At 68.3% G+C, this 56,250-nt stretch carries 51 protein-coding genes and 1 pseudogene (2 of these 52 cut by a window edge); 27 read left to right on the forward strand and 25 right to left on the reverse strand.

Annotation, left to right across the window (positions count from 1 at the left end):
* Together NHN26_RS10365 and NHN26_RS10370 are read left to right on the forward strand one after the other, a co-directional pair.
* Positions 1 to 102 carry the 3' portion of an ABC transporter permease gene (locus NHN26_RS10365; protein ID WP_253089411.1) on the forward strand. It extends 741 nt beyond the left edge of the window, so only the last 102 of its 843 coding nucleotides appear in the window; its start codon lies beyond the left edge, outside the window; the stop codon is at positions 100 to 102.
* A 4-nt stretch (positions 103 to 106) separates the two neighbouring features.
* Positions 107 to 745, forward strand: a complete 639-nt coding sequence (locus NHN26_RS10370; protein ID WP_253089412.1) for an aspartate/glutamate racemase family protein — start codon at positions 107 to 109, stop codon at positions 743 to 745.
* A gap of 4 nt (positions 746 to 749) precedes the next feature.
* Here NHN26_RS10370 and NHN26_RS10375 read toward each other — a convergent pair whose 3' ends face one another.
* Positions 750 to 2,366 (reverse strand): FAD-dependent oxidoreductase, encoded by a 1,617-nt coding sequence (locus NHN26_RS10375; protein WP_253089413.1) that lies wholly within the window; start codon positions 2,364 to 2,366, stop codon positions 750 to 752.
* Positions 2,367 to 2,478: 112 nt separating this feature from the next.
* Between NHN26_RS10375 and NHN26_RS10380 the strand changes: the two genes are divergently transcribed.
* The 3 genes from NHN26_RS10380 to NHN26_RS10390 are packed head-to-tail and all read left to right on the forward strand — an operon-like array spanning position 2,479 to position 5,605.
* Positions 2,479 to 2,985, forward strand: a complete 507-nt coding sequence (locus tag NHN26_RS10380) for a TRAP transporter small permease subunit (RefSeq protein WP_253089414.1) — start codon at positions 2,479 to 2,481, stop codon at positions 2,983 to 2,985.
* Positions 2,982 to 4,523, forward strand: coding sequence for a TRAP transporter large permease (locus NHN26_RS10385; protein WP_253089415.1), 1,542 nt, complete (start codon positions 2,982 to 2,984; stop codon positions 4,521 to 4,523). The genes NHN26_RS10380 and NHN26_RS10385 overlap by 4 nt, the downstream gene beginning before the upstream one ends.
* 17 nt (positions 4,524 to 4,540) lie before the next feature.
* Positions 4,541 to 5,605, forward strand: coding sequence for a TRAP transporter substrate-binding protein (locus tag NHN26_RS10390; RefSeq protein ID WP_253089416.1), 1,065 nt, complete (start codon positions 4,541 to 4,543; stop codon positions 5,603 to 5,605).
* Positions 5,606 to 5,636: 31 nt separating this feature from the next.
* Here NHN26_RS10390 and NHN26_RS10395 read toward each other — a convergent pair whose 3' ends face one another.
* Positions 5,637 to 6,491, reverse strand: a complete 855-nt coding sequence (locus NHN26_RS10395; RefSeq protein WP_253089417.1) for an SDR family oxidoreductase — start codon at positions 6,489 to 6,491, stop codon at positions 5,637 to 5,639.
* A 111-nt stretch (positions 6,492 to 6,602) separates the two neighbouring features.
* Between NHN26_RS10395 and NHN26_RS10400 the strand changes: the two genes are divergently transcribed.
* The 7 genes from NHN26_RS10400 (at position 6,603) to NHN26_RS10430 (ending at position 13,464) form a co-directional block, all read left to right on the forward strand.
* On the forward strand, positions 6,603 to 8,087 hold the full coding sequence (locus tag NHN26_RS10400) for an AMP nucleosidase (RefSeq protein ID WP_253089418.1): 1,485 nt from the start codon (positions 6,603 to 6,605) through the stop codon (positions 8,085 to 8,087).
* Positions 8,088 to 8,214: 127 nt separating this feature from the next.
* Entirely contained in the window at positions 8,215 to 8,502 is a 288-nt protein-coding gene (locus NHN26_RS10405; protein WP_132694502.1) for an HU family DNA-binding protein, read from the forward strand.
* Positions 8,503 to 8,577: 75 nt separating this feature from the next.
* Complete coding sequence (locus tag NHN26_RS10410) at positions 8,578 to 9,474, forward strand: DMT family transporter (RefSeq protein WP_253089419.1); 897 nt, start codon at positions 8,578 to 8,580, stop codon at positions 9,472 to 9,474.
* 66 nt (positions 9,475 to 9,540) lie between these two features.
* Positions 9,541 to 10,203 (forward strand): paraquat-inducible protein A, encoded by a 663-nt coding sequence (locus tag NHN26_RS10415; RefSeq protein WP_253089420.1) that lies wholly within the window; start codon positions 9,541 to 9,543, stop codon positions 10,201 to 10,203.
* The gene (locus tag NHN26_RS10420) at positions 10,182 to 10,811 is read left to right on the forward strand and encodes a paraquat-inducible protein A (RefSeq protein WP_253089421.1); all 630 of its coding nucleotides are present in this window, start codon (positions 10,182 to 10,184) and stop codon (positions 10,809 to 10,811) included. Before NHN26_RS10415 ends, NHN26_RS10420 begins: the two co-directional genes overlap by 22 nt.
* Entirely contained in the window at positions 10,808 to 12,892 is a 2,085-nt protein-coding gene (locus NHN26_RS10425) for an MlaD family protein (RefSeq protein WP_253089422.1), read from the forward strand. Before NHN26_RS10420 ends, NHN26_RS10425 begins: the two co-directional genes overlap by 4 nt.
* Before the next feature lie 2 nt (positions 12,893 to 12,894).
* Positions 12,895 to 13,464, forward strand: coding sequence for a PqiC family protein (locus NHN26_RS10430; protein WP_253089423.1), 570 nt, complete (start codon positions 12,895 to 12,897; stop codon positions 13,462 to 13,464).
* 23 nt (positions 13,465 to 13,487) lie between these two features.
* Here the strand turns inward: NHN26_RS10430 and NHN26_RS10435 are convergent, their stop codons facing one another.
* The 13 genes from NHN26_RS10435 to NHN26_RS10495 form a co-directional block, all read right to left on the reverse strand.
* Complete coding sequence (locus NHN26_RS10435) at positions 13,488 to 13,868, reverse strand: hypothetical protein (RefSeq protein WP_253089424.1); 381 nt, start codon at positions 13,866 to 13,868, stop codon at positions 13,488 to 13,490.
* A 1,371-nt stretch (positions 13,869 to 15,239) separates the two neighbouring features.
* Positions 15,240 to 16,958: an IlvD/Edd family dehydratase gene (locus NHN26_RS10440; protein WP_253089425.1), complete on the reverse strand. Its 1,719-nt coding sequence runs from the start codon at positions 16,956 to 16,958 to the stop codon at positions 15,240 to 15,242.
* A 9-nt stretch (positions 16,959 to 16,967) separates the two neighbouring features.
* A complete protein-coding gene (locus NHN26_RS10445) occupies positions 16,968 to 18,410 on the reverse strand; it encodes an NAD-dependent succinate-semialdehyde dehydrogenase (RefSeq protein WP_253089426.1) in 1,443 nt (480 codons plus the stop codon).
* Positions 18,411 to 18,417: 7 nt separating this feature from the next.
* Positions 18,418 to 20,316, reverse strand: a complete 1,899-nt coding sequence (locus NHN26_RS10450; protein WP_253089427.1) for a thiamine pyrophosphate-binding protein — start codon at positions 20,314 to 20,316, stop codon at positions 18,418 to 18,420.
* Positions 20,291 to 21,823: a tripartite tricarboxylate transporter permease gene (locus NHN26_RS10455; protein ID WP_253089428.1), complete on the reverse strand. Its 1,533-nt coding sequence runs from the start codon at positions 21,821 to 21,823 to the stop codon at positions 20,291 to 20,293. Before NHN26_RS10455 ends, NHN26_RS10450 begins: the two co-directional genes overlap by 26 nt.
* Before the next feature lie 55 nt (positions 21,824 to 21,878).
* Entirely contained in the window at positions 21,879 to 22,394 is a 516-nt protein-coding gene (locus tag NHN26_RS10460) for a tripartite tricarboxylate transporter TctB family protein (protein ID WP_253089429.1), read from the reverse strand.
* Positions 22,395 to 22,398: 4 nt separating this feature from the next.
* A complete protein-coding gene (locus NHN26_RS10465) occupies positions 22,399 to 23,361 on the reverse strand; it encodes a Bug family tripartite tricarboxylate transporter substrate binding protein (RefSeq protein ID WP_132694484.1) in 963 nt (320 codons plus the stop codon).
* A gap of 108 nt (positions 23,362 to 23,469) precedes the next feature.
* A complete protein-coding gene (locus NHN26_RS10470; protein ID WP_253089430.1) occupies positions 23,470 to 24,402 on the reverse strand; it encodes a sugar phosphate isomerase/epimerase family protein in 933 nt (310 codons plus the stop codon).
* Between the two features lie 42 nt (positions 24,403 to 24,444).
* A complete protein-coding gene (locus NHN26_RS10475; protein ID WP_253089431.1) occupies positions 24,445 to 25,464 on the reverse strand; it encodes a xanthine dehydrogenase family protein molybdopterin-binding subunit in 1,020 nt (339 codons plus the stop codon).
* Positions 25,464 to 27,341, reverse strand: a complete 1,878-nt coding sequence (locus tag NHN26_RS10480) for a molybdopterin-dependent oxidoreductase (protein WP_253089432.1) — start codon at positions 27,339 to 27,341, stop codon at positions 25,464 to 25,466. The genes NHN26_RS10475 and NHN26_RS10480 overlap by 1 nt, the downstream gene beginning before the upstream one ends.
* Entirely contained in the window at positions 27,334 to 28,251 is a 918-nt protein-coding gene (locus NHN26_RS10485; RefSeq protein WP_253089433.1) for an FAD binding domain-containing protein, read from the reverse strand. The genes NHN26_RS10480 and NHN26_RS10485 overlap by 8 nt, the downstream gene beginning before the upstream one ends.
* 60 nt (positions 28,252 to 28,311) lie before the next feature.
* Positions 28,312 to 29,475, reverse strand: coding sequence for a zinc-dependent alcohol dehydrogenase (locus NHN26_RS10490; protein WP_253089434.1), 1,164 nt, complete (start codon positions 29,473 to 29,475; stop codon positions 28,312 to 28,314).
* A 55-nt stretch (positions 29,476 to 29,530) separates the two neighbouring features.
* Positions 29,531 to 30,367: an IclR family transcriptional regulator gene (locus NHN26_RS10495; protein WP_253089435.1), complete on the reverse strand. Its 837-nt coding sequence runs from the start codon at positions 30,365 to 30,367 to the stop codon at positions 29,531 to 29,533.
* Positions 30,368 to 30,541: 174 nt separating this feature from the next.
* Here NHN26_RS10495 and NHN26_RS10500 point away from each other — a divergent pair, with 174 nt between their 5' ends.
* Positions 30,542 to 30,985 carry a BLUF domain-containing protein gene (locus tag NHN26_RS10500; protein WP_253089436.1) on the forward strand — a complete coding sequence of 148 codons (444 nt, stop codon included), beginning with the start codon at positions 30,542 to 30,544 and terminating at the stop codon, positions 30,983 to 30,985.
* Positions 30,986 to 30,997: 12 nt separating this feature from the next.
* Here NHN26_RS10500 and NHN26_RS10505 read toward each other — a convergent pair whose 3' ends face one another.
* Positions 30,998 to 32,401, reverse strand: a complete 1,404-nt coding sequence (locus tag NHN26_RS10505; RefSeq protein WP_253089437.1) for a helix-turn-helix domain-containing protein — start codon at positions 32,399 to 32,401, stop codon at positions 30,998 to 31,000.
* Between the two features lie 178 nt (positions 32,402 to 32,579).
* Between NHN26_RS10505 and NHN26_RS10510 the strand changes: the two genes are divergently transcribed.
* The 5 genes from NHN26_RS10510 (at position 32,580) to NHN26_RS10530 (ending at position 38,323) form a co-directional block, all read left to right on the forward strand.
* A complete protein-coding gene (locus NHN26_RS10510; protein ID WP_253089438.1) occupies positions 32,580 to 33,557 on the forward strand; it encodes a Bug family tripartite tricarboxylate transporter substrate binding protein in 978 nt (325 codons plus the stop codon).
* Between the two features lie 79 nt (positions 33,558 to 33,636).
* Entirely contained in the window at positions 33,637 to 34,128 is a 492-nt protein-coding gene (locus NHN26_RS10515) for a tripartite tricarboxylate transporter TctB family protein (RefSeq protein ID WP_253089439.1), read from the forward strand.
* 12 nt (positions 34,129 to 34,140) lie between these two features.
* On the forward strand, positions 34,141 to 35,658 hold the full coding sequence (locus NHN26_RS10520) for a tripartite tricarboxylate transporter permease (RefSeq protein WP_253089440.1): 1,518 nt from the start codon (positions 34,141 to 34,143) through the stop codon (positions 35,656 to 35,658).
* Between the two features lie 49 nt (positions 35,659 to 35,707).
* Complete coding sequence (locus tag NHN26_RS10525; RefSeq protein ID WP_253089441.1) at positions 35,708 to 37,240, forward strand: acyl--CoA ligase; 1,533 nt, start codon at positions 35,708 to 35,710, stop codon at positions 37,238 to 37,240.
* 102 nt (positions 37,241 to 37,342) lie between these two features.
* Positions 37,343 to 38,323 (forward strand): 2-dehydropantoate 2-reductase, encoded by a 981-nt coding sequence (locus NHN26_RS10530; protein WP_253089442.1) that lies wholly within the window; start codon positions 37,343 to 37,345, stop codon positions 38,321 to 38,323.
* 64 nt (positions 38,324 to 38,387) lie between these two features.
* Here NHN26_RS10530 and NHN26_RS10535 read toward each other — a convergent pair whose 3' ends face one another.
* The 6 genes from NHN26_RS10535 to rpiA all read right to left on the reverse strand — a co-directional run bounded on the left by NHN26_RS10535 (position 38,388) and on the right by rpiA (position 44,483).
* Positions 38,388 to 39,884: a DegQ family serine endoprotease gene (locus NHN26_RS10535; protein ID WP_253089443.1), complete on the reverse strand. Its 1,497-nt coding sequence runs from the start codon at positions 39,882 to 39,884 to the stop codon at positions 38,388 to 38,390.
* Between the two features lie 131 nt (positions 39,885 to 40,015).
* Positions 40,016 to 40,210, reverse strand: a complete 195-nt coding sequence (locus NHN26_RS10540; RefSeq protein ID WP_132694471.1) for a DUF2065 domain-containing protein — start codon at positions 40,208 to 40,210, stop codon at positions 40,016 to 40,018.
* Complete coding sequence (gene hflC / locus NHN26_RS10545) at positions 40,207 to 41,115, reverse strand: protease modulator HflC (protein WP_132694470.1); 909 nt, start codon at positions 41,113 to 41,115, stop codon at positions 40,207 to 40,209. The genes NHN26_RS10540 and hflC overlap by 4 nt, the downstream gene beginning before the upstream one ends.
* 2 nt (positions 41,116 to 41,117) lie before the next feature.
* A complete protein-coding gene (gene hflK, locus NHN26_RS10550) occupies positions 41,118 to 42,242 on the reverse strand; it encodes an FtsH protease activity modulator HflK (RefSeq protein ID WP_253089444.1) in 1,125 nt (374 codons plus the stop codon).
* Positions 42,243 to 42,334: 92 nt separating this feature from the next.
* Positions 42,335 to 43,693, reverse strand: a complete 1,359-nt coding sequence (gene gor, locus NHN26_RS10555) for a glutathione-disulfide reductase (RefSeq protein ID WP_253089480.1) — start codon at positions 43,691 to 43,693, stop codon at positions 42,335 to 42,337.
* Positions 43,694 to 43,700: 7 nt separating this feature from the next.
* Positions 43,701 to 44,483 (reverse strand): ribose-5-phosphate isomerase RpiA, encoded by a 783-nt coding sequence (gene rpiA, locus NHN26_RS10560; protein ID WP_253089445.1) that lies wholly within the window; start codon positions 44,481 to 44,483, stop codon positions 43,701 to 43,703.
* A gap of 162 nt (positions 44,484 to 44,645) precedes the next feature.
* On the opposite strand from rpiA, the gene NHN26_RS10565 reads away from it, so the two are divergent.
* Together NHN26_RS10565 and NHN26_RS10570 are read left to right on the forward strand one after the other, a co-directional pair.
* Positions 44,646 to 46,022 (forward strand): L-serine ammonia-lyase, encoded by a 1,377-nt coding sequence (locus NHN26_RS10565; protein WP_253089446.1) that lies wholly within the window; start codon positions 44,646 to 44,648, stop codon positions 46,020 to 46,022.
* A gap of 154 nt (positions 46,023 to 46,176) precedes the next feature.
* Positions 46,177 to 47,091, forward strand: coding sequence for a DMT family transporter (locus NHN26_RS10570; protein ID WP_253089447.1), 915 nt, complete (start codon positions 46,177 to 46,179; stop codon positions 47,089 to 47,091).
* Here NHN26_RS10570 and NHN26_RS10575 read toward each other — a convergent pair.
* Complete coding sequence (locus NHN26_RS10575) at positions 47,045 to 47,740, reverse strand: thiamine diphosphokinase (protein WP_290442924.1); 696 nt, start codon at positions 47,738 to 47,740, stop codon at positions 47,045 to 47,047. The two genes, NHN26_RS10570 and NHN26_RS10575, sit on opposite strands and share 47 nt — an antisense overlap.
* Positions 47,741 to 47,879: 139 nt before the next feature.
* Here NHN26_RS10575 and NHN26_RS10580 point away from each other — a divergent pair, with 139 nt between their 5' ends.
* Complete coding sequence (locus NHN26_RS10580) at positions 47,880 to 49,979, forward strand: hypothetical protein (RefSeq protein ID WP_253089449.1); 2,100 nt, start codon at positions 47,880 to 47,882, stop codon at positions 49,977 to 49,979.
* A 216-nt stretch (positions 49,980 to 50,195) separates the two neighbouring features.
* Here NHN26_RS10580 and NHN26_RS10585 read toward each other — a convergent pair.
* Together NHN26_RS10585 and NHN26_RS10590 are read right to left on the reverse strand one after the other, a co-directional pair.
* Positions 50,196 to 50,408 (reverse strand): annotated as a pseudogene (locus NHN26_RS10585) (DUF2842 domain-containing protein); the annotation flags it as partial.
* Positions 50,408 to 51,700 (reverse strand): adenylosuccinate synthase, encoded by a 1,293-nt coding sequence (locus tag NHN26_RS10590; RefSeq protein WP_253089450.1) that lies wholly within the window; start codon positions 51,698 to 51,700, stop codon positions 50,408 to 50,410. The gene NHN26_RS10590 and the pseudogene NHN26_RS10585, both read right to left, overlap by 1 nt.
* A gap of 254 nt (positions 51,701 to 51,954) precedes the next feature.
* Here NHN26_RS10590 and NHN26_RS10595 point away from each other — a divergent pair, with 254 nt between their 5' ends.
* The 6 genes from NHN26_RS10595 to NHN26_RS10620 form a co-directional block, all read left to right on the forward strand.
* Positions 51,955 to 52,374: a DUF6524 family protein gene (locus tag NHN26_RS10595; RefSeq protein ID WP_253089451.1), complete on the forward strand. Its 420-nt coding sequence runs from the start codon at positions 51,955 to 51,957 to the stop codon at positions 52,372 to 52,374.
* A 65-nt stretch (positions 52,375 to 52,439) separates the two neighbouring features.
* Positions 52,440 to 52,823 carry a preprotein translocase subunit SecG gene (gene secG / locus NHN26_RS10600; RefSeq protein ID WP_132694459.1) on the forward strand — a complete coding sequence of 128 codons (384 nt, stop codon included), beginning with the start codon at positions 52,440 to 52,442 and terminating at the stop codon, positions 52,821 to 52,823.
* A gap of 243 nt (positions 52,824 to 53,066) precedes the next feature.
* Positions 53,067 to 54,710 (forward strand): CTP synthase, encoded by a 1,644-nt coding sequence (gene pyrG, locus NHN26_RS10605; RefSeq protein WP_253089452.1) that lies wholly within the window; start codon positions 53,067 to 53,069, stop codon positions 54,708 to 54,710.
* A gap of 4 nt (positions 54,711 to 54,714) precedes the next feature.
* Positions 54,715 to 55,497 (forward strand): 23S rRNA (adenine(2030)-N(6))-methyltransferase RlmJ, encoded by a 783-nt coding sequence (locus NHN26_RS10610; protein ID WP_253089453.1) that lies wholly within the window; start codon positions 54,715 to 54,717, stop codon positions 55,495 to 55,497.
* A 5-nt stretch (positions 55,498 to 55,502) separates the two neighbouring features.
* Positions 55,503 to 55,796, forward strand: coding sequence for a DUF1330 domain-containing protein (locus NHN26_RS10615; protein ID WP_253089454.1), 294 nt, complete (start codon positions 55,503 to 55,505; stop codon positions 55,794 to 55,796).
* A 41-nt stretch (positions 55,797 to 55,837) separates the two neighbouring features.
* A protein-coding gene (locus NHN26_RS10620) for a tellurite resistance TerB family protein (RefSeq protein ID WP_132694455.1) crosses the window boundary here: on the forward strand, positions 55,838 to 56,250 show its 5' portion. Its footprint extends 34 nt past the window's final position; 413 of the gene's 447 nt are visible here — the first part of the coding sequence; the start codon lies at positions 55,838 to 55,840; its stop codon lies beyond the right edge, outside the window.

Raw genomic sequence — 56,250 nt, forward strand, 5'->3', positions numbered from 1 at the left:
CTGTTCTCCTTCCTTGTCATCGGGGTCTTCCTGACCACCGTCTGGGCGCTGAACCGCCGCCGCGCGCGGGCCGGGTCGGATGCGGGCAAGGGGATGGTCTAGGCGCATGGGCTACGTCTTCATCAACCCCAATTCCACCGCCGCGATGACGGACCAGGTGCTTGCCATGGCCCGCGCCGCCCGGCCCGGCGCCCTGTTCGAGGGCTGGACCTCGACCCTTGGCCCGGCTGCCATCCAGGGCTCCGAGGATGGCGCGGCCGCGGTGCCGCCCCTGCTGGACCTGGTCGCGCAGGCCGATCGGGCGGGCGCTGCGGGGGTTGTGATCGCCTGTTTCGACGATACCGGCCTTGACGCGGCGCGGCGGCTGGCGCGCTGTCCGGTGATCGGCATCGGGCAGGCGGCCTTTCATATCGCGGCGCTGCGCGGCTGGCGGTTCTCGGTCGTCACCACGCTGTCGGTTTCGGTGCCGATCATCAAGGACAATATCCACGGCTCGGGTCTTGGCGGGCATCTGGGCCGGGTGCGCGCCAGCGCCGTGCCGGTTCTGGCGCTGGAAGAGGATCCCGACGCCGCCTTTGCCCGCATCGCCGACGAGGCCGCGCGCGCGGTGTCCGAGGATGGAATCGACGCCGTCGTCCTGGGCTGTGCAGGCATGGCGCGGCTGACGGGGCATCTGCGCGCAAGCCTTCCGGTGCCGGTGATCGACGGCGTGGAAAGCGCGGCCCGGCTGATCGCGGCGCTCTGAGACGTCAGCCCGCCTTGGGCGGCCATTCGGCGCCGCGGGCCTCCATATAGGGGCGGAAATATTCGCGGAAGGCGGGGAAGCCCTCGGCCAGCATCAGGAATTCCTCGCGGTTCAGCACGAGAACCCTTGTGTCCTCGACCGCGCGCACGGTGGTCTTGCGCCGCGTCGCGCCAAGGATCAGCCGCTCGCCGAAATGCCCGCCGGGGCCGATCCGGCGCACATGGCGCTCTCCGGTCGCCGGGTCGGTCCGCTCCATCTCGACCGCGCCCGAGATCACCGAATAGAACCCGTCCGAGCGGTGGCCGGCCTCATAGACGATATCGCCCGCGCGGAAATGGGCATAGCGCATCGGCGCGCGCGGCAGGGCACGCAACTGCACGACGCTGCGCGCGCCCAGCATGTCCAACGTCCAGTTCACCATGACCTTGATCCGCGTGCCTATCCCCGGCAGCAGCGCCAGGTAATAGGACCGCCACAGCACCCAGGCCGGGAAACCGGTCAGTTGCATCCCGAACACCTCGGCCACGCCGCGATGCGCGCCGAGCGATGCCAGCGATCCGCGCGAGCGGTAGGCGAAGGGCCTGACCGGCTTGCCCCTGACGGCGGCGGCGATGTTGCGGGCAATGCGCTCGGCCTCGCGCACGGCGAATTGCGCGGTGGGCGGCGCGAAATCGGTGCGCGCCTCGGCGCCGTCCTTCAGCGGGATCAGCGCGCAATCGCCCAGCGCCCAGACATTGTCATGCCCCTTGACGCGCAGCGTGCGGTCCACCGCGATGCGGCCATGCTGGCTGGGCAGGCCCATGCGCGCGACAACCGGCAGGGGCGAATTGCCGATGGTGGCAACGATGGTGCGGGTGTCGATCACCTCGCCGGTCGTGGTGACAAGCTGCGTGCCCGTGGCCGAGGCGACGCCGGTGTTCAGCTTGAGCTCGACCCCGTGGCGGGTCAGGTGACCGGCGGCATAACGCGCCAGCCGCTCGGGCATCTCGTTCAGGATGCGCGGGGCGAATTCGACCAGTTGCACCCGCACCTCCGAGGGGTCGATGCGGGGATAGAATTTCAGCGACCGGTCGATCAGTTCCTTCATCTCGCCCACGGTCTCGACCCCCGAGAACCCGCCGCCGATCACGGTGAAGGTCAGCGCGCCGCGCTTGGTCGCGGGCACCTGGCTGACCTGGGCATGTTCGAGCTGCTCGATCACATGCTCGCGCAGGCGCCGCGCATCCTCCAGCGTCTTCATCTTGAGCGCGTGTTCCTCAAGCCCCGGGGTGCGGGACAGATCTACCCCCTGCCCCAGCGCGATCACCAGATGGTCATAGCGCACCTCGGTCGGGCGGCGCTGGATGCCCTGGAACACGGTGACGATGCGGCGTTCGAAATCCACGCTGTCGATCTGCGCCTTGCGCACGAACACGCCCCTGAGCAGAAACCGCAGCGGCGAAACCGCATGGCCCGGCGTGATCGAGCCCGCGCCGACCTCGGGCAGAAGCGGCTGAAAGACGAAATAGTTGTCTGCATTGATCAACTCGACCCGCACCGACTTGCCCAGCCGCTTTCGCAGCGCCCGCGCCGCATACATGCCGCCGAAGCCGCCCCCCAGAACGACGATCCGATCCGCCATGGCGATCCCTTTCTTGCTGCGATGCAGCATAACGCGTCCGGCGCCACGGGCCAGAGGCATTCGCCGCATGCCGCGATTGCCCTTTTCGCAAGGCTGTGGCAAGGCCCGCCCGATGACACTGTCCCGCCCCCTTTCAGCTTATCTGGCGTTCTGCCGCTGGCTTGACCGCGCCGCGCTGGCCCTGTGCATCAGCGCGGGCCTGTTCCTGACCGGCGCGGTGCTGGCCATCGTGGTGCTGCGCTACGGCTTTGGCATGGGCTTCATCCAGTTGCAGGATGCCGCGGGTTATGCCTTTGCGGTGCTGGTGGCGTTCTCGTTGCCGGTGACGCTGGCGCGCAACGGGCATGTCCGGGTCGAGGCGATCTCGGAACGCCTGCCCACGGCCTATCTGCGCGCGGCCGATGCCGTTGCGCTGGTCCTGTTCCTGATCCCGGTCTTCGGCCTGATGATCCGCGCCTACTGGCCGGAGCTTGCCTATTCCTGGTCGATCCGCGAAGGCTCGGTCGAGACCGGGGGCATGCCGGGGCTCTACCTCGTCAAGACCGCGCTGCCGGTGGCGGCGGCGATGATGATCCTGCAAGGCATCGCGCAGCTCCTGACCCCGAGGGTCAGCGAATGACCGGGGCCGAGGGCTTCCTGCTGGCGATGGGCCTTGGCCTGTTCGCGGGTATCCTGAGCGGCATCCCGGCGATGCTGGCGATCGCGGGCGTGCCGCTGGTCACGGCGCTGATCGCTGCGGCGTTCGGTATGTTCGACCTTTCATTCCTGAACTTCTATCCCGCGCGGGTCTGGGGGGTGATGTCGAACCGGCTGTTGATGGCAGTGCCCCTGTTCATCCTGATGGGCGTGCTGCTGGAACGCGCGCGTCTGGCCGAGCGGATGCTGGGCGTTCTGGCGCGGCTGACCGGCGGATCGTCGCGCGGTATGGCGCTCAGCGTGCTGGCCTTTTCGGCGCTGATCGCGGCGTCCACCGGCATCATCGGGGCGACCGTGGTGATGCTGGTGCTGATCGGCCTGCCCGCGATGCGCGCGGCGGGCGTGGACAAGCGGCTTGCGGCGGGGCTGATCTGCGCCTCCGGCACGCTGGGCCAGGTGATCCCGCCCTCGATCGTGCTGGTGCTGCTGGGCGACCAGATCGGCAATGTCTATCTCGAGGCGCAGCAACGCGCGGGCAATTTCGCCCCCGATGCCGTCTCGGTCGGCGATCTTTTCGCGGGCGCGCTGGTCCCCGGCCTGATGCTGGTCGCCTTCTACGCGCTTTACGTCGCGTTGCGGCTGAGGCCCCTGCCCGGCGCAACCCGCGCCCCGCGCGACCCCGTGCCCGCGGCCGAAGTGCTGTTCACCTTCCTGCCGCCGGTCCTGCTGATCGCGGCGGTGCTGGGCTCGATCCTTGCGGGCGTCGCCACCACCACCGAGGCCGCGGGGCTGGGCGCGGTCGGCGCGCTGTTGCTGGCCGCCCATGCGGCCGAGCCGCTGCGCGCGGGCCGCTGGCTGATCGCGGGCGCGGGCCTCGCGGCGCTGGCGCTGGTGGGGATCGGCATGGGCGGCATGGGCCGCGCCGCGCCGGGCAGCCCCGCGGCGCTGGCGGCACTGGGCGCCGCGCTGGTGATCGGGCTCGGCACGCTCTGGGGGGCGGTGCGGCTCTGGGGGGCGGGACTTCTGCAAGGCGCGATGACCGAGACGATCCGCATCTCGGGCATGGTCTTCGGCATCGTGGTCGCGGCCTCGCTTCTGGCGCTGGTGTTCCGCGGCTTCGGCGGCGACCGGATGGTGGCCGAGATGATGGCGGCCCTGCCCGGCGGCACCTATGGCGCGATAGCGCTGGTGATGGTGCTGATCTTCCTGTTGGGGTTCCTGCTGGAAGCGGTCGAGATCATCTATATCGTGGTCCCCCTGCTGGGGCCGCCGATCCTGGGCACCGACATCTCGCCGATCTGGTTCGCCATCCTGATCGCGATTAACCTGCAAACCTCGTTCCTGACCCCGCCCTTCGGGTTTGCGCTGTTCTATTTCCGCTCTGTCGCGCCGCGCGACATCACCACGCTCGACACCTATCGGGGCGTTGTCCCCTTTGTCCTGTTGCAGTTGGCGGCCCTTGGGGTTCTGATCGCCTGGCCCGGGCTTGCCACATGGCTGCCGCACCAGATTTTCCGCTGAGACCGAAGAGGACCGACATGGACCGCAGAACCTTCCTGACCACTGGCGCCGGTGTCGCCGCCGCTGGCACGCTGGCCGCCCCGGCCGTTGCGCAGGGCAAGATCACCTGGAACCTGCCCACCGCCTTTCCAAAGAACGCCCCCGCCGTCGGCACCAATGTCGTGACCTTCGCCGAGAAGGTCGCCGCGATGTCGGACGGCCGGCTCAGCTTTACCGTGCATGGCGCGGGCGAACTGGTGCCCGCCTTCGCGGTCGAGGATGCGGTTCAGGCAGGCAACGCGCCGGTGGGCCACGGGCCGACCTATTACGCGGCGGGCAAGAACCCGGCGCTGCACTGGTTCACGGGCGTTCCCTTCGGGATGACTTCGGCCGAGCATTTCGCGTGGCTGCGCTGGGGCGGCGGACAGGCGATCTGGGACGAGATCTATGCCCAGCGCAATCTCAAGCCCTTCTATTCGGGCAATTCCAACACCCAGTCCGGCGGCTGGTTCAAGCGCCCCGTCGAAAGCGTCGACAGCCTGCGCGGCATGAACATGCGCATCGCCGGGCTGGGCGGCGAGATCTATCGCAAGCTTGGCGTGAACGCTGTGCTGATGCCCCCGCCCGAGATATTCCAGGCGCTGCAATCGGGCGCGATCGACGCCGCCGAATGGGTCGGGCCGATGCTGGATCAGGCCTTCGGGCTGCAAAAGCTGACGGATCTGTGCTATGTTCCCGCCTTCAACGAGCCGGGCGCGGGGCTGGCCATCGTCTTCAACGCCGATGCCTGGGCCGAACTGACCCCCGACCTGCAAGCGATCTGCGAGGCGGCGGCCTATGCCGCAGCCCTCGAGGTGCAGGCGCAGTTCGACTATTACAACGCCAAGGCGATGGCCGATCTCAAGGCGCAGGGCGTGCGGTTCCTGCCCTTCCCCGAGGACGTGATCGCCGCGCTGCGGAACGCCTGGGCCGAGGTTCAGGACGACCTGACCGCGGCGAATGCCGATGTCGCGAAGGTGCGCGAAAGCTATGACGCCTATCTGGCCCAGGCGCGCGACTATGCCGGCGAAATGACCCTGCCGCTGCTTGCGGGCCGGATCTGAGCATCGGGGCCGGTCGCCCAGGCGGCCGGCCCTAGCCTTCGCGGGTCTCGCCTTCGAGGATCGCGGCCAGCCCCGCCCGGTAATCGGGATGGCGCAGGTGGATGCCGAGTTCCGTCTTGATCCGGTCGTTGCGCACCCGCTTGGATTCCGCGTAGAAACTGGCGGCCATCGGGCCCAGATCGGCGGCCTCGAACGGGATCTCGGGCGGCACCGGCAGGCCCAGCATCCTCGCGGCAAAGGCGATCACGTCCTGCGCGGGCGCGGGTTCGTCATCGGCGACGTTGTAGACCGCACCGGGATTCGGCCGCGCCATCGAGGCGGCAAGCACCTGCGCGATATCCTCGACATGGATGCGCGAGAAGACCTGCCCCTCCTTGACGATCCGCTGCGCATTGCCCTCGCGCAGCCGGTCGATGGCAGACCGGCCCGGACCATAGATGCCCGGCAGCCGGAAAATGTGCAGCGGCAGGCCCAGCCCCGCCCATTCCGCCTCGGCCGCCACGCGTGCCGCACCGCGCCCGGTGGCAGGCGTCAGCGGCGTCGCCTCGTCGACCCAGCCGCCCCGATGGTCGCCATAGACCCCCGTTGTGGACAGGTAGCCGACCCAGACCAGATGCCGGGCCGCGCACAGCGCCTCGCCCAGCGCGGCCACCACCGGATCGCCACCAGCCCCGGGCGGCACGGAACTCAAGACATGGGTCGCCGCGGCCAGCGCCGGGCGCAGATCGTCGCCGGGCCAGATCACCGGCTCGACCCCTTCGGCGCGCAGCTCGTGCGCCCGCGCCGGGCTGCGGGTAGTGCCGATCACGCGCCAGCCCGGGCCAAGCACCCGGCCCAGTTCGCGCGCGGAATAGCCATGCCCGATGGAAAGAAGCGTTCCTGTCATGCGCCCAGCATCGCGCGCCCGGCGCCGCGCGGCAAGGGGGCGCGCGCAGGGCTTGCGCCGGGCGGCCAAAGCGTGAAACCTGTCCCGGCACAGCCCAGGGACGCCACATAGATGCAGGACCATGCCGATGAACTGCCGCTTGTCGGCCCCGAACTGCCCGGAGCGGAGGCGTTCACCGATGCCGGGGCGGCGGTCGCGCGTCTGGCCGGGATCTACCAGACCTCGCGCAGTTTCCTGCGCGAGCGTTTCCGCGAAACCCTTGCGGGCCAGGCGCCGAGGGCACGGTTCCGCGCGGTCTATCCGCAGGTGCGCTTTTCAACCGCGACCCATGCGCAGGTCGACAGCCGCCTGAGCTTTGGCCATGTCGCCGAGCCCGGAACCTATGCCGCGACGATCACGCGGCCGGACCTGTTCGCCAATTACCTGCGCCAGCAGATCGGCCTGTTGATCGCCAATCACGGCCAGACCGTGGTGATCGGTCCGTCAGAGACGCCGATCCCGGTGCATTTCGCGGTGACGGGCGAAACCGGGCTGTCCGTCCCGCAAGAGGGCGTTCTTGACTATCCGCTGCGCGATCTGTTCGACGTGCCCGATCTGAACACCACGAACGACGACATCGTGAACGGCACGCTGGCGCTGGCCGAGGGGGCTGCCCGCCCGCTGGCCCCCTTTACCGCGCAGAGGGTGGATTATTCGCTGGCGCGGCTTGAACATTATACCGCCACGGCACCGGAACATTTCCAGAACCACGTCCTGTTCACCAACTACCAATTCTATGTCGAGGAATTCGAGGCGTTCGCCCGAGCCGCGCTGGCCGATCCGGCCTCGGGCTACACCGCCTTCGTCGGCCCCGGCAATGCCGAGATCACCGCGCCCGACGCGCCCCTGCCCGCCCCGGCCAAGCTGCCGCAGATGCCGACCTATCACCTGAAACGCGCCGACGGGCAGGGCATCACGCTGGTCAATATCGGCGTCGGCCCCTCGAACGCAAAGACGGCGACCGACCATATCGCGGTCCTGCGCCCGCATGCCTGGATCATGGTCGGCCATTGCGCCGGGCTGCGCAACAGCCAGCGGCTGGGCGATTTCGTGCTGGCGCATGGCTATCTGCGTGACGATCACGTTCTGGACGACGATCTGCCGGTCTGGGTGCCGATCCCGGCGCTCGCGGAAATCCAGGTGGCCCTTCAGGAGGCGGTGGCGCAGATCACGCAGCTTGACGGCTATGAACTCAAGCGCATCATGCGCACCGGCACGGTGGCCACCATCGACAACCGCAACTGGGAGCTGCGCGACCAGTCCGGCCCGGTGCAGCGGCTGTCACAGTCGCGCGCCATCGCGCTGGACATGGAAAGCGCGACCATTGCGGCCAACGGGTTCCGGTTCCGGGTGCCCTATGGCACGCTTCTATGCGTATCGGACAAGCCGCTGCATGGCGAACTCAAGCTGCCGGGCATGGCCAGCGACTTCTACAAGACCCAGGTCTCGCGCCATCTGGCCATCGGAATCCGCGCGATGGAGCGGTTGCGCGACATGCCGCTGGAGCGGATTCACAGCCGCAAGCTGCGCAGCTTCGAGGAAACGGCCTTCCTCTAGGCGGAAAACGCCCACAAAATGCGTGAAAACCGGTGATTTCAATCCACAAATCGTTGTGTGCCGCCGCAATATCGAGTTTAATCCCCAGGATGAGCCCCCACAGAGGGCACGAACGAGGAGACCCTAGATGTCGAAACCGATGACCAAGACCCAGCTCGTCGCGGCCCTGGCCGAAGAAATGGGCGCTGACAAGAAGACCGCGACGGCGGCACTGGACGCGGTGACCAGCATCATCACCCGCGAAGTGGCGGCGGGCGGCTCGGTGACCCTGCCGGGCGTGGGCAAGATCTACTGCCGCGAGCGGCCCGAGCGCATGGTGCGCAACCCTGCCACCGGCGAGCAGTTCCAGAAGCCCTCGGACAAGGTCGTCAAGATGACCATTGCCAAGGCCCTGAAGGACAGCGTGAACGGCTGAGGCCCAAGCCTTTCCGCGCTGCCGGAAACGGTTCAGGGTCGCCCGCGTGGCGGCCCTTTCGCTTTGGGGGGAGCAATGGATCTGCGCGCGCTGGCGATGGGCCTGGCCTTCGCCTTCATCTGGGCCTCGGCCTTCACCTCGGCGCGGATCATCGTCGCCGATACCCCGCCCCTTGGCGCACTGGCGCTGCGCTTCCTGATCTCGGGGCTTCTGGGCATCGGGATAGCGCTGGCGCTGGGGCAAAGCTGGCGGCTGACGCGCGAGCAATGGCGTGCCACGCTGATCTTCGGCATCAGCCAGAACGCGCTGTATCTGGGCCTGAACTTCGTCGCGATGCAAACGCTCGAAGCCTCGATGGCGGCGATCATCGCGTCCACCATGCCGCTTCTGGTGGCGCTGTTCGGCTGGCTGGTGCTGCGCGAAAAGGTGCGGCCGCTGGGCACGCTGGGGCTGGTGATCGGTTTTGCCGGGGTGGCGATCATCATGGGCAGCCGGATCACCGGCGGCGTCGATCTCTATGGGTTGTTGCTGTGCATCGGCGGGGTCTTTGCGCTGACCGCGGCGACGCTGGCGGTCCGGAGCGCCTCGTCGGGCGGCAATGTGCTGATGATCGTCGGGCTCCAGATGCTGGTGGGCGCGGCGGCGCTGGCACTGGCCTCCGCCGTAGCGGGCGAAAGCCCCGAGGTGCGCTGGGGCTGGCCGCTGGTCCTTGCCTTTGCCTACACGACGATCTTTCCGGGTCTCGTCGCCACGCTGATCTGGTTCCTGCTGGTGCGCCGGATCGGCGCGGTGCGGGCGGCGACCTTCCACTTCCTCAGCCCGTTCTTCGGCGTGTCCATCGCCGCGCTCCTGCTGGGCGAGACGCTGGGGCCGCTGGACGTGACGGGTGTCGTCGTCATCATGGCGGGAATCCTGGCCGTGCAATTGTCGAAACAGACCCGCACGACCGCGCCGTCCGACCGCCAAGGCTGACCGTCCACGGGGGCGCTCGCCCGTAAAGCGTTGGATAACGCCGCGCCGCCCCCTATGCTGGTGCCCATGACCCCCTTTGACGAGCCGCAAACCACACCCCCTGCTCCGAATGCCGCCGGGCCGGACCTGGCCGCGCTGATCGCCTGCCCGCGCTGCGATGCGGTCTATCGCGCGGTCCAGCCCGGCCCCGGCGAGCGCGCGGTCTGCGCATCCTGCAAGACGGTGCTGATCGCGCCGCGTCGCCGGGCGGGCCAGCACCTGATCGCGGTCGCCGTGGCGGTCGTGGTGCTGGTGGTGGCGGCAACGCTGGCCCCCTTCCTCGCCATCGAGGCGGCGGGGCGCAGCAATGCCAGTTCGGTGCTTGACGCCGCGCTGGCCTTTGCCGCAACCGGGCCGGTCGCGATCCTTGCGCTGGCGGTGGCGGCGCTGATCGTCTTCATCCCGGTGCTGCGCGCGCTTCTGGTGATCTATGTGCTCGGCCCGGTCGTTCTGGACCGTCCGCCCGCGCCCCATGCCGCCGCCGCGTTCCGGCTGTCCGAGGACCTGCGGCCCTGGTCGATGGCCGAGATCTTCGTCATCGGCTGTGCGGTCGCGCTGGTCAAGATCGCCGATCTGGCGCAAGTCCATTTCGGCCCCGCCTTCTGGATGTTCGCCGCCCTTGTCGTTCTGGTGGTGGTGCAGGACGGATTCATGTGCAGGTATTCGGTATGGAAATCGCTGGAACGCTGAGAACCGCGCGCGAGATGGGGCTGGTGGCCTGCACAAGCTGCACCCGGGTCTGGCCCGCGGGCACGGATCGCTGCGGGCGCTGCGGGCATCGGTTGCACACGCGCGCGCCGATGGCGCTGCAACGGGTCTGGGCGTGGTGGCTGGTCGGCGTGATCGCCTATGTGCCCGCCAATCTCTACCCGATGCTGTCCACCCGCACGCTCGTCGCCTCGCAGGAGGCCACGATCATCGGCGGCGCGGTCGACCTGGCCCGCCACGGCAACTGGGGCATCGCGCTGGTGATCCTGACCGCCTCGGTCGCAATCCCGCTGGGCAAGTTCCTGGCCATTGCCATGCTGGCGCTGGGCGTGCGCCATGGCAGCGCGCTGTCCGGCAGCCGCCGCCAACAGCTTTACCAGGTGGTGGAATATATCGGCCGCTGGTCCATGATCGACGTCTTCGTGGTCGCGATCCTTGCCTCGCTGGTGCAGCTTGGCGCCGTCGCCTCGGTCAGCCCGGGCCCGGCCAGCCTGTTCTTTGCGCTTTCGGTGATCTTCACCATGCTGTCGGCACAAAGCTTCGACAGCCGCCTGATCTGGGACGCCGCGCGGGAGGGGCGCCGCGCATGACCGACCTGCCGCCCGAAACCCCCGTCGAGCCCGCCCGCCGCAGCCTTGTGGAACGGCTCTCCATCGTCTGGGTGATCCCGGCCGCGGCGCTGGCGATCGCGCTGGGGGTGGCCTGGAACAGCTATGCCGAACGCGGCCCGCTTCTGGAGCTGGTGTTCGAGACCGCCTCGGGCATCCGCGCGGGCGAGACCGAGCTGCGCTATCGCGACGTGACCGTGGGGATCGTGGAAAGCGTCGCCTTCACCGAGGGGCTGGACCGGGTGCTGGTCGGCGTCCGGCTGGATCGCGACGTGGCCGAATTCGTGGACGAGGACGCGCAATTCTGGGTGGTCCGCGCCGAGGTGACGCCGCGCGGCGTGTCGGGGCTGGAAACCGTGCTGTCGGGCACCTTCATCGAGGGCATCTGGGACGACACGCCCCGCGGCTTCGTCCAGCGCCACGAGGCTTCGACCACCGCACCGCTGAACCGCGAGGGGCGCGCCGCGCTCCGGCTGCGGTTGCGTGCGGCAGGCTCGGCCTCGCTGACGGCCGAGGCGCCCATCGTCTATCGCGGCATCGAGGTCGGCCGGATCGGCCGGGCCGAAGTGTCCGAGGACGGCGCCACGGTCGAGGCCGAGGCCATCATCTTCGCCCCGCATGACCGGCTGATTTCCTCGGCAACGCGGTTCTGGGATACCTCGGGTTTCCGCTTCTCGCTGGGGCCGGGGGGCGCGCGGCTCGATTTCGACTCGATCGCCTCGCTGGTCTCGGGCGGGATCACCTTCCGCACCGTGGTTTCGGGGGGCGCGCCGGTCGAGCCGGGCACGCAGTTCAACGTCTATTCCGACGAAGCCGCGGCGCGCGCCAGCCTGTTCGGCGCGGATGAGGGCGAGTTGCTGACGCTGACCGTGATCTTCGAGGAGAATGTCAGCGGTCTAGCCGTGGACGCGCCCGTGGACCTGGGCGGCATCCGCATCGGCAAGGTCACGGCGCTGGGCGGGATCGTGGATGCCGCGCGCTTCGGCGACGAGCGGGTGCGCCTGACCGCGACGCTGGCGATCCGGCCGGGCCAGTTGGGCCTTGACGGCAGGCCCGACCCCGAAGCCGCGCTTGATTACCTTGCCGCCCGCGTGGACGAGGGGCTGCGCGCGCGGCTGGTCACGGCCTCGCTGCTGACCGGCGGGCTGAAGGTCGAACTGGTCGAGATGGCCGATGCGCTGCCCGCCGCACTGGATCGCGCGGCAAGCCCGAACCCGGTCCTGCCGACCGCGCCGGCCGAGATCGCCGATGCCGCCGCCACCGCCGAGGGGATCTATAACCGTATCAATGCCTTGCCCATCGAACAGGTGATGGAAAGCGCCATCGCCGCGCTCGACAATATTGCCCGTCTGGCGGGAAGCGAGGATATCCGCGCCGTGCCGGGAGAGGTGCGCGCCCTGCTGGGCGAGGCGCGCGGGCTTGTCGGCACCGACGAGGCGCAGGCGCTGCCCGGGCGGCTCTCGGCGGCGGTGGGCGAACTGGAAACGCTGGTCGCGCGGCTGAACGAAAGCGATGCCGCCGGGCGGCTGGGCGCGGCCATCGACGCGGCCGCCGCCGCCGCCGCACGGGTCGAAAGCACGGTCGAGGGCGTGCCCGACCTGGTGGCCCGCCTGACCGCAATCGCCGAGAATGCCGAGACCGTGCCGCTGGACGAACTGGCCGCGCGGCTTTCGGCGCTGATGGACGCGGCCGCGCGGCTGGTCGATACCGATGCCGCCCGCGCCCTGCCTGCCGATCTGTCGGCCGCGCTGGCCGAGTTGCGCAATGTGCTGGCCGAGCTGCGCGACGGCGGCGTGATCGAGAACGCCAATGCAACGCTCGCCTCGGCACGGGCCGCCGCCGACGGGTTCTCGGCCGCCGCCGAAGACCTGCCCGCCCTTCTGAACCGTGCCCGCGCCGTGCTGGACGAGGCCGCCGCCACGATCCGCGACTATGACGCGACGCGCGGGGTCGGTCGTGACCTTGGCCCCGCGATCCGCGAGGTCGAGCGCGCCGCCCGCGCCGTCTCGACGCTGGCGCGGACGCTGGAACGCAATCCCAATTCGATCCTGTTCGGACGCTAGAGATGAAACACGCCCCCCTGCTCGCCCTTGCGCTGGCCACCCTTGCCGCGGGCTGCGCCGGCACCCCGCCCCTGCGCTACACCGTGCCGGAAGCGCCGGTCGCAGGCCCGCGCCTGCCCTCGGCCTTTGCGACCATCGCGCTGCGCGAGGTGGCGCTGCCCGCCTATGCCGCTTCGGACGAAATTCATGTCCGCGGCGCGGACGGGGCGCTGGCGCCCGCGCCCGCGGTGCTCTGGGCCGACGATCCGGCCCGCGCGATCACCGGCGATCTGGCGCGCTATCTGGGCCGGATGACCGGCGCGACGGTCGCTGCCGAACCCTGGCCCTTCTTCGAGCGCGCCGATGCCACGCTAGAGGTGCGCGTTTCCGACATGCTGGCCGAGACGGAAGGCCGGTTCCGGCTGTCGGGCCAGTATTTCGTGGCCCCCGAACAGGGGCGGCGCGGGCGTTCGGGCAGCTTTGCCATCACGACTGCTATTGTCCCGGGCGGGGGCCCGGCCGCCATCGCCGCCGCGCGCGGCGAGGCACTGCGCGACCTTGCGGCGCTGATCGCGCGCGAAGGGCTGCGTTAGAGTCGGCGCGGCGAACCGAGCGTCTATCTCGTGCCGTCGATCTGGCCGTTGCCCGCAGCCCCGGTCCGCGGCCCCTCCGCGACCCAGAGTTCCAGCCGACCGGGTCTTGGCTTTCTGGGCGAGTCGGTGAAATCGCGGGCCACACCACCCAGCCGCCGGGCCAGCATCCGGGCCGCCTCGGCATCCTGGCGGTAGAAAAAGCGCACATCGGTTTCGCGGATCGCAACCCGCACACGGGCGGGCTGTGCCATGTCGTACCCGGCCCTGACCAGCGTCGCGACCACTTGGGCCACGCCGCCCTCGGACACCGAATGCGGAATGAAGACGCTGACGAAGACGTCCTTTACCGGCGGCAGCGGCGCCTTCGCAGGTTGGGCGTCCGGCGGACGGACGGGGAAAGACATGTCCGCCGGAGCGCGCGGCGGCCCCGCCACGGAAACGGCGCCTTCAGGCGCCGGAAGCCTCGCGGCCGGTGGATCCGCTTGCGGGGCGGTCGCTGCCGGGCCGCCGACCCAGGGGGCGGCAATGGGCACAGGCGCGACCGGGACCGAACCGGCAAACGCCGCAGGTGGCGTGGACAGACGGGCGGCCCGGGGAGGGAAGACCGGACCCGGAAATGCGGCTGACAAGGGGAACGACGCCGCCTCGACGAGAGGCGCCCGGGACAGGGCATGTGCGACCGTCATTGCGGCTGGCGGGCGCAATAGACCCGCCGTCGCAACCCGGGCGGGGGGCAGGTCGGGCATCGTTCCGGCCGCGCGCATCGTTCCGGGTCCGGCCGGGCCGATGGGAGGCGGATCGGGTCCGGCTGTCCCTGCTGGCGGTTCCCCGGCGAGCGGCAGCTCGAGCGCCGAGACGGATAGCTGTCCGGGTCGGGGCAGCACGGGTGCCGAACTTGCGGGCAGCCCCGATGCGGCATCCCGCGACGGCGCGCCGGTTTCGGTCGGCAGAACCGTTGCGAGCGTCGGCCGCGAGGGGTCGGGCCATGCGCCGACCGGCACCGCGCGGCGATCCGTCATGCCGACAAGCTGCATCGCGGCGATGCCGACGACCAGACCCAGGGCAAAGGCGGCAAGGACCAGCACGGCCCTGCGGAGTCGGCCATGCCGCCGATCCGCGCCACCCCGTTCCGCGGCCCGGGCCTGGGCAAGCGCCATCTCCAGCCGCGGCGCTTCGGACACGCGATCTGCGATCCGATTCGCGACCGTGAGTATCGGCCCACGCACCGACGCCGTGCGGGACGGTCGCGCGGGGACCAGTTCAGCGTCTCGGTCCGAGGACCTTGCCGCCTGCCCCGTTGAGGCATCGCCTTCCTGCGATGACCGGCGCGGCGCCGCGACAGGGGCCGGGACCGCGTCGGGCCGGTCCTTGCCGCGCTCTCCCGCATCCGGGGCCGCACAACCCCTTGTCCGGGACGCCTTTTCGGCAAGCACCTTCTCGCGTTGAAGGCGCGCTTCCTCCAGGCGCTTCTGCCACGCCTCGGAATTCAGAAGTTCGATGACCCTCGCCCGTTCCGACCCGGCCAAGTCGGGTCCGGACGGCGGCGAATCCGCTCCAATCCTCTCGCCCATTCCGCCCACCCCCAAGTGGGGCATCCGATCGGCGCAACCGTCCTACAGGTTCCGGACCGGCCGACCGGCCACAGCGTCGGAAAAACTGCCGCACATCCCCGGGTGGAATTTTACCCAAAGGCCCCCTTTGGCACAACGTCGCAGTTCCGGCCCAAACCCCCGCCGAATGCCCCGGCACGGACCGGGCCGTGTCCCTTCGGCAACTCAGCCCTCCGGCACGGGTTGCAGAAAGCCGAAATCGCAGCCCTCGTCGGCCTGGAGGACATGCTCGGCGTAAAGCCGGTCATAGCCCCGCCGCGCCTCGGGGGGCACGATGTCGGGCGTCCAGTCCGCGCGGCGGCGGTCAAGCTCGGCCGCGTCCACCAGCAGTTCGATCCGCTTCCCGGCCACCGACAGCCTGATCCGGTCGCCGGTGCGCACCAGGGCGAGCGGCCCGCCGATCGCCGCCTCGGGCGCGACATGCAGCACGATCGTGCCGAAGGCGGTGCCCGACATCCGCGCGTCCGAGATGCGGATCATGTCCTTGACGCCCTTCGAGGACAGCTTCTTCGGGATCGGCAGATAGCCCGCCTCGGGCATGCCCGACGCGCTCTTGGGCCCGGCGTTCTGCAAGACCATGATGTCGTCGGGGCCGATGTCGAGATCGGGGTCGTCCACCCGCGCGGCGAGATCGCCAAGCGAGGAAAAGACCACCGCCCTGCCCTCGTGTTCGAACAGGGTCTTGTCGGCGGCCGAGCGTTTCAGGATCGCGCCGCGCGGGGCGAGGTTGCCGAACAGCGCCACAAGCCCGCCCTGGGGTTCCAGCGGCGCGTCGGCCGAGGCGATCACGTTGCGGTCGACGAAACCGGGATCGTTTTCCAGCCGGTCGCCCAGCGTTTCGCCGGTGACGGTCAGCGTGTCGAGATGCAGCAAGGGTTTCAGTTCCCGCAGCACGGCGCCGACGCCGCCCGCGAAGAAGAAATCCTCCATGTAATGGTTGCCGACGGGTTTCAGGTTCACCAGCACCGGGGTTTCGTCGGAAAGCTCGTTGAGCCGGGACAGCGGAATGTCGATGCCCAGCCGCCCCGCGACCGCCGTCAGGTGGATGATCGCGTTGGTGGACCCGCCCAGCGCCAGCAACACGCGGAGCGCGTTTTCCACCGACCTTTCGGTGATGACCTGGCTCGGCCGGATCGGGGCGTCGATCATCCGCGCGGCGGCCAGACCAGAAGCCTCGGCCGCGCGCAGGCGGTCGGCGTGGACGGCGGGAATGGCCGCGGTGCCCGGCAGCGCCATGCCCAGCGTCTCGGCGATGCAGGCCATGGTCGAGGCCGTGCCCATCACCGCGCAGGTGCCCGCGGTCGTGGCCAGCCGCCCCTCAATCTCGTTGATTTCCTCAGTGGAAATCTCGCCCGCGCGGTATTTCCCCCAGAACCGCCGGCAATCGGTGCAGGCGCCCAGCCGTTCGGTGCCGTAGCGCGAGGTCATCATCGGCCCCGCCACCAGCTGCACCGCCGGCAGGTCGGCCGAGGCCGCGCCCATCAGTTGCGCGGGCACGGTCTTGTCGCAGCCGCCCACCATAACGACCGCATCCATCGGCTGGGCGCGGATCATCTCTTCGGTGTCCATCGCCATCAGGTTGCGGAATTTCAGCGAGGTGGGGTTCAGGAACACCTCGCCCAGCGAGATCGTCGGAAACTCGATGGGCAGCCCGCCGCCCAGCAGGACGCCCCGTTTGACCGCCTCGATCAGTTCGGGGAAATGCCGGTGGCAGTTGTTGAAGCCCGACGCGCTGTTGGCGATCCCCACGATGGGTTTCTTCAGCACCTCGCGGGAATAGCCCATCGAGGCCGCGAAGGAATTGCGCAGGTAGACCGAGAAATCCCGGTCGCCGTAATTCGTCAGCCCGCGGGCAAGGCCCCGGCCCGTGTCGTCTTCACTCATGTGAACCCCTTACCGCGCGAGTTTCATCTTGAGGTATTTCGGCTCCAGATAGTCGTGGAGCCCCAGCGAGCCGCCCTCGCGCCCCATCCCGCTTTCCTTCATGCCGCCGAAGGGCGCCTCGGCGGTGGCGAGCAGCATCTCGTTCACGCCGATCATGCCGCATTCGAGGTCTTCGTAGGCCCGCGTGGCCGTGGTCAGATCGTTGGAAAAGACGTAACCGGCCAACCCGAAGGGCAGCGCGTTGGCGCGTTCCATCACCTCGTCATAGTCGCGGAAACTGGTGATGGGGGCGATGGGGCCGAAGGGTTCCTCGTGCATCACGCGGGCGTCGTCGGGGACGTGGCCCAGCACCGTGGGGGCGAAGAAGAAGCCGCGGTTGATGCCCTCGGGGCGGCGGCCGCCGGCAAGGATGTCCGCGCCCCGGTCCACCGCGTCGGCCACGAGGTCCTGGATCGTGGCCAGGCCGCGGGCATTCGCCATCGGCCCCATCTGCACGCCCTCGTCCAGCCCGCGGCCGAGTTTCAGGCCGTTCGCCACTTCCGCGAAGCGGGCCGAAAAGCGGGCGTAGTGGCTCTCGTGGACGTAGAACCGCGTGGGCGAGATGCAGACCTGCCCGCAATTGCGGAACTTGGTGGCAGCACAGGTCTCGGCCACCTTCTCGGGGTCCACGTCCTCGAAGATCAGGACAGGTCCGTGACCGCCCAGTTCCATCGAGACGCGTTTGACGCCGTCGGCCGCCAGCCGCAGGATCTCCTTGCCCACCGGGACAGAGCCCGTGACCGAGACCTTGCGCACGATGGGGGACGCGATCAGGCGTTCGGCGATCATGCCGGAATTGCCGGTCAGGAAGTTGACCGCGCCCGGCGGCACGCCGGCGTCGTGGCACGCCTTGACCAGCGCGGCGCAGGAGGCCGGGGCCTCGCCCGCGGGCTTGATGATGATCGCGCAGCCCGCGCCCAGCGCCGCGGCGATCTTGCGCGCGGGCAGCAGCGCGGGGAAGTTCCAGGCGCTGAAGGCGGCGACCACGCCCACGGGCTGATGGATCACGGCCATGCGGGCATCGGGCGTGCGCGCCTCGATGATCTGGCCGTAGATGCGCTTGGTCTCCTCGGCATACCATTCGAACTGGTCGGCGGCGGCGCCTGTCTCGCCCCGCGCCTCGGCCAGCGGCTTGCCGGTCTCCAGCGACATCAGCGTGGCGATCTCGTCCACGCGCGCGCGGATCAGGTCCGCCGCGCGGCGCAGGATCGCGCCCCGCTCCCACGTCCCGGTCTGCCGCCACTGGGCGAAGCCCGCCTGGGCGGCGGCAAGGGCCGCGTCGATATCGGCCTCGGTCGCCACCGCGATGGTGCCAAGCTGTTCCTCGGTCGCGGGGTCGTGGACGCCGCGGGTCGCGCCATCGCTCGCCGCGCGCCAGTCGCCGCCGATGAACAGGTCCAGATCGTGATACATGTGTCCCTCAGATATTCTGTTGCAGGTAGCGCGACTGGACGTCGTCGACCCAGTTGCCGACATTCCAGCTGCCATAGGCGCCCATCTCGGATATCGGATCGCGCCCGTTGTAGACCGGGATATGGATCAGCGAGAGGCCGTCATGTCTGTGCGCCTCGGCCAGGGCGGCCTCAAGTTCCGCGATGGAATGCCCGCCGTAAAGCGCCTTTACCCCCTCGACGGCCGCGGCCATCAGGACGTAATCCACCTCCACGCTGTCGTTCGTGGCGAACTCCACCCCGTATTGCGCGTATTGCAGGCCGGTGATCGCGGCCATCCGCCGGTTGTCGAAGAGCGCGATCATGCCCTTCACGCGATGTTCCACCGCGTCGATCAGCACCTGCGGGTTCATCATGAACGACCCGTCGCCGGTAAACGCGATGGCGTATTTCGGATCGCGCACCCCCGCCGCGCCCAGCAGCGCCGAGACCGCGAAGCCCATGTAGGAGGCGCCGGTCTCGGTGAAGGTCTGGCCGGGCGCGTCGTCCTCGACGATCTGGAAGCCGTTGGCCTGCACGTCGCCCGCGTCGAAAAGTTTGATGGCTCCCTGCGCCCTGGCGAAACGGGCGACCGCGCCGATGGCGGCGGGCTGGGTCAGGCAGTCGCGCCCGAAGGCCGCATCGTGCATCGGAGGCGCGGACAGGCGGCTGGCCTTGAAGGCGGCCCATTCGGCCTTTTTCGCGGCGCAGGCGGCAAGCCAGTCGGGGCGGTCGGCCCGTTCGGTCGCGGCGATCAGGCGGTCGGCCACCGCCCCCACATCGCCGGGCAGGCAGACCGTGTTCGCGTAATGCGAAACGTCGTCCAGATCGCCGTTGATGTTGAGGACAGCGCGCGCCTTGGGATAGCCCACGCCCGAGCAGTCGGCCTGGCAGACGCCCCGCGAGCCCGCGAAGATCACCAGATCGGCCTCCTCCATCGCGAAATTGCCGCTGATCGACCCCTTGGAGCCGCCCACATGCATGTTCTGCGGATGCGCGTCGGGCAGAACGCCGGTGGAACCGGGGGACAGCACAACCGCCGCGCCCAGATGCTCGGCCAGCCGCCGGATCGCTGCGGGCGCGCCGCGCGTGCCGCCGCCTGCCTTGATGACCGGACGCTCGGCCCGGGCCAGCAGGTCGCGGGCGCGTTCGAACACGCCGCTGCCGGCCGCGGGGGCCATCCGGGGCACGTCCAGACGGCCGGGCAGCGTGGCGAGGTTGATTTCGGCCGCCTGCGGCTGGGTGTTGATCGGCAGCAGGATGTAGAACGGCCCCGCCTTGTAGGGATGATGCACGCAGGCGGTGCCCCGGCGCAGGCAGTCGCGCAGCGCCTCGGGCGTGTGCAGGGTGTAGGACTGACCCATCAGCGCGGTGATCCGCCCGAACATGCCCTGTTCGGGCTTGGGGACCTGCTGCATGTTGTAGCCTTCGCCCCGTGTCGTCTCGTCGCCGTAGATGTGGTAGACGCCGACCCCGTTCGAGGCGGCGGCCAGCGAACCCGCCATCGCCTGCAAGGCGCCGGGCCCGATCGAGGTTACAACGGCGGGTGTTTCGCCATGGACCCAGGCGCGCGCGGTTGCGGCATGCGCCATCTCGACCTCGTTGCGACAATGGACGACCGTGACCTGCCCTTCCTCGGCATAGACGCGCAGCACGTTGCCCAGATCGGTCGAGCCGTGGCCGAAGATCGCGAAGAAGGTGCGCACCCCCTGCCGCAAGAGCCCCAGCACCAGCCCTTCGGAGAGCGTCAGCGTGGCGCGGGCGGGCAGACGGCCGGCGGCCAGCGCCTCGGTGAGCCCGCCGGTTTCGGCCAGCGCGCGGGCACGCTCGCGCATCTGGGCCTCCAGCGGGGTATCGGGCCGATCATTCGGATGGGGTGACTGAAGCACGTCTCTTCTCCTCCGTTCTGCGGTCGGACAGCGTGGCGCGGGTAGAGCGCAGCAGTTGCGCGCCGACGACCAGCGCGGCTAGGCCCAGGAACACGGCGCCCGGGACGGACGCGACGAATACGGACGGGTCGCCCTCGGACAGGATCATCGCGGTGCGGAAATCGCGCTCGATGGCCGGGCCAAGGACAAGCCCCAGGATGATCGGCGTCAACGGAATGCCGACGCGCATCAGCCCGTAGGCCAGCGCCCCCAGCACCGCCACCGACACCACGTCGAAGACCGAGTTGCGGATCGCGAACGCGCCGTAGGCGCACATCACGATGACCGCCACCGCCAGCAGATGCGCAGGCACGCGCAGCACCTGCACGAAGAAGCGGATGCCCAGAAGCTGGATCGCGACGACGGCGACATAGGCCACGATGATGGCGATGTAGATCTGGTAGATCTCGCCCGGGTTCTGGATGAACAGCATCGGCCCCGGGATCAGCCCGTGGATCAGCAGCCCCGACAGCAGGATCGCGGTCGCCGGATCGCCCGGGATGCCCAACGAAAGCAGCGGGATCATCGCGCCCCCCGTCACCGCATTGTTGGCCGTCTCGGGGGCCACCACGCCCGCCATCTCGCCCTTGCCGAAGCGTTCGGGGCGTTTCGAGGATTTCCGCGCATGGGCATAGGCCAGGAACGCCGCAATCGGCCCACCGGTGCCGGGGATCGCCCCGATCCCGGTGCCCAGCAGCGCACAGCGCAGCATCAGCCAGAAGTCGCGCAGGATATCGCGGATCGTGGGCAGTTCGGCGCGGACATCGGCCACCTCCTGCGGCTTTTGCTCGCCCGCGTAATGCTGCACGAAGGCGTCGATCACGTGCGGCACGGCGAAGAGCGCGATCATCGCCACCAGCAGGCTCACCCCCTGCTGCAGCACGACAGTACCGAAGGTCAGCCGCTGCGCGCCCTCGATCTCGTCTATGCCGATGGTCATCACCATCAGCCCCAGAATGCCCGCGATCAGCCCCTTGACCAGCGATTTCTGCGCCAGCCCGCAGATCGTGGACAAGCCGAAGACCAGCAGCCCGAAGGTCTCGGCCGGGCCAAACCTCAGCGCGAGCCTCGCCACCATGTCGACCGAAACCACCATGATGATCAGCGAGACGATGCCCCCGAAGGCCGAGGCCACGACCGCCGTGCCCAGCGCCAGCGACGCCTTGCCACGGCGGGTCAGTTGATAGCCGTCCAGAACCGTCGCCGCCGCCGAGGGCGTGCCCGGTATGCCCAGCAGGATCGCCGAGACCGAGCCCCCCGTCATCCCGCCGATATAGGTGCCCAGCAGCAGCCCGATCGCGGGCGCGGTCTCCATCGAGAAGGACATCGGCACCACCAGCGCCATCGCGACGGTGAAGGTCAGCCCCGGAATCGCGCCGAAGACCACGCCCAGCAGGCAACCCGCCATCACCGCGACAAGAGCGGCGGGCGCAAGAGCGACCTGGGCTGCGGCAAGCAAGAGGTCCATCCGGGTCCTTCCCTTTGCGCCGGACCCCGCAAGGCGCGGCCCGGCCCGTTTGCGTTCAGAACAGCGAGATCCAGGTTCCGCGCGGCATGTAGGCGCCCAGCAGCTTGCCAAAGGCGAGCCAGGCGCCCAGCGCGATGCCGAAGGCCATGCCGCCCACCACCAGCGGGCGGCGCTCGCCGAGGGCGACGACCAACGTTGCGGAAACCGTCAGCACGGTCGCAGGCAGAAACCCGATCTTCTGCATCAGGACGCCATAGGCAGCGATGATTCCGCAGACCGTCGCGACAAGTGCCAGACGCCGCCCCGCCGAGACCGGCGGCGCGGCCGCCGAGCCCTCCCCCTCGCCGGGCGGGTCGAGACCATGGCCCCCGCGCAGACCCTTGAGCAGCAGCAGCGCCGACAGCACCGCCAGCCCCACGCCCAGCCAGAACGGGAATGCCCGCGGCCCGACCCCATGGCCGACCGGCACCGTCAGCCACACCGCTGCCGTCCAGGCCAGTGCAAGGACCAGCAGAACGCTGCCCGCGATCAGATCCTTGCGGCGCTCGCCCGCGTCGGGGACGGGTGGCATGGCGCTACTGCTCCGTCAGGCCGAGCTGGCCCATCAGGTCGGCGATGATCGTATCGTCGCGCGCGATCAACTCGCCGAACGCCTCGTGCCCTGCGAATTCGACCTCGAAACCGATGGTCTGGGCCGCCTTTCGGAATTCCTCGCTTTCGGCGGCCAGCCTCGCGGCCTCTTCCAGACGGGCGATCGCCTCGGGCGGCGTGCCAGCCGGGGCGGCCAGGCCGCGCCACATCACGATGTCCATCTCGCCCGCGCCGCTTTCGGCACAGGTCGGCACGTCGGGCAGTTGCGAGATCCGCGCCGCAGAGGTCACGCAAAGGATGCGCAGCGTGCCCGCCTCGTGATGCGAGACGAACTGGCCCGGCCATTGCAGCGCCGCGTCCAGCCGACCGGCCAGCAATTCCACCGGCGCGCGGCCCTGGTCATAGGGCACATGGATCGCGCTGTCGGACAGGTCCAGCGCAGCCAGGATGGCCTCGGTCGCCAGATGCGTGAACGAGCCCCGGCCCGAGGCCCCCACCTTCAGCTTGCGCCCTGCGGACTTGATATCGGCCGCCATGTCGCTCAGCGTTTCCCAGCCACTGTCGGCCCGCACGGCGATAGCGGGCACCTCGACGCTGATCTTGGCAACCGGCGCAAAGGCGGTGTAGTCGAAGGGCAGCCCTCCGCCATGGTGGACGGTGCTGATCGAGTTCGAGTTCCAGACGATGTTGTAGCCATCGGGCGCCGTGCCGTGGACGTGCTGATAGCCCACCGCGCCCCCGGCCCCGGTGCGCGCGACCGGCACCACCGGCTGCGGCAGGTGCCGCGACATCAGTTCGGCCAGCAACTGCCCGATGGTCTGGGCGGTACTGCCGAACAGGATGGTCATCTCGACCGGCTTTTCCGGAAACTCGGCCCGGGCCGGGGCGCAGAGCCCGACGGCCATTGCCGCCGACAGCGCCACGGATGCGATGATCCCCTTCTGCATGTGGTCTTCCTCCCTTCGTTGGGCCGCCTTTGGGCGGCATGCGGCAGTCCTCCACTGCCAGTCCCTATCTGACGCGCCGCGCCTCCCCTGCGCGACCCGTCCCTTTGGTCAGTCGGGCCGCTGCGACAGCGCCCAGGCGTCGCGGATCACCCGCTTGGCGTTGGCCATGATCACCTCTGACACCTCGCCGGCCAGAACGGGCCGCACCTCGGCGCTGACCACCGGGCGCACGGGCTTGTCGAAGAAGCCGTTCCTGCGCAGTTCCCGGAAGAAGGTCACCACTTCGGGCGTGTCGGTCTCGCCGCCCGGGATGCCGAAGCGGGGCTGGATATCGCCATAGGCGGGGTGCGACTTGTCGCGGAAGGCGCAGTTGCCCAGATGCACCGCGTCGAGGAACTCGGCCATCTGCGGGATGCTTTCCTCGGGCGTCTCGTCGAGCAGCGGGAAATGGCTGAGGTCCGTCAGCAGGCCGAAATGCGGGTAGTCGGGGCGGATCGCGCGGGCGATGTCCACCGCGTCGCCCACCGGGCCGATCAGGTTCTTCTTGTCGATGCCGCGGTCGAAGATCTTGAGCGTGAAGGCCAGCCCGTCCTTTTCCTCGGCCGCGTAGTCGAGGATCTGGTGCAGCGAGTCGATCAGCAGCTTCTTGGCCTCCTCGCGCTTCGCGTCGCCGGGGTCTTTCCCTGCGATCAGGCGGACCACCTCGGCGCCGAGCTGGCGCGCCTCGTCCACCGCGCTCTTGATCTCCTGCACCGCCTTGGCACGTTCGCCCGTGTCGAAATGGTTGAGGTTCAGCTTGTTGGTCAGCGATTTCGGCTGGGTGGCGTAGGCGACCGACAGATGGCTCTGGTCCAGCAGGTGACGGGCGGTGTTCCTGACCCGGTAATCCTTCATCCAGCCCACCTCGACGGCGGTCCAGAATTCGTCGGCGCAAATCTTCTCCAGCGTCTCGACGATGGGGCCTGCGCCCGTCTCGATGCCCGGGAAGGCCTTGAAATGGACGATGCCGACCCGCATCGCGCTGTACATCGAGGTTTCCATGCTTTCTCCCTGTCCCTCGCGCCGCCCTCGCGGCACCCTTTGCTATTCCGCGGCCTCGCGGGCGCCCGCCGCGCGGGCCTGTTTCTCGGCGATGGCCGCCAGCACCTTTTCCGGCGTCGCGGGCAGCGAGCGGATGCGCACGCCCACCGCGTCGTGGATCGCGTTGATGATCGCGGGCGCGGTCGGCACCAGTGCCGGCTCGCCGATCCCCTTGGCGCCGAGCGGGCTGAGGGGGTCGGGATCCTCGACCAGGATCGAGGTGATCTCGGGCACGTCCAGCGCGGTCGGCAGGATGTATTTCGCGAAACCGTGCGTCACCGGGTGGCCGTTCGCGGTCTGGTAATCCTCCATCAGCGCCTGGCCCAGGCCCTGCACCACGCCGCCCTCGATCTGGCCCTCGACGCCGCGGGGGTTGATGACCCGGCCCACGTCATGCGCGGCCCAGAGGCCCAGCACCTGCACCTCGCCGGTGACGGTGTCGACCTCGACCTCGGCCACCTGGGTGCCGAAGACATAGGCCTGCCAGGGCGCGCCCGAGCCGTCCTCGGGGTCGAGCCCCGTGCCGTGCGACGTGAAGTGCCCCGCGCCCACCGGCACCACGCCGCGCCGCTTGCAGAGGTCCACCGCCTCGGCCATGGTCATGGCGAGGTTGGTGCCCTCGGCGCGCAACTCGCCGTCGAAGGCGACGAGGCTGCCCGCGTCCACCTCCCAATGCGCCGCGATCTCGGTGAAAAGCCGCGCCTTCGCCTCGCGGCACGCGAGCGCCACGGAATTGCCGATCATGTAGGTCTGGCGCGTGGCGCCCGCATGGGCCGCCTCGGGCGAGCGCGCGGTATCGTTGTCGCCGATGGTCACGTCCTCGGGGCGGATGCCCAGTTCCTCGGCGGCGATCTGGGCCAGCACCGTCAGGATGCCCTCGCCGATCTCGGTCACGCCGGTCACGACCTTGGCGGTGCCGCCGTCATCCAGTTCCGCCCAGGCGCCGGCGCGGTCCACCGTGGCGGTCCGCGCGATGCCGTACCAGCTTGCCGCGACGCCGCGGCCGCGCATCTTGCGTTGCATCAGGCCACCCTTTCCTTGCTGTCCTTCGGCGTCTCGAACCGCGCCCCCAGCGTGCAGGGCGCGCGCGTCCCCGGCCCCCCCAGGTCGCCCCGCGTCGGCCCGCGCATGCCCACCGGGCCCGGCTCCCAGCGCGACGCCTGTTCGGCCGCCTCCAGCACCCGGTCGATCGAGGCCGAGGTCAGCCGTTGCTGCGTGTGGGTGAGCGAGCCCGCCCGCATCATGTTGCGCCGCCTGATCTCGAACGGGTCGAGGCCCAACCGTTCGGCGGCGATGTCCATCATGCTTTCGGTGGCGAATTGCGCCTGCATGCCGCCGAAGGTGCGGAAGGCGCCCGACGGCGTGTTGTTGGTGTAGACGGCGGTGGTGTCGACCTGCAGGTTCTCGACCTCGTAGGGTCCGCAGGACAGGATCGCGGCCTTGCGCATCACGCCTTCGGACGACATGCCGTAGGCACCGCCATCGGACAGCATCTCGAAGCGGATCGCGGTGATCCGGCCGTCGTTCTTCAGCCCCATGCGGTATTTGACACGGGAGGGATGCCGCTTGGCCGAGGCGATGATCGATTCCTCGCGGGTGAAGACCAGCCGCACCGGGCGGTCGGTCTTCATCGCGGCCAAGGCCAGCATGCCCTGGTAGATCATGTCTTCCTTGCCGCCGAAGCCGCCGCCCACCGGCGACATGATGAAGCGCACCTTGTTGATGGGCTTGGCGATGATCTCCGACAGCATGTGGCGGTGATGGGTGATGTTCTGGCTGGGCGAAATCACCGTCACCACGTCATCGGCATCGACATAGGCCAGCCCCGCCTCGGGTTCGAGATAGGCGTGTTCGACCTGCTGGGTCGAGAACTCGTCCTCGAGGATCAGGTCGGCCTCGGCGAAGCCCTTGTCCACGTCGCCCTTCCGGATCGGGATGTGCTTGACCACGTTGTCGGGGGCGTAATCGTGGATCACCGGGGCACCGGGTTTCAGCGCGTCCTCGGGGTCGAAGAGGCCCGGCAGTTCACGATATTCCACCCTGATCTTCGCCAGCGCCCGGCGCGCGGTCGCCGCGTCCTCGGCGGCGATGGCCGCGACCGCCTCGCCCACGTGGCGCACCTTGCCGCGCGCCATCACCGGCTGGTCGTGGACGAAGACGCCGAAGCCGTCCTTGCCCGGCACGTCGTCGGCGGTGATGACGCAGGCCACGCCTTCCATGGCTTCCGCCCCGGAGGTGTCGATGGAGACGATCTCGGCATGGGGATGGGGCGAGCGCAGGACCGCCATGTGCAGCATGCCCGGCATCACCATGTCGCCCGCGTATTTCAGCCGGCCCGTCACCTTGGAGGGCGCGTCCAGCCGCCGGACATTGTGGCCGATATAGCTGTCGCCCACGCCTTCGGGCTCCAGCACGGCGGGGCTGGCGCGGCCCGTCACCACGTCGCGGGCCAAGGCCACGGCCTCGATGATCTTGGAGTACCCCGTGCAGCGGCAGATATTGCCGCCCATGCGTTCCTTGATCTCGTCAAGGCTCGCCTCGGGCGCCTCGCGCAGGACGGACGTCGCCGCCATCACCATGCCGGGGATGCAATAGCCGCACTGGCTGGCCCCGGTCTTGTGGAACGCCTTCTGGATGGCCTCCAGCTCGCCCGGCCTGGCCAGCCCCTCGACGGTCTGGATGTCCGCGCCTTGCGCCTTGGCCACCGGCATCAGGCAGGATTTCACCAGCTTGCCGTCCACGAAGACGCTGCACGTCCCGCATTCGCCCGCGCCGCAGCCTTCCTTGGTGCCGGTGAGGTTCAGCTCGTCGCGCAGGAAATCCAGCAGGCGCTGGCCGGGATCGGCACGGCGCGTCACCTTGCGGCCATTCACCCGCATGTCCAGTGTCATCTCAGGCATTGAGAGCCTCCTTGAGTCCGGCCGCTTGCGGGGCTGTGCGCGCCCGCTCTGCGGCCTCTTCCAGCGCGGCGCGGACGAAGCCCGGCACCACGCGGCGGCGATACTCGACGCGGCTGCGCGAGGCGACGCGGGCCGCCGCGGCCTCGGCCACCTCGGCGATCAGGCGGGCGTCCAACGCCGCGCCCTTCAGCCGGTCCTCGATGTCGCGCAGGCGTTCCGGCACGGGTCCGACACCGCCCATCGCAAGGCGCACGTCCTCGAAACGGGTGCCGGTCTCGTCCAGTTTCACCAGCGCGGCCACGCAGGCGACCGAGATCACCAGCGAGCGGCGCAGGCCCACCTTCTGGAAGGACGCGCCGTAGCCCTCGGTGCAGTCGAGCGTCACCGAGTTCACGATCTCGCCGGGCGCAAGCCGCGTGGCGCCGGGGCCGGTCACGAAATCCTCGACCCGCATGGTGCGGCACATGATGTGATCGCCCGCCCAGCGGCGAAGCTCCAGTTCGCCGTTCAGCGCAAGGACGGGGGGCGTGCCATCGGCGGCGGGCGAGGCGTTCACCAGATTGCCCGCAAGCGTCGCCTGCTGGCGGATCTGGTCGTCGGCGAACCAGACCGAACAATAGGGCATCACCGGCAGCCAGCGGGCCAGCCGCGGGTCGTCAAGGAAATCCTGCCAGACGGTGTTGGCGCCCAGCCGCACGCGCGCCCCGTGGCGTTCGTAGCCCCTGAGTTCCGCGACCCGGCTGAGGTCGATCCCCAGCGGCAGGTCCACGTCGCCCGCGCGCCCCTCGCGCGCCCAGGGCAGGATGTCGGTCGCGCCCGCCACCAGCCGCGCGCCCGCAGGGGCCTCGGCCCAGAGCGCCAGCGCCTCGGGCAGCGTCGCAGGCATTTCATAGCGTTCGAATGTCAGCATGTCCCTGGCCCCTCCCTTGGCCATGGACGGGGCCGCCCGTCGCGGGGCGGCCCCGGCGGTTTACTCGGCGGCCACGCGCTTGGCCTCGGAATGGCGGTTCTTGACCACCACCTTGATCGCGTCCTCGACCCGGTCCCTAGCGTAGCGGATCGCCTCCTTCAGGTCGTCCATCTCGAAGGTGTGGGTGTGGATCAGCGTGGCGTCGAACCGCTTCTGCCGCATGAAGGCCTCGGCCCGGTGAGTTGCGGATTTCCCTTCGCCGCGAATGCCGTAGACATAGATGTTGTTGCGCACCAGATGCGCCACATCGACCTGCGGCGGCTCGCCCGGAAAGGCCGCGAGGCAGACCTTGCCGCCCCGGTTGACCATCTGGCAGGCCTCGTTGATCGCGTTCGCCGCGGCGGAACATTCGAGGACGTAGTCCACGCCCGCCCCGCCGTTCAGCCGCTTGACCGCCTCGACCGGATCCTCGTTGCGGACGTTCACGACGTGGTCGGCGCCGAGCTTCTTGCCCATCTCCAGCCGGTTGTCGCGGGTCCCCGTGAGGATCACGGGCTGCGCGCCCAGCGCCTTGGCGACCGCGACGCCCAGCAACCCGATCGGCCCGGGCCCGGTAACCACCACGCTTTCGCCCGCGACCAGCCCGCCCAGTTCGGTCAGGCCATACATCGCGGTTCCGGCGGTGACGACCAGCGTCGCCTCCTCATCCGACATGCTGTCGTCCACATGGATCAGCGTGTTGATGTTGTTGACCTGGTATTCGCAGAACCCGCCATCGGTGGTGAATCCGTTGGCGCGGTGGCCCTTGTCCACGTCGCCGTAGTTCTTGCCGTAATTGTGGCAGGACGTGTACATCCCCTGCCGGCAGCGCTTGCACTGGCCGCAGCCTGCATGGATTTCCACCGTCACCCGCTGGCCGATCTCGTATTCGTCCACCCCGGGGCCCAGCGCCACGACGGTGCCCATGTATTCATGCCCCGGCGTGAAGTTCTTGTTGAAGGGCGCCCCGCCCTCGATCTGCGCCGGAGGACCGTGATAGATGATCTCCAGGTCGGTCGCGCAGATCGCCACGGCGTCGATCCGGACCAGCACCTCGGCCTTCTTCGGCACCGGCACCGGCTTTTCGGCAAGCGTCAGCTCGCCCGGATCGCCCAGCACCCAGGCCTTCATCTTCTCGGGGATCGGATAGCGGCTATCCGTCTTTACACCCGCTGGCATCGCCATCTGTGATTCCTCCCTTTTGTCCCTGTTTCCCATTCCTCCCCGGACCGCCCCCTCCCTAGGGGCGACCCAGGCGCAACCTGTCCGACAGCCTGCGGGCGCAGGCCACCACTTCCTGCGCGACATGCGCCCGGCAGGCCTCGGTCGCCAGGGCCGCGGGCATCGAGGCAGAGATCGAGCCGATCACCGCGCCCTTCTCGTCCCTCAGCGCCGCGCCGTAGCACACCACCCCCGCCTTGAGTTCCTCGTTATCCACCGCAAAGCCGTTGCGCCGGACCCAGCGCAGATCCTCGGTCAGATCCGCCAGACTGGTCAGCGTGTTGTCGGTGAACCGCTCCAGCCCGTTTTCGGAAATGATCTTCAGCGTCTCGCCCTCGGGCAGCCAGGCAAGGATGGCCTTGCCGGTCGCGGTGGCATGGGCGGCGCGCATCTTCACCACCTCGTCGGCTTCAATGACATGGGTCTCGGCCACATTTGCCCTGAACCGCGTGACCAGCGCGCTGCCCTGCATCTCGGCCAGTTGCACGCTCAGCCCCAGCCGACCGGACAGTTCGATCAGGTCGGTGCGGGCGAAATCCGACAGGTCGGCCTTGCGCGCGCTCATCTCGGTCAGTTCCTGCAAGCGCGAGGACAGCATGTAGCCCCGGCTGCGCCCGGCATTCAGGACATAGCCGCGCTCGACCAGGGTCGCGACCAGATGATGGCAGGTCGAGACGTTCAGTCCGGCCTGCGCGGCCACCTCGCCCAGCGCCAGCGCGTCGGGCGCGGCAGCCAGGATCTCCAGGATGTCCAGCGCGCGCTCGACCGACTGGATGCGTCGCGCCGCCGCCTTCTCCACCGAGGCGAAAGAAGGATCCGCCACGCTGTCCCGATATGTCGCCGCCCTGCTCGCCATCACGTCCTCCCGGGGGAAATTTCGCCCATGGTTGGATGAGCGTCAAGTATTTTTCCAAATATCGAAGTCATTTTCACATTGTAAAATAATATGGCGGCGATCTCCTTGACTTGGCAGCGCGCAGCCTTATACCGCCCCAAGGGAGGTCCGTATCACCCGAGCCGGAGCCGCGCAGTGAGTACCCATTACATCGTCTATGTCAGCCAGGCCGCACAGGCGCTGACGCCCCACGACCTTGAGGACATCCTTGAAGAGGCGCGAAGCTACAATCCGCGCCACGGTATCACCGGGGTCCTGCTTTTCGCCGAGGGCGAGGGGCGCTATCGCGGCAGCTTCATGCAACTTCTCGAAGGCGACGAGGCCGCAATCGAGGCGCTGAGAAAGCGCATCTTCTCGGACCCGCGTCACCATACCAAGATCGTGCTGGAACGCGGCGTGAAGGCCGGGCGCGACTTTCCCGACTGGTCGATGGCGTTCCGCACGGTCGATCGGTCGCAACTGCGCGCCCATCCCCGTTTCGCCGATCTGTGCGAGCCGCATTTCCAGGACCGCTGCGCCGCCGACGGCGCGGATGGCGCGCTGTCCTTCCTGTGCGATTTCTGGCAGCAGGCCGCCTGAGGCAGCCCGGCCTCAACTTTCGTAGCGCGTTCGACCCCGGCGCTTGGCGTCGATCGGCAGGACCATGTGCATCGGTTGATGGGCACGCTGGGAACAGGCCTGGCGCGGGCAGATGTGGCAGGCGATGCCGATCTGCGCCACCATGCCCGGATCGCGGTCCAGATTGACGGCGCGCGCATAACCGATCCGGTGCGCATCGCCCCGCTCGCAGCCCAGCGCCACCACCAGCCGACTGTCCTGCGGGGTGCGGCTGAAAACCGGACGCGGGCTGGTGCGGCTGATCGTGAAGAACTGCGCCCCGTCCGGCATCTCGACCAGTTGCGGCAGCACCATGTCGGGCATGCTGAAGGCGTTGTGGATATTCCAGGCCGGGCAGGACCCGCCCTTTTCTGCCAGAGCAAATGGTGTGGCATTGACCCGCTTGGTGACATTGCCCGCCCGGTCGACGCGCAGCAGAAAGAACCCGATCCCCCGCGCCCCGTCGCGCTGCAGCGTGGTCAGCCGGTGGCAGACCTGCTCGAAGCTCATGCCGAAGGCGGCGGCCAGCCGGTCGATGTCATAGGCCGATTGCTCGGCCAGATCGAGGAAGGGCCGGTAAGGCATCAGAAGCGCCGCGGCGAAGTAATTCGCCAGTTCCACCCGGCAGCGCGCGCGCGCAGGCTCGGTCGCGATGCCGCTTTCGGCGACCAGCCCATCCAGGATCTCGGGCAACTCGACCAGCGCGAGCACATGGGCGATCTGAAACACCCGATTGGGATGGTCCAGCGCCTCGGACAGCAGCACGCAGCCTGCGCGGTCATCGAACAGCCGCAGCGTGTCGGGCATCTCGTCAAGGCTGACCTGTCGCACGTCGATCTGGAACTTCATCCGCAGATAGCGCTTGAGCAGCGCATACATGTCGTCCGGCGCGCCGACGATCTGACGGCGAATGTCTTCGGCAGCGGTTTCCAAGGCATCGAAGTAATTGGCGTTGTCGCGAAAGAAGTCGTGGATCGCGGTCTCGGGCGAGGCCCCCAGCAACTCGCCCGCCGAATCGCCCAGCCGCGACAGCCGCTCGACCGCGCTGCGATGGCCGCGGTAAAGCTGAAGGAACAGGTCCACCAGCCGCGGCGCATGATCGACCGCGGCCCGCAGTTCCGCCAGATCCGGCCGGTCGCGGTCGAAGGCAGGATCGGCAACCGCGCTGCGCAGTTCGGCCAGCCGCGCGGCGTCGCGGTCGCTGAGCAGTTCGCGCATGTCCACGCCATAGGCTTCGGTCAGGGCCATGAGCACCGGCACCGAAAGCGCACGCTGGTTGTTCTCGAGCAGGTTCACATAGGCAGGGCTGACCTTCAGCCGCCGGGCCATCTCGGCCTGGGTGTGGCCGTGGTCGCGGCGAAGCTGCCGCAATTGCGATCCGATCAGGGCCTTGCGCATCTTTACAACATTACAAAAAGGTGTGGATGTTAACTTCAAACTTATCACAACAACTCTTTTCGGTGTGGAATTTTCTGCGCCGTCCGCGATTTTCGGAGACATGAAATGGCGTTGCATGGTCCGACCGCGGGAGGGTCGCCTGATGCGAGCGCCGCCGTTTCCAACAGGGAGGAAGAAAATGCTCACCACCTTCACGCGCCGAGGCGCGATCGCTCTCGTGGCGTCGGCCGCCATCGCTGCGGGCAGCCCGGCACTTGCCGAGGACTGGAAACCCATGAAGCCGGTCGAGATGGTCATCATGGCCGGCCAGGGCGGCGGCGCGGACCGTCTTGCCCGGCTGTTCCAGACCATCATCCAGAAGGAAAAACTGGCGCAGATGCCGTTCCTGCCGGTCAACAAGGGCGGTGGGTCGGGGGCCGAGGCGCTGCGCTATCTCAAGGACAAGCAGGGCGATGCCCATGTCATCATGGCGACGCTGAACAGCTATTACACCACCCCGATCCAGACCGAGATCGGCGTCGACATCGAGGAATTCACCCCGCTGGCGCGCATGGCAGTCGATGTCTTCGCGCTGTGGGTCAATGTCGACAGCGGCATCGAGACGATCGAGCAATATGCCGAGGCGGTAAAGGCCGCGGGCGGGTCGTGGCGCATGGGCGGCACCGGCACCGGCCAGGAGGACAGCCTTGTGACCGCACTGCTCGAACGCGAATTCGGCATCAGTCACACCTACGTCCCGATGGCGGGGGGCGGCGAGGTGGCGACCGCGCTGGTTGGCGGCCATGTCGACGCCACGGTGAACAACCCCTCCGAGGCGATGAGCTTCTGGCAGGCGGGCCGCGTGCGTCCGATCGCGCTGTTGACGGCCGAGCGGCTGGACAGCATGCCCGGCGTGCCCACCTTCGCCGAACTTGGCCATGATCTGGAATACTACATGCAGCGCAGCTTCGTCGCGCCGGGCGGGCTGACCGAGGCGCAACAGGCCTATTATGTCAACCTCCTGCAAAAGCTGCATGAATCCGAGGAATGGCAGACCTATGCCCGCGACCAGGCGCTGTTGACCGATTTCCTGACGGGCGACGAGCTTCAGGCCTATTTCCTGTCCGAACGCGAAAAGCACCGCGACATCCTGAAAGGTCTGGACACGCCGTCCTGATCCTTTCGCAGACCTTCGCTGGCGGGCGGGCCCTCGGGTCCGCCCGTATCTTCGAACGCGCAACCGGATGGGAGGCACCATGCTCGCCGCGGACAGACTGATCGCGCTCGCCCTGATGGGGCTGTCGCTTTACTTCATGTGGTATGCCAAGGCGCTGCCGATCGGCTGGGTCGCAGCTTCCGGCCCCGGCGGTGGAGCGTTCCCGTTCTGGCTGTCGGCGATCATGCTCGCGGCCTCGTCGCTGATCCTGCTGCGCAGTTTCATCAGCCATCCGCATGAGGGCGAGAAGTTCTTTCCCGATGCCGACGCCATTCCGCAGATCGCGGGCGTGATCGGGCTGTTCGTTGCGACCATTGCGGTCATTCCCTTCATCGGCACCTATCTGGCGCTGATCGCGTTCCTGTTCATCTACCTGAAATTCTTCGGCCATCACGGCTGGGTGCTGATCGGCATCCTGACGCTGGCCACCCCGGTCGTGGTGTTCTTCTTCTTCGAGGTGACGCTGAAAATCCTGTTGCCCAAGGGCTGGACCGAGCCGTTCTTCATCCCGCTTTACGCGATGTTCTTCTGAGGAGGGGCGGCCATGGAAGTTCTTTCGCTGCTTGCCGACGGTTTCGCGACCTCGCTGACACCGCTCAACATCATGATCGTGATCCTCGGCGTGACGGCGGGGCTGTTCATCGGCGCGATGCCGGGGCTGGGTTCGGTGAACGGCGTGGCGCTGGTGCTGCCGCTGACCTTCATCGTGCCGCCCACCTCGGCGATCATCCTGCTGGCAGCGATCTATTACGGCGCGATGTATGGCGGCGCGGTCAGTTCGATCCTGCTGGGGATCCCCGGCGCCTCGACGGCGGTCGCCACCACATTCGATGGCAGGCCGATGGCCCTGCAGGGCAAGGCGGGGCTGGCGCTGATCGCGGCAGCGGTGGCCTCGTTCGTGGGCGGCACGATCTCGGTGATCCTGTTCACGATCTTCGCGGCACCGCTGGCGGAGCTGGCGCTGAAATTCGGCCCGGCCGAGGAATTCGCGCTCGTTCTGCTGGCCTTCACGACCTTCGTGGGGCTTGGCGGGGACGATACGCTCAAGACCATCGTGATGATCTGCCTCGGGCTGGTGCTGTCCACCGTGGGGCTGGACATGATCTCGGGCCAGCCGCGGCTGATCTTCGGCGACATTCCGGGTTTCTATTCGGGCATCAGCTTTCTGGTGCTGGCGATCGGGGTCTATGGCGTGGGCGAGGTGCTTTACACCATCGAGACCTCGCGCATCTCGCCCGCCGTCTCGACCGCACGGCTGCGAATGCGCGACCTGATCGACGGTATCCGCGAGATGAACAAGATGTGGAAGACCATGAGCTTCGGCTCGGTGCTGGGCTTTTTCGTCGGCATGCTGCCAGCCGCCGGCGCGACACCCGCCTCACTGATGAGCTATGGGCTGGCGCGCACCTTCTCGAAGAAACCCGAGACCTTCGGAAAGGGCAATATCGAGGGTGTGGCCGCGCCCGAGACGGCCAACAATGCCGCCTCGACCGGATCGCTGCTGCCGATGCTGACGCTGGGCATCCCCGGTTCGCCCACCACCGCGCTGCTGCTTGGCGGCATGGTGATGTGGGGGCTGATGCCGGGGCCGATGCTGTTCATCGAGCAGCAGGATTTCGTCTGGGGGCTGATCAGCTCGCTCTACACCGCCAACCTTGCGGCAGTGCTGATCAACATCGCGCTGATCCCGCTTTTCGTCTGGGCGCTGCGGATGCCGTTCTCGGTGCTCTGTTCGATGGTGCTGGTGCTGTGCATCCTGGGCGGCTTTGCGCCCAGCCAGAAACTGCACGATGTCTGGCTGATCGCGGGCTTCGGCGTGGCGGGCTACCTGCTGCGCAAGGCGGATTATCCGCTCGCGCCGCTGGTGCTGGCACTTGTGCTGGGCCCGTTGATGGAGAAAAGCTTCCGCCAGGCGCTGATCAGCGCGCAGGGCGATGTGACCTTCTTCATCTCGCGGCCGCTGTCGGCAACCTTCCTGGCGCTCGCGGCGATCTTCTTCGCGCTGCCGCTGATCAAGATGTTGCGCCGGCGTATCGCCAAGCGTCACGCGCCGGCCGAATGATCGGCCGGATGCCCGCAGGGACAACACGACCTAGAGAAAGGATATCGAGGTGACGACCATCAAGGCATTCCTTCAGGGACATGACGACACGAGCCCCGCCATCGGCGCGCCGGGCCGCGACTGGCTGAGCTATGGCGGGCTGCGCGCGCTGGGCGACAAGGTGGCAGGCCAGCTTCACGCCGCGGGCGTGGGCCGGGGCGACCGGGTGGCCATCGTCCTGCCGAACGGGCCGGAAATGGCCACGGCCTTCGTCACCATCGCCCAGGCGGCGATGACCGCGCCGCTGAACCCCGCCTATCGCGAGGACGAATATGCCTTTTACCTCGAGGATCTGAAGGCCAAGGCCATCGTTCTGGCCGAGGGCTATGACGGCCCGGCGCTGGCCGCGGCCAATCGTTTCGGGCTGACCGTGCTGCGGCTGCGCTTCGATCCGGCGACACCCGCGGGGGAGTTCGAGCTTGTGGCCGAAGGCGGCGGCGGGGCCTGCGATACCGGCGAGCCGCTGCCCGGCGATGTCGCGCTGATCCTGCACACCTCGGGCACCACGTCCCGGCCCAAGATCGTGCCGCTGCTGCAATCGAATGTCGCAGCCTCGGCCGCGAATATCCACGCCTCGCTGGACCTGACGCCTGCGGATCGCTGCCTGAACGTGATGCCGCTGTTCCATATCCACGGGCTGCTGGCCGCCGTCTCGGCTTCGCTCTCGGCGGGCGCCTCGATCTGGTGCGCGCCGGGCTTCGACGCGCTGAAATTCTTCGGCTGGCTCAAGGATGCCGACCCGACCTGGTATACCGCGGTGCCGACCATGCACCAGGCGATCCTGTCGCGCGCCGGCCGCAACCGCGATGTCATCGACGCCGCGCGGCTGCGCTTCCTGCGCTCGTCCTCGGCCTCGCTGCCCGCGCAGGTGATGACCGAACTGGCCGAGACCTTCGGCGCGCCGGTGATCGAGGGCTACGGCATGACCGAGGCCACCCACCAGATGTGTTCGAACCCGCTGCCCCCCCGCGCGCAGAAGCCCGGATCGGTCGGCATCGCGGCGGGTCCGATGGTGCGCATCGCCCATGAGATCGAGGACCGGCTGACAGACGGCACGGGCGAAGTGGTGATTTCCGGGCCGAACGTGACGCCGGGCTACGAGGGCAATCCCGAGGCCAATGCGAAAAGCTTCTTCGAGGCCGACGGCCAGCGCTGGTTCCGCACCGGCGACCAGGGGGCCTTCGACGATGACGGCTATCTGCACCTGACCGGGCGGCTGAAGGAGATCATCAACCGCGGCGGCGAAAAGGTCAGCCCGCTGGAAGTCGATGGCGTGCTGATGGAGCATCCCGCGATCGCGCAATGCGTGACCTTCGCCCTGCCCCATCCCAAGCTTGGCGAGGAAGTCGCGGCCGCCGTGGTGCTGCGCGAGGGCGCGACCGCCACCGGGCGCGAGATCCGCGATTTCGCCGCCGCGCGCATGGCCGATTTCAAGGTGCCGCGCAAGGTGGTGATCCTGGACGAGATCCCGAAAGGCGCGACCGGCAAGCTGCAACGTATCGGACTGGCCGAGAAGCTGGGGCTGGCGGAAAGCGCGGCTTGAAGGGAGCCCGGCCAAGGGCCGGGCTGCCTCCGGCGGGGATATTTACGGCCAGAAGAAGACAGGGCGGCGGGCGCGGGTCCGCGGCGAGACGAGGGATTGTGCATGAAGATCTGTGTGTTCGGAGCGGGCGCCATCGGCGGCTATATGGGGGCGAAGCTCGCGCAGGCGGGCGCCGAGGTCAGCCTGGTGGCGCGCGGCCCGCATCTGGCGGCGATGAAGGACCGGGGCCTGCGGCTGATCGAGGAAGAAACCGGGACGGATGTGACGGTGCCGGTCAATGCCTCTGACAACGCGGCCGATCTGGGGGTGCAGGATTACGTCGTGGTCACGCTCAAGGCCCATTCGGTGCCGCCGGTGGTCGAGAAGATGAAGCCGCTGATCGGGGAACATACGACCATCGTTTCCGGCGTGAACGGGGTGCCCTGGTGGTATTTCCACAAGATCGGCGGCCCGCTGGAGGGCACGCGGCTGGCCTCGGTCGATCCGGGCGATGCGCAATGGAACGGGTTCGGGCCGGACCGGGTGCTGGGCTGCGTGGTCTATCCGGCGGCCGAGGTGATCGAGCCGGGCGTGGTCAAGCATATCGAGGGCAACCGCTTTTCGCTGGGCGAGCCGGACGGATCGAAATCGGAGCGTGCGGTGCGGCTGTCGGAGGCACTGGCGGCGGCGGGGCTGAAGGCTCCGGTGCGGCCCAAGCTGCGCGACGAAATCTGGGTCAAGCTGTGGGGGAACCTGTCGTTCAACCCGATTTCGGCGCTGACGCATGCGACGCTGGATGTGCTGTGTACCGATCCGGGGACGCGGGCGGTAGCGCGCAACATGATGCTGGAAGCGCAGGAGATCGCCGAGAAGCTGGGCGTGAAATTCCCCATCGACGTCGATCGCCGGATCGAGGGCGGTGCGGCCGTGGGGGCGCATCGCACGTCGATGTTGCAGGATCTGGACATGAGCCGGCCGATGGAGATCGACGCGCTGGTGGGTTCGGTGCAGGAGCTGGGCCGGGTGACCGGCACGCCGACCCCCACCATCGACGCGGTCCTGGCGCTGGTCACACTGCGCGCGCGGGTGGCCGGGCTTTACTGATCTGGTAGCGCCCGGACGGAAACGGGGCGCCCGATACCGGGCGCCCCTTGTGTTTCCCGGCGGTTCAGTCCTCGGTGACCGACAGCGCCACGAAGCGCGGCTCTCCGTCGCGGCGCACGAGCAGCAGCAACGACTTTCGCCCTGCATCGCGGGCCTCGGAAATGCGGGCTTCTAGATCGGCAATGGTCAGCACCTTGCGCTGGCCTGCCTCGGTGATCAGGTCGCCCGCGCGCAGGCCTTTTTCATAGGCCTCGCCCGTTTCGTCGATATCCTGAACGACAAGCCCTTCGGCGCCCGCGCCCAGTTCGAGCTGTTCGCGAAGAGCGTCGGTCAGGGGAGCAAGCGTCATGCCGAGCATCTCGCGCGTGTCGGGTTCCTCGGAGGTATCGGGCGCGGCCACGGCGGGCACGGCGCCCTCGGCGGTTTCGCGGCGGCCCAGCGTCACGTCCAGCGTTTCCGTCTCGCCGCCACGGAACACGGTCAGTTTGACGGTCTTGCCGACGGCGGTGTTGCCGACCTGGCGCACCAGCCCGCGGGTGTCGTCCACCGTGACCCCGTCGAAGCTGAGGATCACGTCGCCCTGTTCCATGCCCGCCTCGGCTGCCGGGCCCTCGGGCACGTCGGTCACCAGCGCGCCGCGCGCCTCTTCCAGGCCCAGCGCCTCGGCCATGTCGGGGGTCAAGTCCTGGATGCGCACGCCCAGCCAGCCGCGCCGGGTCTCGCCGAATTCCTTGAGCTGGTCGACCACATTCGTCACCACAGTGGAGGACATCGCGAAACCGATCCCGATCGAACCGCCATTGGGCGACAGGATCGCGGTGTTCACACCCACCACCTCGCCCGCCATATTGAAGAGCGGGCCACCCGAGTTGCCGCGGTTGATCGCGGCATCGGTCTGCAGGTAGTCGTCATAGCTGCCCGACAGCGCCCGGCCCCGGGCGGAGATGATGCCCGCCGAGACCGAGAAGCCCTGACCCAGCGGGTTGCCCATGGCCATCACCCAGTCGCCCACCCGCATCGCATCGGACTCGCCGAAGGACACGAAGGGCAGCGGGCTGTCGCTTTCGACCTTCAGAAGCGCGATATCGGTATTGGGATCGGTGCCGACAACGCTGGCCTTGAGGGTCGTGCCCGAGAAGAACTCGATGGTGATCTCGTCGGCCTTCTCGATGACGTGGTTGTTGGTGACGATATAGCCATCGGGCGAGATCACGAAGCCCGAACCCAGCGCCTGACTGCGGCGTGGCGGGCGGGTGCCGTCGCGATCCGGATTCATGAAGTCGCGAAAGAAGTCCTCGAAAGGCGACCCCGGCGGGACCATCGGTGTCACGCCGGTATGGCCCGCGATCGTGGTCGAGGTGGTGATGTTGACCACCGCCGGGCTAACCTGCTCGGCGAGATCGGCAAAGCTTTCGGGCGCGGCGCGGGCCAGCGCGCCGGATGCCTGTCCCAGCGCAAGGGCGGCGGCCAGCGCCAGTGCGCGCGCCGGGCCAAGCCAGGCCGACGCGGGACGGGCGGTATTGGAAATGGCCTGCGATGTCACGCTTGGATCCTCCTGCATGCGTTCCCTGCGGGTCCGGCCAGAGCGTGCAGGGACCGAACCCCTTGTTTCCTGCGATATGCGCCTGACGCGGGACGGTGCAACTCAACGCCCGTCGCGGCGCGTCAACAGGCCGTGATGGGCGCAGTGTTTCACCCCGCAAGCCTTTGGGCAAGCCAGATGAGCGCGGTGCCCAGCGCAACGGCGACCAGCCCGATAAACCGCCGTGTTTCCGGCGGGATACGGCGGATCAGGTCAACCAGTTCGTCCAGACGCGAAGGGGCCAGTGCGAACACCAGCCCCTCCACGACCAGAACCAGCCCGATGGCCAGAACGACAAAGCTCATTGCGCTGCGGCAATCCCCGGAGCCGGCGGTTGCGGACGCTCGGCCTGCTTGAGATAGTCGAAGAACTCGCTGTCCGGCGTCAGCACCATCGACGAATTGCCCGCCATCAGCGAATTCTCGTAGGCCCGCAGCGAGCGCAGGAAGGCGAAGAACTCGGGATCGGCACCGAAGGCTTCGGCGAAGATCGCGTTGCGCTCGGCATCGGCCTCGCCTCGGGTGATCTGCGCCTCGCGCTCGGCATCCGAGACCAGTTCCACCACGGTCCGGTCGGCCAGTGCGCGCACCCGCTGCGCCGCCTCGTTACCGCGGGCGATCTCGTCGGCGGCCTCGCGTTCACGCTCGGCCCGCATCCGGGCAAAAGTCGCCTCGAGGTTCTGTGCGGGCAGGTTGGTCTGCTTCAGCCGCACGTCAACCACTTCCAGACCGATACTGCGGGCAAGCTCGCGGGACTGGTCGCGGATCCGCGTCATCAGGATGCGCCGATCCTCGGACAGGATGGTGTCCGACGTTACCTGATCGGCACCCAGAACGGCCCGGATCTGGGCGTTCAGGATCGAGGACAGCCGGTCCTCGGCCGCGCGCAACCCGCCGACGCCAACGGCCTGACGGAACTGCACCGCATCGGCGATGCGATAGCGGGCGAAGGCGTCGACCACGAGCCGACGGTCATCCGAGGGCGTGACCTCGATCGTGTCGGTGTCCAGCGACAGGATCCGGTCGTCATAGCGGACAACCTCCTGGATGAACGGGATCTTGAAGGCGAGCCCGGGCTCTTCCTTGACCGCCTTGATCTGGCCGAATTGCAGCACCAGCGCCTTTTCGCGCTCGTCCACCACGAAGATCGAGGACAGCCCCAGGATAAGCGCCAGGAACAGGATCGGAACGATCATCATCGTCTTGCGCATCTTCAGTTCCCCCCTGCCCCGGTCGTGCTGCGGCGCAGCTCGTTGAGCGGAAGGTAGGGCACCACGCCCTGACCGCCCTCGCCACCCAGCACCGCCGGATCCAGAATGGTCTTGTCCACCTCGCCCATCACCTTTTCCATGGTTTCCAGATATAGCCGCTTGCGCGTGACTTCTGGCGCCTTGACATATTCGGTCAGGACCGCCGTGAAGCGGCTGGCCTCACCCAGCGCCTCGTTGGTAACGCGGGCACGATAGCCTTCGGCCTGTTCGATGATCTGCGCGGCCTCGCCTCGGGCCTGGGCCACCACGCGGTTTGCATAGGCATCGGCCTGGCGTTGCAGGCGGTCGCGTTCCTGTTCGGCGGCCTGAACCTCGCGGAAGCTGTCGATCACCTCGGCGGGCGGGTCGGCCTTGTCGAGGTTGATCCGCACGATGTTGATGCCGCTGTCATATTCGTCCAGCGTCTCCTGGATGTTCAGCCGCGCCGTGTCCGCGATGATGCCCCGGTCGCGGTTCAGGATCGGCGACAGCGGCGAGGCGGCGATGATCTCGCGCATCACCGATTCCGACACGGCCTGCACGGTCAGTTGCGGATCGCGGATGTTGAACAGCACCTTGGCCGGGTCGTTGATGTTCCAGACCACCTGGAAGTCGATATCCACGATATTGGCATCGGTGGTCAGCATCAGCCCGTCTTCGATGGCCCCCCGGCGCATGCCGATATTCTCGGTGCGCTCGCCGGTAACGTTGACCACCTCGGCGGTGATCACCGGCCAGGGGGCAAAGTTCAGACCGGGCTGGCCGGTGGCATAATACTCGCCCAGAAACAGCTCGACCGATTGTTCCTCCGGCTTGACCGTGTAGAGCGAAGAGAAAAGCCAGACCCCGACGGCCGCCAGAACGCCGAGCGCGATCCCGCCCTTGGTCAGCTTCGGACCGGAGCCGCGCCCGCCACGCCCGCCCATCAGCACGCGCAACTGCTCCTGCCCGCGGCGCATCAGCTCGTCGATCTCGGGGATCTGGGGCGGCTCACCGCCGGGGCCGCGGCCACCGCCGCCGCCATTACCGCCGCGGTTGCCACCGCCCTGGCCTCCGCCGCCCCAGGGACCGCCACTTTGTCCAGCCATCCAGGTCTTACCTCTTTCCTGTTACCGTTCTCGCTCGTCTCGCAAACTCGTGTGACCTAACTGGTCGCTCGGGGGCGGAATTCAACCCGCCTTCACCACGTCCTGACCGGCGCCTTCAACGTCACAAGTTCCTCTGCCATGGTCGGATGCACCGCGACGGTGCGGTCGAAGTCGTCCTTGGTCGCGCCCATCCGGATCGCGATCGCGGCCAACTGGATCATCTCGCCCGCATGGTCGGCGACGATATGACACCCCAAAACCCTGCGGGAATGGGCGCAGACGATCAGCTTCATCAGCACCCGATCCTCGCGTCCCGCAAAGCCCGACTGCATCGGCCGGAACGCGGTTGCGTAGACCTCCACCCCGCCGCGGGCGCGCGCCTCTTCCTCGCTGAGTCCCACCGTTCCGAATTCGGGCCGGGTGAAGACGGCGCCGGGCACCAGCTCGTGATCGGCGCGCGTGGGGTTGCCCTTGAACACCGTCTCGACAAAGGCCGCGCCCTCGCGGATCGCCACGGGCGTCAGGTTGATGCGGTCGGTCACATCGCCCACCGCATAGATCGAGGGGACAGCGGTCTGGGAATAGCCGTCGACCTCGACCGCGCCGTTCTCCTTCAGCCCGATGCCCAGATCCTCAAGACCCAGACCCGCGGTGTTGGGGACTCGCCCGGTCGCGTAAAGCACCGCATCATATACCCCGTCATGTCCGTCGGTGGCCTTGACCCACAGCCCGTCCGCGACCCGGTCGATCCGCTGCACGTTGCAGCCCAGCCGAAGGCCGATGCCCTGGTCGCACATCGCCCCGGCGATATGGCCGCGCGCCTCTTCGTCGAAACCACGCAGGATCTGCGCGCCGCGATAATACTGCGTCACCTTGACGCCCAAGCCACTCAGGATGCACGCAAACTCGCAGGCGATATAGCCGCCACCGACGATCAGGATGCGCTTGGGCAGCGCCTCGAACCTGAACACCTCGTTCGAGGTGATGACATGCTCTGACCCCGGGAACTCGGGCACGAAGGGCCGGCCGCCAGTCGCGACCAGGACATGGCGCGCGGTCTTCTCGGTGCCATCGGCCAGCCGCACGGTATGTGCATCGGCCAGCACGGCGCGCGTATCGAAGATTTCAACCCCTGCCTTCTGCAGGTTGCCGCGATAGATACCCTCAAGCCGGTCAAGCTCGGCATCCAGCCTGGCCCGGAACACCGCCCAGTCGAAGCCGCCCGCCGCGACATCCCATCCATAGGCGCGCGCATCCTGCATTGCGCCTGCATAACCCGAGGCGAAGACCATCAGCTTCTTGGGCACGCAGCCGCGGATCACGCAGGTCCCGCCCATGCGGTATTCCTCGGCCAGCCCGACCCGCGCGCCCGCCTCGGCCGCGGCCAGACGCGCCGCCCGGACCCCGCCCGAACCGCCGCCGATGACGAAAAGATCGTAGTCGAAGGCCATGCCGCGCTCAGACATCCTTGAACAGGTTCTCGCTTTCGGCGAATTCGATGCTGTCCTGTTGCACGCTGCCCGCAGCCACGTCGCGCAGCTCGACCCGACCATCCCCGTGACCGATCACCACGGTGTCGCAGATGTCGATGAACAGCCCGTTCTCGACCACACCGGGAACCTGGTTCAGCACCAGCGCCAACTGCCGCGGGTTGCCGATGCGCAGCAGGTGGAGATCGAGGATATGGTTGCCCTCATCGGTGACAAAGGGCATCGCGCCGTTCATGCGGATCGTGACGTCGCGGCCCAGCACGTCCATTCCCTCCAGCATCTCCTCGACCAGCTTGCGCGTCGTCTTCCAGCCGAAGGGGATCACCTCGACGGGCAGCGGGAAGGCGCCCAGATGCGCCACCTCCTTGGCCGGATCGGCAATCACCACCATGCGGTCGGACGCGCTGGCGACGATCTTTTCCTGCAAATGCGCCCCGCCGCCCCCCTTGATGAGGTTCAGCTCGGCATCGAACTCGTCCGCCCCGTCGATGGTCAGGTCCAGCCAGCCCGCCTCGTCCAGCGCGATCACCTCGATCCCCACCTCGCGCGCAAGGTCGGCCGTGCGTGTCGAGGTCGGCACCCCCTTGATCTTCAGCCCCTCCTCGCGCACCCGCTCGCCCAGGCAGCGCACCATCCAGGCCGCGGTCGAGCCGGTGCCCAGCCCCACCTTCATCCCGTTTTCCACCATGTCGCTGGCACGCCTGGCGGCAACGAACTTGGCCTTCTCGATGGGGGAAAGCTCGGCGGACATGGGCGGTCTCCTCTCTCGGCTCCGTGCCCTTATAGGCAAGTTGGATCAGGGCCGCGAGGGGCAATCGCGCAGGAGGCACGACCGCGCGCTCCGCGCGAAACGTCGCTTTCGGGATGGAAAATGGCGCAGGCCATGCCAGTTATGATGACGGGGAGGAGTTCCATGTATCTGTCCGTCTTCGACATCTTCAAGATCGGCATCGGGCCTTCGTCCTCGCACACGATGGGGCCGATGGTGGCCGCGGCGCGGTTTCTCGACCTGCTGCGCGCCTCTCCCTTTCGCGCCCATGGCCTGCGCGCGACGTTGCACGGCTCGCTCGCCTTCACGGGTGTCGGGCATGCCACCGATCGGGCAGTCATACTGGGCCTCGACGGGGTGAGCCCCGAAACCTACGATGCCAATGCCGCCGAAGCCGCCCTCGCCCGTATCCGGACCGAGAATCGCGTCATGCCCGAGAGGCTGGACCCGCTCGCCTTCGATCCTGCCCGGGATCTGGTCTTCGACTACGACCGCGCGCTGCCGGGCCATGCCAATGGCATGGTCCTGTCGGCCACCGACGCCCAGGGCGACGTGATCCTGACCGAGACCTATTATTCCATCGGCGGCGGCTTCGTGCGCACGGCGGCCGAACTTGCGTCCGGTGATCCCGAGGACGGCACAGGCGCCCCCGTCCCCTACCCCTTTCGCAACGCGGCCGAGATGCTGGACATGGCCGCCCGATCCGGCCTGACCATCGCGCAGATGAAGCGGCAGAACGAACTGACCCGGCGCAGCCCCCCCGCGCTTGAAGACGGGCTTGCGGCGATCTGGACGGCGATGTGCGATTGCATCGACCGCGGGCTGGCCACCGACGGCACCCTGCCCGGCGGGCTGAACATACGCCGCAGGGCACATGCGATCCACCAGGCGCTGATCGCCGAACGCGGGCTGAACCTGACGCCGCCGCACACGATCAACGACTGGATGAGCGTCTATGCCATGGCGGTGAACGAGGAAAACGCCGCCGGCGGGCGCGTGGTCACGGCGCCCACCAACGGCGCGGCCGGCGTTGTGCCCGCCACGATCCGCTACTGGCTGGATCATGTGCCCGGCGCGCAGCCCTCGAAGACCGGGGATTTCCTGCTGACCGCGGCCGCCATCGGCAGCATCATCAAGCGCAACGCCTCGATCTCGGGCGCCGAATGCGGTTGCCAGGCCGAGGTCGGCTCGGCCGCGGCGATGGCGGCGGCGGGGCTGGCCGCGGTCATGGGCGGCAGCCCCGGACAGGTGGAAAACGCCGCTGAAATCGCGCTGGAACACCACCTGGGCATGACCTGCGATCCGGTGAAGGGGCTGGTGCAGGTGCCCTGCATCGAGCGCAACGGCCTGGGCGCGATCAAGGCTGTCTCGGCCGCCTCGCTCGCACTGCGCGGCGACGGGGACCATTTCGTGCCGCTCGATGCCTGCATCGAGACCATGCGCCAGACCGGCCGCGACATGAGCGAGAAATACAAGGAAACCGCGCTGGGCGGGCTGGCCGTCAACGTGCCGAACTGCTGAGCCCCCTGACCGCGCTGTAGCTTCCATCCTTCTTCTGGCTTCAAATATCCCGGGGGGGAGTCCGCAAGGACGGGGGGCAGCGCCCCCCTGCCCCGCCGCGCGCACTCTGGGCAGGGCGCTGGACGGGATCGCAGGGCCGGTGCATCACTGCGCGATGAGCCCCGCGCCCGACCGCATCCTCGCCGGCATAATGCTGATGATCGGCTTCACCGTCACCGCCCCGGTGATGGACAGCTTCGCCAAGTTGGCCTCGTCCGAAATCCCCGTCGCCCAGATCTCGGCCGCGCGCTTTGCCGTGCAGGCGGCGATCCTGGTTCCGCTGGCGGCGCTGCTTGGTCTCCTCACCCGCCCCACCCCGGGCGAGGCCGGACTGCACCTGCTGCGCGCCGGCCTGATCCTCGCCGCCACCTCCGCCTTCTTCGCCGCGCTGCGGGTGATGCCGCTGGCCGATGCCATCGCGATCTTCTTCGTCGAGCCCTTCATCCTGACGCTGCTGGGTGCGCTGGTGCTGGGCGAAACCGTGGGCTGGCGGCGGGTTCTGGCCTGTATCATCGGCTTTGTCGGCGCGCTTCTGGTGATCCGGCCGAGCTTTGCCGCCTTCGGGGCGGCGGCCCTGCTGCCGCTTCTGACGGCCTTGTTCTTCGCCTGCTACATGGTCGCGACCCGGCAGGTGGCGCGCCACACCCATCCGGTGGCGCTGCAGGCGTGGACGGCGCTGGGCGCCTGCGTGATCGTGCTGCCGCTGCTCGCGGTCTTCGAAGGGTCCGGTATCGCCCCGCTCGACCCGGTCATGCCACGGGGCATCTTCTGGCTCTGGCTCGCCGGGGTGGGGCTTGCCGCCACGGTCGCGCATCTCTTCATCAGCGCCGCGCTCAGATGCGCGCCCACCGCGGTGATCGCGCCGCTTCAATATCTCGAGATCGTCGCCGCTGCCGTTCTGGGCTTCCTGATCTTCGACGATCTGCCCGACGCCCAGGCCCTGGCGGGCATCGCGATCATCATGGGCGCCGGACTTTACGTCTTCATGCGCGAGCGTCACCTGAACCGCCCGCCACCACCTGCGCCATGAGCGCCGCGGCGCTGGCCTCCAGTTCCGTCTCGGGCAGGATGACCACCATGGCACCGGTCTCGATGCGCAGCGTCACCGGGCCGGTCACCTCGTTCGAGGTGCCGATCCGCCCGCCCGGCGCGAAGTCGAGCCCGGCGATCGGCCAGCGCAGCCCCTCGCTCTCCCCCCGCACCGGCCCCATCGGGAACAGCGACAGCCGCGCGCCTTGCGGCGGGGCTAGGCGCAATTCCGGCGGACAGAGAAAACAGATATCCGCCTCGCCGATCAGGATGCAGCGCCGGTCGGGATAACGCGCCAGCGCGTTCATCGCCGCCAGCGCATGGTCGATCCGTGCCCCCATGAAGCCCAGACCGAGCATCAGCGGCGCGGCCACCGCGCGCAGGCATTTCTCGAAATCGGTGCTATCCTGCTCGGTGACATGGTGCAGTCGCTCGACCGGCAAGGCGGCGCGCGTCCGATCCGAAATCGAGTCGAAATCCCCGATCGCCAGACGCGGCATCAGCCCGGCGGCAAGCGCGTGATCCGCCCCGCCATCGGCAGCCACCACGTCTGACACAAGGCCCAGAACCCGCGTCAGCTGATTCGGGTTAACGACACCTCCCCCGAGGATTGCGATCGGGTCGGGACTCTGGAGCAATCGCGGCGACATTCTTGCAGCAATGGGTCAGGACCAGGGCCAACGCAACCGAAACGCCGAAAAATCCACGAAAAAACACTTTCTGTTCATCTTTAGGAAGGAGCCTATGGTAAATACTCGCGCGATGAGCGGGGGGAGAAAGCGAACGAACATGGTTGGTGCAAGCAAGATACTCACGGTGTCCTACGGCACCTTCTCGTGCACCCTCGAAGGGTTCGAGGATTCCTTCGACACGATGAAGGCCATCGCCGAATACTTCCGTGACCTTGCGGCCGAGGACCGTTTCTTCGGCGCGGAACCGCCCAGCCCGGACGCCGCGATGCTGCAACGCATCGCCGAACGCGAGATCCGCAAGCGTGTCGAGGCCCGCGTCGACGAGGGCGGAATCCTGCTTCGCCCCGCAATTGTGCCAGGCGACGATCTGTCCGCCGAGGCGCCGCGGGTCTTTGCCGAGATGCCGACCCGCACCCAGGACGAGCAACCGCAGGCCGCACCGGGAATGCGCCCTTCCGACGAACCCGAAACCGTCGCGGCCAAGCTCGCGCGTATCCGCGCCGTGGTCGAGAACGCGCGCGCCGCCGCCCCGGCCGAGTATTCCGCCCCCTTTGCCGAGGCCGGGTTCAAGGTCGAGACGCCCGCAGCCCGCCAAGCGGAGGGCCAGCCCGGCCCAAAGTCGCCTGATCCGGCCGCAGAAGCGCCGGAGCCCCCGTTTGCCGGACCAGCCGCAGAACCGCGTGCCACCGGCGAAGATACCGCGCCGGACCCGGTTCCGGGGACGCCTCCGCATGCTGCGCCTGCCCCAGCCGCCACACCGGTCGCCGAGGCAACGCTCTCCGACGAGGGTGACGATGACACGGATGCGGGCACGCGGGCGCGCGTTCTCGCCGCTCTCGACCCCCGTCCCGCGACTGGGGCCGCGCCCGTCGCAGTGACCGCGCCCCCCACCGATCCCGTGCCTGCCCAGCCGCGCGCCCGCGCCCGGGTTCTCAAGCTCAAGCGCGAGGATGTCGTCGCCCGCTGGCCCGAGTCCCCGCCGCTTCCCTTGGCTGCGACCAAGACCGCAACGCAGGAGCATACACCGGACGAGGCGCGTCTGCCCGATGCGCTCGAGGCCGAGCTTCAGGCCGAGCTTGCCGCCGTATGGGCCGAGTTCAGCGCCACCACCACCAGGGACGAGGCCCCCGAGGCGGCCCACGACACGTCAGCCCCCGAAGACAAGGACGGCACCGGCGCAGCGGCCGCGGCAGCGGCCCGCGAGGAGGTCCCGGACGAGGACGCGCAGCGGGTAGACGCCGGACACGCGGACATCGCGCTGCGAGACTCCGAGCCCCCGGATGACGAAGCGGCGCAGGAGGTGCGGCGCGAAGTTGACACGCCACTCCTCCTCGATCAGCCCCTCGCCGTGGAGCGGACGCCGCCCGCGGCCCCCGATGTCCAGGGCGACGAGACCGCGCCCCTTGAGCTGCCCACCGCCGCGCAGGCATGGCCCGATGCGGACGATGCCGCCGACGCAGCGAACGAAGAACCGGAGGCCCCCACCCGGGTCGAGACCGCATTGCAGCGGATCTGGGACGAGACGAACACCAAGCTCGACGGTGCAGAGCAGACGCGCCGCCACAGTTCGATCGCGCATCTCAAGGCTGCGGTGGCCGCGACCTTCGCCGAAATCAAGTCGGGCGCAGCCCGTTCCGCCGGGTCCGAGGACGAGCACGCGCGCCGCCCCTATCGCCAGGTGCTGGCCAAGGTGGTGCGCGGCGAACGCACGGCCGGGTCCGACGCCGCAACCGACGAACCCCAGCGGCTTGCCCCGCTCATGCTGGTCTCGGAACAGCGCGTCGACATGCCGCACCCCTTCCCGGGCGAGACCCCGATGGCGATCCGCCCCCGGCGCGTCACCGCCACGGACGCCGAAGACGGCATGGCCACCGACAATCCAGAGGCCGAGTCGGCCAGCGATCAGGAATTCTCCCGGTTCCTGGAAGGGTACGGCCCAACCGGCATGGCCGACCTGCTTGAAGCGGCGGCGACCTATCTGCAGGTCGAACGCGGGCTGGAACGCTTCACCCGTCCCGAGGTGCTGCGGCTTGCGCAGGCCCGCCTTGGCGAGGGGGACTCGCGCGAAGAGTTGCTGCAGGCCTTCGCGGGTCTGCTGCGGACCGGCACCTTCAGGAAGGTCCGGCGCGGAGAGTTCGTGCTGGCGACACTTGCCCCAGACGGCGAAACGCCAGAGGCGGCACGCCGCCACGCCTGAGAAGTTCCTGGGGGCCGGCCCCGCGGTGCGTGATCGACCGCGCATGGAGCAACCCTTTTTGGCAAGGGACCGGCAGGAACCCCGGATCGCTCCGCCGCAGGCCCGTTTACGCTATCGTCCTGCGGAACTGTCCTTGCCCGGCGCCCCATCCACATCGCGGCCCCCCGCCGCGCCGGGGTCCGCCTTGCCGGAACGGACCCGCGGCGGTGCAGCGGAGGCGTCAGGGTCCGGCTGGCCGATGCCACGGAAAACGAAGCGAAACGGCAACGCCCAGACGATGCCCAGCGCGATATAGACCACCAGTTCGAGCCAGAATGGCGGACGGTCGAACAGCGCCACCACGCTGACGGCCACCATGATATAGGCGGGCAGCCCGATCAGAAGGATCACGAGCGACCAGCGGCGGCGGGCTTTCCAGGACAGGGCCATCAATCTGCGAAGGGGTCGGTTACAAGGATCGTATCGTCACGTTCGGGCGACGTTGAGAGTAGTGCGACCGGGCACTGGATCAACTCCTCGACCCGGCGGACATACTTGATCGCGTTGGCAGGCAGGTCGGCCCAGCTGCGCGCGCCTTCCGTCGAGTCCGACCATCCGGGCAGGTCCTCGTAGATCGGAACGCAGCGCGCCTGCTGGTCGGCGGCTGTCGGCAGATAGTCCAGGCGCTGGCCGTCCAGGTCGTAGCCCACGCAGATCCGAAGCGACTCGAACCCGTCCAGAACGTCGAGCTTGGTCAGGGCGATCCCGTTCACCCCGGATGTGGCGCAGGTCTGGCGCACGAGCACCGCATCGAACCAGCCGCAGCGCCGCTTGCGCCCCGTCACCGTGCCGAATTCCCGGCCCCGCTCGCCCAGACGTTCGCCATCGGAATCGCCCAGTTCGGTCGGAAACGGCCCCTCGCCCACGCGCGTCGTGTAGGCCTTGACGATGCCGAGGACGAAGTCGATCGCGCCCGGTCCCAGGCCGGTGCCGGTCGCGGCCTGGCCTGCGATTGTGTTCGACGAGGTAACGAAGGGATAGGTGCCGAAGTCGATATCCAGCAGCGCCCCCTGCGCGCCCTCGAACAGGATGCGCTTGCCCGCGCGCCGCGCCTCGGTCATCACCTTCCAGACCGGCGCGGCATAACGCAGCAGCTCGGGGGCAATGGCGCGCAGATCGGCCAGCAGCGCGTCCCGGTCGATCTCGGACAGGCCCAGCCCCGCGCGCAGCGCGTTGTGGTGCACCAGCGCCCGGTCCACCCGCAGTTCCAGTGTCGCGTCATCGGCCAGATCGGCCACCCGGATCACCCGGCGCCCCACCTTGTCCTCGTAGCAGGGCCCGATCCCGCGCCCGGTCGTGCCGATCTTCGCCACCGCCGTCTGCGCCTCGCGCGCGCGGTCCAGTTCGCCATGAAAGGGCAGGATCAGCGGTGTGTTCTCGGCGACCATCAGCGTCTCGGGCGAGATCTCGACGCCCTGGGCACGGATCGCCTCGATCTCCTTGAGAAGATGCCAGGGATCGAGCACCACGCCATTGCCGATCACCGAAAGCTTGCCGCCCCGCACCACGCCCGAAGGCAGCGCATTGAGCTTGTAGGTGACGCCGCCGATGACCAGCGTGTGGCCGGCATTGTGGCCGCCCTGGAACCGCGCGACGACATCCGCGCGCTCGGACAGCCAGTCGACGATCTTGCCCTTCCCCTCGTCGCCCCACTGGGCGCCGACGACGACGACATTGGCCATGGCGGACTTCCTCGCTTAGCTGGATGCAAACCCGCGCCGGTATATCGGCCATGGTCGCCGAGGCAAGCGGTTTTCTCGGACAATGCCGCCGCGGCACGCACCGTTCGCCGACCGGCGGGATTTCGCGTCCATCCCGCGGGTCCGAACGTCCCTGCGACGATGAGGCAGGCCATTTTTCGCCGCAACGGGACTATCCAGAGGTAGACTCTGCCGCGAGTCGGCTTCTGTCGAAATATAACCACGGAGGACGAGAAATGTCCGGATTTCTGCTTCGTTGGGCGATTGCCGCAATCCTTCTGGCAGCCGCCTACAATCCGACCCAATACAACTACACGACCTGGGCGCAGGCGAACTACGAGGGCGACCAGAGGGCCCTGGTAATCGGGCTCGGCGCCATGCTCGCCATCGCGTTTCTGGTCTACCTCATCGGCTCGCTGCGCGCGCTGGGTGTCGTGGGCCTGTTCCTTGTCGTCATCATCTTCGGCCTTCTGGGCTATATCCTGATCGACAAGGGCATCATCGAGCCCGTCGTCAGCGCGACCAATATCTGGGGCGGCATCGCGGTGCTGTCGCTGATCCTGGCCAGCGCGATGAGTTGGCGCCGCGGGACCAAGGCTCCGGCCAAGAAGAGCGCGGCGGCCAAGAAACCAGAGACCAAGACGGCTCAGGCCTGAAGGGGTTGCGGGGGCGGCCCGTTGGGCTTAGGTAGACCGCCAGACCAAGTCCGGGGCCGCCTCGCATGGAAAACGTCATCCTCATCGTCCACCTGATCCTGGCGCTTTGCCTGATCGGCATCGTGCTGTTGCAGCGCAACGAAGGGGGTGGCCTCGGAATGGGCGGCGGCGGTGCGGTCACCGGCCGCGCGCCGTCGACGCCGCTGGGCAAGCTGACCTGGTTCTTCGCCATCTGCTTCATCGGCACCTCGATCACACTGACCATCATCGCCGCACAGAACGCCGCCGGGGTCTCGGTCCTTGACCGCGTCCGCGGCGCGCCCGCCCCGGTCGAGGCGCCCGTGCCGGACCCCGGCACATCGGGTCTGCCCGCAGGCGAGGGGCTTTTGCCGCCTCCGCCGGTTGCACCGGGCGACACCTCACCGCTGCTGCCGCCGCGGGCCGACTGAGCCCTTCCCGCCCGGCCGCGCTGCAACAAGCTTTCAGCCCGGCCGGGCCGCAGGAACAGCTTCAGAACCCTGGCCGCAGTAAACCCACAAGGGGTTGCGGCACAATCGAAATCCTTAACAGCATCTAGCGGTCCGGTTGCGGCACGCCACCGAATACGCTATATGTCGAGTCCCGTGATACCGCGGCGGCTCGACGCCGAATCGGGCAGTGAAACGACAAGCATCACGGGAGTCGCCGAGCCTATGGCACGCTTCATCTTCATCACCGGCGGGGTGGTTTCGTCGCTCGGCAAGGGTCTGGCTTCGGCGGCGCTCGGGGCATTGTTGCAGGCGCGTGGCTTTACCGTGCGGCTAAGGAAGCTGGACCCCTACCTGAATGTCGATCCCGGCACGATGAGCCCGTTCGAGCATGGCGAGGTCTTCGTCACGGATGACGGCGCCGAGACCGATCTGGACCTTGGCCACTACGAACGCTTCACCGGCGTTTCGGCGCGTGCGACCGACTCGATCTCGTCGGGCCGCATCTATTCCAACGTGCTGGAAAAGGAACGCCGGGGCGACTACCTAGGCAAGACGATCCAGGTGATCCCCCACGTCACGAATGAAATCAAGGACTTCATCCGCATCGGCGAGGACGAGGTCGATTTCATGCTGTGCGAGATCGGCGGCACGGTCGGCGATATCGAGGGCCTGCCCTTCTTCGAGGCGATCCGCCAGTTCAGCCAGGACAAGCCGCGCGGCCAGTGCATCTTCATGCACCTGACGCTGCTGCCCTATATCCGCGCCTCGGGCGAGCTGAAGACCAAGCCGACCCAGCATTCGGTCAAGGAACTGCGCTCGATCGGGATCGCGCCCGATGTGCTGGTCTGCCGATCCGAAGGGCCGATCCCCGAGAAGGAGCGCGAGAAGCTGGCGCTGTTCTGCAACGTCCGCCCCGATGCCGTGATCGCCGCGCAGGACCTGAAGTCGATCTACGAGGCGCCGCTGGCCTATCATCGCGAGGGGCTGGACCAGGCAGTTCTGGATGCCTTCCAGATCAGCCCCGCGCCCAAGCCCGACCTGGCCAAGTGGGAGGATGTGTCCGACCGCATCTTCAACCCCGAGGGAGAGGTGCGGGTGGCCATCGTCGGGAAATACACGCAACTCGAGGACGCCTACAAATCCATCGCCGAGGCGCTGACCCATGGCGGCATGGCCAACCGCGTCCGCGTCCGTGCCGAGTGGATCGACGCCGAGATCTTCGAACGCGAGGATCCCTCGCCCTGGCTCGAGGGGTTCCACGCGATCCTGGTGCCCGGCGGGTTCGGGGAACGCGGCACCGAGGGCAAGATCAAGGCCGCCGAATTCGCCCGCACCCGGCAAATCCCCTATCTCGGCATCTGCCTCGGCATGCAGATGGCGGTGATCGAGGCGGCGCGGAACGTGGCGCATCTGGCCGATGCGGGGTCCGAGGAATTCGACCACGAGGCGGGCCGCAAGCGGTACACGCCGGTCGTCTATCACCTCAAGGAATGGGTGCAGGGCAACGCCACCGTCACCCGCAAGGCCGATGACGCCAAGGGCGGCACGATGCGGCTGGGCAGCTACACCGCGCATCTGGCAGCCGGTTCGAAGGTAGCCGGGATCTATGGCGCCACCGTGATCGAGGAACGCCACCGCCACCGCTACGAGGTGGACATCAAGTATCGCGACAAGCTGGAGGCCTGCGGGCTGGTCTTTTCCGGCATGTCGCCCGATGGCCGCCTGCCCGAGATCGTCGAATGGAAGGATCACCCCTGGTTCATCGGCGTTCAGTTCCACCCCGAACTGAAATCCAAACCCTTCGCCCCGCATCCCCTGTTCGCCGATTTCGTGCGCGCCGCGGTCGAGGTGTCGCGGCTGGTCTAGGGCGATGCTCTCCTACCAGCATATCTATCACGCGGGAAACCTGGCCGATGTGCACAAGCACGCGCTTCTTTGCGCGATGCTCGACTACCTGACCCGCAAGGACAAGCCGCTGAGCTATATCGAGACCCATGCCGGGCGCGGTCTCTACGATCTTGCCGCGCCCGAGGCGGTCCGGAACGGCGAGGCAGCAGCGGGCATCGGTGCGCTTGAGGGACGGCTGCCCGCCGACCACCCCTACCGGCGGCGCCTGGTCGAGGTTCGCGCGCGGTTCGGCGCCACCGCCTATCCCGGTTCGCCGCTTCTGGCAGCGCTGTCGCTGCGCAAGGGCGATGTGATGCACCTGGCCGAGCTGCATCCGCAGGAATATCAGGCGCTGTCGCAGGTCATGGCCCCGTTCGGTGCGCATCTGCGCCCCGAGGACGGCTTTCGCGCTGCCCGCGCGCTGGTGCCCCCCACGCCCCGGCGCGGGCTGATGCTGATCGACCCCAGCTTCGAGGTGAAGGCCGATTATGCCGCGATCCCCGGCCACCTTGCCGCGATCCACCGCAAATGGGCGGTGGGCACGCTGGCCCTGTGGTATCCGATCCTGCCCGCCGCGCCGCATGCCCCGATGATCGCCGCGCTTTGCGAATCCTTCCCGGACGCGCTGGATCATCAGGTCCGCTTTCCCCCGGCGCGGCCGGGACATGGCCTGATCGGCTCGGGCATGTTCATCGCCAACCCGCCCTGGGGCGCGCAAGACGAGGCCGCCCGCCTCACCGCCCTTTTCGCCAGTCTGAAAGGATGAAGACCATGCCCAAGGGATACTGGGTCGCCCATGTCGACGTGCACGACGCGGACGCCTATGAACGCTACAAGGCCGCCAATGCCGCGCCCTTCGCCGAATACGGCGCGCGCTTTCTGGTGCGGGGCGGCGAGCAGCAGCTGCGCGAGGGCGCTGCGCGCAGGCGGACCGTGGTGATCGAGTTTCCCAGCCTCGAGGCCGCGCTTGCCTGCTATGAAAGCCCCGCCTACCAGGCCGCCCGCGCCCTGCGCGACCCCGTGTCCGAGGGCGATCTGGTGATCGTCGCGGGCTACGAGGGCTGAACCCGCTTTTCCGGCGCGCGCAGGCATCGTATATCACCCCCATGTTCGCCGATTTCCTCAGCCGGCTGTTCCGGCCCGACCCCGACCGCCTGCCCGATGACGATGCGCGCCTCGCGCTTGGCGCGCTTCTGGTGCGCATTGCGCGCGCCGATGGCGAATACGCCCATGAAGAGGCCGAGCGGATCGACCGCATCCTTGCCGCCCGCTACGGCCTGCCACCTGCGGACGCCCATGCCCTGCGCCTGCGGGCCGAGGCGCTGGAAGCCGAGGCACCCGATACCGTCCGCTTCACCCGCGCGATCAAGGACGCCGTGCCCTACGAGGAGCGCGAAGGCGTGATCGAGGCGCTGTGGGACGTGGTTCTGGCCGATGGCATCCGTGACGAGGCCGAGGACGGGCTGTTGCGGCTGGTGGCCAACCTGCTGGGCGTGAACGACCGCGACAGCGCGCTGGC

The organism is Rhodovulum tesquicola (assembly GCF_024128855.1).
In the GTDB taxonomy this organism is placed as follows: Bacteria; Pseudomonadota; Alphaproteobacteria; order Rhodobacterales; family Rhodobacteraceae; genus Rhodovulum; species Rhodovulum tesquicola.

Excerpts from the sequence above, each read along its gene's own strand:
- NHN26_RS10400 (WP_253089418.1), top strand. The coding sequence starts at position 6,603 with ATGCAGGACCATGCCGATGAACTGCCGCTTGTCGGCCCCGAACTGCCC.
- NHN26_RS10475 (WP_253089431.1), bottom strand. The coding sequence starts at position 25,464 with ATGCAACGCAAGATGCGCGGCCGCGGCGTCGCGGCAAGCTGGTACGGC.
- NHN26_RS10535 (WP_253089443.1), bottom strand. The coding sequence starts at position 39,884 with ATGCAGGAGGATCCAAGCGTGACATCGCAGGCCATTTCCAATACCGCC.
- NHN26_RS10580 (WP_253089449.1), top strand. The coding sequence starts at position 47,880 with ATGGTTGGTGCAAGCAAGATACTCACGGTGTCCTACGGCACCTTCTCG.
- NHN26_RS10615 (WP_253089454.1), top strand. The coding sequence starts at position 55,503 with ATGCCCAAGGGATACTGGGTCGCCCATGTCGACGTGCACGACGCGGAC.
- NHN26_RS10480 (WP_253089432.1), bottom strand. The coding sequence starts at position 27,341 with ATGCCTGAGATGACACTGGACATGCGGGTGAATGGCCGCAAGGTGACG.
- NHN26_RS10390 (WP_253089416.1), top strand. The coding sequence starts at position 4,541 with ATGGACCGCAGAACCTTCCTGACCACTGGCGCCGGTGTCGCCGCCGCT.
- rpiA (WP_253089445.1), bottom strand. The coding sequence starts at position 44,483 with ATGTCCGCCGAGCTTTCCCCCATCGAGAAGGCCAAGTTCGTTGCCGCC.
- NHN26_RS10465 (WP_132694484.1), bottom strand. The coding sequence starts at position 23,361 with ATGCAGAAGGGGATCATCGCATCCGTGGCGCTGTCGGCGGCAATGGCC.
- NHN26_RS10420 (WP_253089421.1), top strand. The coding sequence starts at position 10,182 with ATGGAAATCGCTGGAACGCTGAGAACCGCGCGCGAGATGGGGCTGGTG.
- NHN26_RS10610 (WP_253089453.1), top strand. The coding sequence starts at position 54,715 with ATGCTCTCCTACCAGCATATCTATCACGCGGGAAACCTGGCCGATGTG.
- NHN26_RS10490 (WP_253089434.1), bottom strand. The coding sequence starts at position 29,475 with ATGGCGATGCCAGCGGGTGTAAAGACGGATAGCCGCTATCCGATCCCC.
- NHN26_RS10410 (WP_253089419.1), top strand. The coding sequence starts at position 8,578 with ATGGATCTGCGCGCGCTGGCGATGGGCCTGGCCTTCGCCTTCATCTGG.
- NHN26_RS10570 (WP_253089447.1), top strand. The coding sequence starts at position 46,177 with ATGAGCCCCGCGCCCGACCGCATCCTCGCCGGCATAATGCTGATGATC.
- hflC (WP_132694470.1), bottom strand. The coding sequence starts at position 41,115 with ATGCGCAAGACGATGATGATCGTTCCGATCCTGTTCCTGGCGCTTATC.
- NHN26_RS10455 (WP_253089428.1), bottom strand. The coding sequence starts at position 21,823 with ATGGACCTCTTGCTTGCCGCAGCCCAGGTCGCTCTTGCGCCCGCCGCT.
- NHN26_RS10595 (WP_253089451.1), top strand. The coding sequence starts at position 51,955 with ATGTCCGGATTTCTGCTTCGTTGGGCGATTGCCGCAATCCTTCTGGCA.
- secG (WP_132694459.1), top strand. The coding sequence starts at position 52,440 with ATGGAAAACGTCATCCTCATCGTCCACCTGATCCTGGCGCTTTGCCTG.
- NHN26_RS10375 (WP_253089413.1), bottom strand. The coding sequence starts at position 2,366 with ATGGCGGATCGGATCGTCGTTCTGGGGGGCGGCTTCGGCGGCATGTAT.
- NHN26_RS10495 (WP_253089435.1), bottom strand. The coding sequence starts at position 30,367 with ATGGCGAGCAGGGCGGCGACATATCGGGACAGCGTGGCGGATCCTTCT.
- NHN26_RS10405 (WP_132694502.1), top strand. The coding sequence starts at position 8,215 with ATGTCGAAACCGATGACCAAGACCCAGCTCGTCGCGGCCCTGGCCGAA.
- NHN26_RS10380 (WP_253089414.1), top strand. The coding sequence starts at position 2,479 with ATGACACTGTCCCGCCCCCTTTCAGCTTATCTGGCGTTCTGCCGCTGG.
- NHN26_RS10565 (WP_253089446.1), top strand. The coding sequence starts at position 44,646 with ATGTATCTGTCCGTCTTCGACATCTTCAAGATCGGCATCGGGCCTTCG.
- NHN26_RS10385 (WP_253089415.1), top strand. The coding sequence starts at position 2,982 with ATGACCGGGGCCGAGGGCTTCCTGCTGGCGATGGGCCTTGGCCTGTTC.
- NHN26_RS10540 (WP_132694471.1), bottom strand. The coding sequence starts at position 40,210 with ATGAGCTTTGTCGTTCTGGCCATCGGGCTGGTTCTGGTCGTGGAGGGG.
- NHN26_RS10505 (WP_253089437.1), bottom strand. The coding sequence starts at position 32,401 with ATGCGCAAGGCCCTGATCGGATCGCAATTGCGGCAGCTTCGCCGCGAC.
- NHN26_RS10590 (WP_253089450.1), bottom strand. The coding sequence starts at position 51,700 with ATGGCCAATGTCGTCGTCGTCGGCGCCCAGTGGGGCGACGAGGGGAAG.
- NHN26_RS10520 (WP_253089440.1), top strand. The coding sequence starts at position 34,141 with ATGGAAGTTCTTTCGCTGCTTGCCGACGGTTTCGCGACCTCGCTGACA.
- gor (WP_253089480.1), bottom strand. The coding sequence starts at position 43,693 with ATGGCCTTCGACTACGATCTTTTCGTCATCGGCGGCGGTTCGGGCGGG.
- NHN26_RS10395 (WP_253089417.1), bottom strand. The coding sequence starts at position 6,491 with ATGACAGGAACGCTTCTTTCCATCGGGCATGGCTATTCCGCGCGCGAA.
- NHN26_RS10445 (WP_253089426.1), bottom strand. The coding sequence starts at position 18,410 with ATGTATCACGATCTGGACCTGTTCATCGGCGGCGACTGGCGCGCGGCG.
- NHN26_RS10425 (WP_253089422.1), top strand. The coding sequence starts at position 10,808 with ATGACCGACCTGCCGCCCGAAACCCCCGTCGAGCCCGCCCGCCGCAGC.
- pyrG (WP_253089452.1), top strand. The coding sequence starts at position 53,067 with ATGGCACGCTTCATCTTCATCACCGGCGGGGTGGTTTCGTCGCTCGGC.
- NHN26_RS10470 (WP_253089430.1), bottom strand. The coding sequence starts at position 24,402 with ATGGAAACCTCGATGTACAGCGCGATGCGGGTCGGCATCGTCCATTTC.
- NHN26_RS10460 (WP_253089429.1), bottom strand. The coding sequence starts at position 22,394 with ATGCCACCCGTCCCCGACGCGGGCGAGCGCCGCAAGGATCTGATCGCG.
- hflK (WP_253089444.1), bottom strand. The coding sequence starts at position 42,242 with ATGGCTGGACAAAGTGGCGGTCCCTGGGGCGGCGGAGGCCAGGGCGGT.
- NHN26_RS10415 (WP_253089420.1), top strand. The coding sequence starts at position 9,541 with ATGACCCCCTTTGACGAGCCGCAAACCACACCCCCTGCTCCGAATGCC.
- NHN26_RS10510 (WP_253089438.1), top strand. The coding sequence starts at position 32,580 with ATGCTCACCACCTTCACGCGCCGAGGCGCGATCGCTCTCGTGGCGTCG.
- NHN26_RS10435 (WP_253089424.1), bottom strand. The coding sequence starts at position 13,868 with ATGTCTTTCCCCGTCCGTCCGCCGGACGCCCAACCTGCGAAGGCGCCG.
- NHN26_RS10440 (WP_253089425.1), bottom strand. The coding sequence starts at position 16,958 with ATGAGTGAAGACGACACGGGCCGGGGCCTTGCCCGCGGGCTGACGAAT.
- NHN26_RS10515 (WP_253089439.1), top strand. The coding sequence starts at position 33,637 with ATGCTCGCCGCGGACAGACTGATCGCGCTCGCCCTGATGGGGCTGTCG.
- NHN26_RS10485 (WP_253089433.1), bottom strand. The coding sequence starts at position 28,251 with ATGCTGACATTCGAACGCTATGAAATGCCTGCGACGCTGCCCGAGGCG.
- NHN26_RS10370 (WP_253089412.1), top strand. The coding sequence starts at position 107 with ATGGGCTACGTCTTCATCAACCCCAATTCCACCGCCGCGATGACGGAC.
- NHN26_RS10430 (WP_253089423.1), top strand. The coding sequence starts at position 12,895 with ATGAAACACGCCCCCCTGCTCGCCCTTGCGCTGGCCACCCTTGCCGCG.
- NHN26_RS10575 (WP_290442924.1), bottom strand. The coding sequence starts at position 47,740 with ATGTCGCCGCGATTGCTCCAGAGTCCCGACCCGATCGCAATCCTCGGG.
- NHN26_RS10530 (WP_253089442.1), top strand. The coding sequence starts at position 37,343 with ATGAAGATCTGTGTGTTCGGAGCGGGCGCCATCGGCGGCTATATGGGG.